The sequence below is a fragment of the Pseudomonas sp. B611 genome (genome assembly GCF_055407965.1).
Genome location: NZ_JBUZST010000003.1, coordinates 337399 through 395069, shown reverse-complemented (window position 1 = coordinate 395069; position 57671 = coordinate 337399). Strand labels below are relative to the sequence as shown.

The window sequence follows — 57671 nt, the reverse complement described above, 5'->3', positions numbered from 1 at the left end:
TTCGACTATATCGCGGCTGGCCAGGTAACTGAAACCATCGCTGATGACGCGAGCGCCGAGTTCGTATTGAGTGTTGTGTTTGTTCAGATAACCCATTTTGGTCAGAGTGAATAGGATGCGGTATACCGCCGAAGTGCTGACCCCCAGCCGCTCAGCGATTTCCTGAATGCTTAGGATGCGTGTGCCGGCGTTGAACATGCCCAGCACACTGAGCCCACGGGTAAGAGCGGGGACACTGTAGTCGGTGTCATTGTCGGGCGTTTCGGCCATTTTCATCCGGGCGTCTCCTTGATAATAGCCCTAGTACTGCCCGTAGCGGTCCGGCTTGCCGGCAGTGAGGCTTTTGAAACCGCTGCCGCCGATAAGCTGTGCTGATAAAGGAGTTGAGTTCACTGGAGTGCTTCAATCTCCAACACCTGCCCATCGAACTCGGTAACGGCATCCATCACTGCGTCCTTGAAATACGCCAGCGACGCCCGGTCGAAGAGGATCTGGAACGCCGGTTGGTCTTTCGCTCCCAGGTTGATCACGATCACGTTGATGCGGGCCGCCGAGGTCTGCGCGACAGCGCCCGGCGGAAAGGCAGCGGGGCGCAGGTCGACGCCACAGAGTTTGGCCATGACTTCGGCAATGCATACGCCACTCAAGTGCAGCCAGGCGTGACTGTCTTCCCGGGGCAATAGGTAGTTGGCGCTGTGATCCAGCTCCCAGCGCGCTTCCTCATCGGCGATGCGTTCGCCACGGTCCTGAAGACTGCCGAGAATCAGGTACTCAGTCTGCGACAGGCGTGCCACATGGCTGCCATCGGCCTGAGTGACCGCCCGGTTTGGCTCATCCGGCAGGTTAAAACCTCGCGCCTGCAAGTAATCGGCGCTTTGTTGACCGCGAAAGCCGACCCTCGGTACTTCGGTCAGATCGACCAGCACGCATTGTTGTAAAGCGCCGAGCTGAAGCGGAGCGGGTTCGATGTATGTTTCTGTGTTGAGGCTCGACATGTCAGAGCTCCTGGCGCTGGTTTTCAGGATCGAAGAAAGGCAGTTTCACCACCGTGGCCTGGACGATCACGCCGCCCTCCACCCGAATCGGAATCTGCTGCCCTGGCTGGCTCTGATCGAACGCGGCATAGGCCAGGCCGATGATCGTGTCCAGGGATTGCGAGTACTCGCAGGAGGTCACGTTGCCGCTGATGTCCGGACCGCGGAGCACCAGATGGCCTTCCAGCGGTTGCGGGCTGGTCTTGGGCAGCGTGAAACCCACCAGTTTGCGTTTCTGCGGCTGGGCTTCGAGGATGTCCACCGAGCGGCGTCCGACGAAGAACGGCTTGGTCCGGCTCACCGCCCAACCCATGTCGATCTCTCCGGGATGGGTCATGCCGTCGGTGTCCTGACTGATGATCACGTGGCCTTTTTCCAGGCGTAGCAAGCGTTGGGTCTCGACGCCGAACGGGCGGATATCCAAAGCCTTGCCGGCTTCCATCAAAGCGTCCCACAGCTTCAGCGCATGGCGCGCGGGAAGGTGAATTTCATAGCCCAGTTCGCCGACGAAACCGACTCGTAGCAAGCGCGCCTTGATTCCCGCCACCGTGCCCTGACGCACGCCCAGATAAGGGAAGCCTTCAGCGGACAGGTCCAGGTCCTGGCATACCTTTTCCAGCACTTTGCGCGAATCCGGCCCAGCCACGTTGACCGCCGAAATCGCCGCCGTGACGTTGGCGATGTCCACATCCAGCCGCCACTGTGCGTTCCACTTGAGCATCTGCTGATAAATGCGATCAACGCCGCTGGTGGTGGCGGTGACGTAAAAATGGTGCTCGCCGAAGCGTGCGCACACACCGTCGTCGATCACCGCGCCCTGTTCGTTGGTCATTAGCGCATAACGGGAGCGACCAATCGGTTGCTTGAGGAAGGCGAAGGTGTACATACGGTTGAGCAGTTCGGCGGCATCCGGGCCGCGCACGTCCAGACCGCCCAACGTCGAGACATCGATGATGCCGACCTTGTTGCGCACGTGCAGCGCTTCAGCCTGCATGCACGCGTCGCGCTCGCTGGCCTTGCCGTAATACGCGGGACGCTGCCAGATGCCGGCAGGCATCATCTTCGCCCCGGCCTCCACATGCCGTTTGTGCATTGGCGTCTGGCGGTACGGATCGAACGCCCGCCCTGCGACATGGGCGAGTTTCTCGGCTTCAAAAGGCGGACGTGCCGTGGTGACGCCGGTTTCGCTGACGCTGCGTTGCGTCGAGGCGGCAACCAGCCGTGCGGTTGGCAGCGCCGAATGACGCCCTTGGGACGGGCCCATGCCGACCGTGGAGTAGCGCTTGACCAGCTGGATGTCGCGGTAGCCGATTTTGGTGGCATTCACTATGTCACGCACCTGCAGGTCTTCATCGAAGTCGACGAAGTCCTTGCCCTTGGGGTGTGGGAAGATCGGCCATGGGAAGTTCACCTGCGCTTCCGGGCGCATCGCCAGCGGCCTGGCAGCGAGTTCCAAATTCAGCGCCATGACGATATTGGCTGCAGCGTGAATTGCATCGGCCAGCACGTTGTCCAACGCGTGATAACCGTGGGCCGAGCCTGCAACGGTGAGGTTTTTCGGTAGACCGCTGAGGGTGAATTCCGCCAGTTGGTCATCGTAGGCCAGCTTGCCACCCGCCTGGCACAACAACTGATAGACCGGCATGTAGCCGCCGGACATGCACAGCAGATCGCAACCCAGAACCAGACCGCTGCTGGCCACCTGGCCTTGTCCGGTGATCTTGCGAATGTCAGCGCCGCTGACGTGGCGCATCCCTTTTTCGTGCAGCGCCTCAAACACGGTGCTGCCCAAGTGACAGACCACGCCGCGCTTTTCCAGCGCCAGTAGCAGGCTGCGGTCGGCGGGGTTGCTGCGCATGTCCACGAGCGCTACCACGTCAACGCCCTGATCGTGCAAGTCCATCGCCGCCAGGTAGCCGTCGTCGTTGCCCGTCAACACCACCGCGCGTTTGCCCGGCTTGACCGCGTACAGCTTCATCAGGCGTTGCGCGGCGCTGGTCAACATGACGCCGGGCAAGTCGTTGTTGCGGAAGATCACCGGCTGATCGAACGAGCCGCTGGCGATCAGGCATTGCGTAGCCCGCACTTTGTACATGCGCTTGCCCTGAATCACCGGCAGGTAGTTGTCAGTGAACCAGGCGTTGCAGGTGGCTTTTTTCAGCACGCGAATGTTGGCGTGGCCTTCGACGGCGCTGACCAGTTCACGACGCAGGGTTTCGGCGCGGGTGCCTTCGAGGTCGAAGCGGGCGTACGTCAGCGAGCCGCCGAGGACCGGCTGTTGCTCGATCAGCAGCACCTTGGCGCCCGCGTTGGCGGCAGTCAGGGCGGCCTGAAGACCGGCCGGGCCTGCGCCGATCACGGCCAGGTCCGCGAACAGATAGGCTTTGTCGTAATACTCGGGCTGGAATTTCAGGTCGAGCACGCCCAGGCCGGCCTTCTTGCGAATGATCGGCTCCCAGAGTTTCCACGCGCCCTTGGGCTTGTAGAACGAGCGGTAATAAAAGCCCACCGGCATGAACTTGGAGAACTTGCCGAGGTAAGCGTCCTTGTCGTTGTCCAGCGAGCCGTTGAAGTTCTGCCCGGTGACCTGCACGCCGTTTTCCAGCAAGTGACTGTCGGCCAGCACGTTGGGCTCGCTTGGCAGCTGCACCAACGTGTTGGCGTCTTGCCCGGCCATGGTCAGGGGGCCGCGTGGGCGGTGGTATTTGAACGAGCGAGACAGCAGAAAGCGGCCGTTGGCAAGCAGGGCGCTGGCGATGGTGTCGCCGGCAAAGCCCTGATACGGATTGCCATCGAAACTGAAATCGAGTGGCTGATTACGGTCAATCAGCAGCCCCATGGGGGCGGGAAGGCGGCTCATCGGGTGGTCTCCCTGGGGGCAACAGCGGTGAATTCCACGCGGGCGTTGAACAGTTCTTTCGGGTCGAAGGTGCGCAGGATTTCGTCGCTGCCGGTGTGGCGCTCGGCCAGAAACCAATAGCTGGAGGGGTTGTGCATCCACCATTCGCGCACCACGCCCAGAGTGTCTTCGCTGTTGAACACGTAATCGGCCCACTCGGCGTCGCTGCAGGTCTGAGGATCGGGCATCTGCTTGAACTCGCCGCCGTAGGTGAATTCGCTGATATTGCGCGGCCCGTTGAGCGGGCAAGTCATGACTTTCATGTGTCTCTCCTGGCTCAAGGGCGGTCAGTGACTGGCCGCTGTGGCGCCCATTTCGTTGACTTGCTGGAAGGTCGAAAAACGCTCCAGACCGAAGGGTTTGATCAGCTCCGGCACCTTGCCGCCGCTGGCCACGAGCTCAGCCATGGTCTTTCCGCAGATCGGCGTGGCCTTGAAGCCCCACGTGCCCCAGCCCGCATCGAGGTAGTAATTCTTCACCGGCGACAGGCCCATGATCGGGCTGTAATCCGGGGTCATGTCGGTGATCCCGGCCCACTGACGCATGAGCTTGGCGTTGGCCAGGAACGGGAACATCTCGATGGCGTGGGCCAGCAGGCTTTCTTTCAGATCCAGCGTGGAGCGGGTGTTGAACAGCGGGTAGGGATCGGAACCGCCGCCGAAGACCACTTCGCCACGGCTGGTCTGCTGCACGTAGCAGTGCAGGGCAGAGGAACTCACCAGCGGATCGAGGAATGGCTTGAACGGCTGGGTCACCATGGCTTGCAGCGGGAAGGTCTGGATCGGCGAGCGAATCCCGGCCTTCTTCATCAGTTGCGAACTCATCCCCGCGACGGCCTGAACCGCGCAGCCGCACTGGATCGTGCCGCGATTGGTTTTGACCGCCGTGATGGTGCCGTTTTCGATGACCAGTTCCTGCACTTCGGTTAGCTGGTGAATCTCCACGCCGTGCTTGGCCGCCTGCTTGGCGTAACCCCAGGCCACGGCATCGTGGCGCGCCGTTGCGCCGTCGATGTGCCACAGCCCGGCGAGCACCGGAATGTGCCCCGGATCTAGAATGATCTTGGTGCCGCCAGGCTTACCGCCGTGGTAGACATGGGAAGCAGGGTGATCTTTGAAGTAAATCCAGGTGGTGCTTTTAACAAACGGGGTGGTGGGCAGGCCTTCCGACTCAAGGGCCGCGACAGTCAGCTCTTCGGCCAAGGCGTCGCGTGCCGAATCACTGAAGGTGCCTTCGGGGCTGTTTACGTAGATAAGAGGCATTGAGAAAATTCCTGATTCAGTCGAACTTGGTGATGATGACGTAACCGTTGGTATCGAATTTGGGCATCCTGTCCATCACGGACTGGACGTCTTCCAGACTGACTTGCTCGGTCACGTGCTGGCTCGGATTGAGTCGGCCTGCGTCGATCATTGAAAGCAGCTTGGCGTATTCAGGCTGCGGATTGCCCAAGCTGCCGGCGATCGACCATTCGCTGAACACAAGCTTGTCGATCGGGATGGTCAACAGGCCTTTGTCTTCTTCGCTGGACAAGCCCACGGTCGCCATACGGCCACCCTTCATCAGGCTTTCAAGGGCTGTCAGTGTGGCGTTGCTGACCCCGACCGCGTCGATCGATGCGCTAACGCCAGTGCCGTTGTTCAGTGCACGCACTTTCTCACCGGCCTGTTCTGGGGTCAGGCCCGAACTGTTGAGGGTCGCGACGGCGCCAAGCTTGGCAGCGGCCTTGAGCTGAGCTTCACGTGTATCGATACCGATCACCTGGGCTCCGAGCGCAACCGCGATCTCAACTGCTGCGAGACCAACACCACCCAAGCCAACAATCGCTACCTTTTCGCCACCTTTGACATTGGCGCGACTGGCCACCGCTCGGTAGGCCGTCATGTATCGGCAGCCCAGCGCTGCAGCGTCGAGCTCCGTAACACTCTCAGGAAGTGGAACGCAGTTGAGCGAGGCGTTAGGCACTCGAACGTACTCAGACCAACCGCCTGACCCTTCCAGCATGAAAGGCCATGAGGCGTCGTCGCAAATATTCTGAGAGCCCTTGCGGCACTGTGGGCAGCATCCGCACGCGAAGTTGAACGGGACGCTGACACGGGTACCTGCGGTAAGTCCTTTGACGCGTGAGCCGACTTTCTCGACCACTCCGCCAATTTCGTGACCCAGGGTTGTTGGCATTGGCAGCTTCAAACCCAACCAGGCCCAGTCGCCATTCCACAGATGCCAATCGGTACGGCAAATCCCCGATGCGGTGACCCGCACGAGGGCCTCGTCATCACCGATTTCCGGGATGTTCACTCGGCAGATCTTTAGCGGTTCTCGTAGGGTGTCTACTCGAACAGTACGCATGGTGGTCATGTTTTTCTCCATCTGTAATGCTGGTGAAAAAAGCATAGCGAGCACACATAGATTCGACTAGAGTGAACATTATGAAGAGCGAATTCACTTTAAATGAACTTAGGAAAATGGATCTCAACCTGTTGGTAGTGTTGAGCGTCTTGGTACGTGAGCGCAGCGTCAGGCAAACAGCGGCGCTTTTGCATGTGGGATCTCCCGCGATCAGCATGTCGCTGAACCGGCTTCGAGAGTTGATGAATGATCAGCTCTTGGTGCGAACGGGGAGGGGCATGGCACCTACCCCCAAGGCGTTGGAGCTGGTGACGCTGATCGATCCATTTCTGCAAGACCTTCGATTGGCACTTTTGGAACGAGGGCATTTCGATCCAGCCACCGTCACACGTGTGGTGCGATTTGCGATAGCCGATGACCTGGAGGCGGCGCTGCTTCCGCGCCTCATTCGTGCGCTTCAGGAGCAGGCACCCGGCGTTCGACTGGTCGTCAGAGACGCTGACTACCACTGCATCGACAAAATGCTGCAGTCGGGCGACGCGGAGGTGGTGCTGGCTGCATTACTGCCAGAACTGCAGCTCAGAGAGCCTTGCCAAATCCTCTATGAAGAGGGGTTTGTGGCGCTGTTTGACCCCAAACAAATCGTGTTGGCCGCTCCCATAGGACTGGATGAGTACTTAGCGACCCCGCAGCTGCTGATCTCGCCTCGTGGTGAGATCTGCGGAATGCTTGAGCCTCAACTACAGGCGCTAGGACGCACCCGAAATGTCATTGCCACATTGGCGAGGTTTTCAACGCTGCCGCTGGTGCTCAAAGAGACCCCCATCCTGTGCAACGTACCTTCCACCACAGCACACTTCCTGGCCGACCATTTCGGACTGGCCATAAGCGCTCTGCCGTTCAACTCCTCCCGATTCAATATCGGGATAGCGTGGCAGCATGTGTTGAATCAGGATCCGTTCACTCGATGGTTCACATCACTTGTGAGCGAGCTGATGATGGAGCTAAGGGAACAATCACAAGCCAATCAGGCCCCAGCGCAAACACGCTGAGGCCGCGTCCGGGGCCTATTTCTTGAACATGTAGCTCTTGGTGTTGGTGAACCCAGCCAGACCTTCCTGGCCGTTCTCAACGCCCATCCCGGATAGCTTGTGTCCACCAAACGGAATGTCAATGCCGTGGATGTGGATCTCGTTGACCCACACTGTCCCGGTTTCCATTCGCTTGGCGACCGCGATCGCGGCAGCGCGATCGCCACCCCATACAGAACCTGCAAGGCCGTAAGGGCTAGCGTTGACCCGAGCAATTACATCTTCCACATCGTCAAACGCAATGACGGGCAGAATGGGGCCAAACGGCTCCTCCTGCACAATGCGGCTATTCTCGGGCGGGTTGTCCACAACGGTAATCGGAACAAAATTGCCGGCCAGGCTCTGGTCAATAACACCGCCTAGCGGAACGTTGTAGCCCTGCTTGCGGGTATCCTCGAACAGGTCAATCAACTTTTCGTACTGCATACGGTTCTGGATCGGGCCCAGGTCAGTTGACTGATCCATCCCGTCACCCACCTTGACCGTCTTGGCGTACTCCACAAAGGCTGCTGTAAAAGCCGCATGAATGCTGGAGTGCACGTAAAGCCGCTTCACGGCAATGCACCACTGCCCAGAGTTGCCAAACGCTGCCCAGAACAAGGGTTTGACGATCGATGGCCAGTCAGCATCGGCCAGTACCACAGCTGCATCGTTGCCGCCCAGCTCCAATGTGATGCGCTTAAGATTGGAGGCGCCGCTGGCCATTACTTTCTTGCCTGTCGCGGTGCTGCCGGTAAAGCTGATCTTGGCGATAGCGGGGTGTTCTGTGATGATCTGTCCGAGTTCATTGCCCCCGGACAGCACACTGAGCACGCCTGGCGGCAACACAGACTGGGCGATCTCACCAAAGAACAGGGAGGTGAGAGGCGTGTAGGGCGACGGCTTCATCACCATGGTGTTGCCGGTGATCAGGCATGGCGCCACTTTCCACAAGCCAAGAAGCACTGGGAAGTTCCAAGGAGTGATCGCACCCACCACGCCCAATGGCGTGTGGTGAACTTCGACGACGTGCTCCGCCGTATCTTCGATCACCTGGACTGGAATTTCGCGCTTTGCCACTTCCCGAACCCAGTAGATCGCAGCTTCCACCTCTGACTTTGCCTGACTGTGCTTGGGCTTACCCTGTTCCAGTGTCAGCAAGGTAATCAGCTCATCCTGGCGGGCTTCGAGCGCGTCAGCGTATCGCAGGATGTAATCCGATCGGGTCTGCCAAGACAGAGCAGACCAGCTCTTGAACGCCTGAGCCGCAGCCTGGATGGCCTCTTCAAGCTGCTGAGCAGAAGCCTGGGGCGCCTGAGCGATGACCTTATTGTTAGCAGGGTTCAAGACGTCGAAGGAGCGGTCAGCGTCGACCAGCTTCCCATTAATGGATAGGTGGAAAACCGACGGCAATCCAGCCGCTTGGAGCAGATCCAACGAATGAGCAGTATTCATTATGCAATCCTTCTTATTATCTTCGAATGAGTAGACACATCCTCAAGGCTTCAGGATGGGCTTGAGCACGACACCGCTTTCGGAGTCGGCTACGGCCTGATTGATGTCTTCAAGATCGTAGTACTTCACTAATTGATCAAATGGGAAACGGCCGGCGCGCCATAGCTCAATCAGCTGCGGGATGAACACGTGAGGAACGCTATCGCCCTCGATGATGCCCCGCACGCTTCGACCGAAAAGCAGCGTGTTCATGTCCAGCGATACCTCGGCGCCCAGTGGAGCAGCTCCCACAAGCCCGCACACGCCCGGAATCGACAGGCAGTCGACCGCTTGGCGAAGCACTTTAGGGCTGGAGGTGCATTCAAGGCTGTATTGAACGCCGCCATCAGTGATCTCGCGGATGCGATCAAGCGCGTTGGTAGTGCCTGCATTGATGATGTGGGTAGCACCCAGTTCAAGTGCCAGCTCCAGGCGGCTATCATTCATGTCAATGGCGATGATGGTAGTGCAGCCGACGGCTTTGGCCGCCATAACGGCTGCAAGTCCTACCGAACCCGCTCCGAACACGGCAATGCTGCTACCAACGCCCGGTTTGAGCGCATTCATCACAGCTCCAGCACCCGTCTGGATGCCACAACCCAGCGGGCCCATCAGCTCCAGAGGGACATCCTGGGCGATCTTGATCGCATTGCGCTCTGATACCAGCGCATGTGTGCCGAATGAGGACTGATTGAAGAAACATCCACAGACAGTACCGCCATCCCCGCCTTTATAAGGGCTGGTCCCATCGGGCCGATAGCCGCCGAAATTCTGTTCGTAGAACTGAGAGCAATACCCGGGCAAGCCCTTCAAGCAGTTCCCACAGTGGCCGCAGCTGGCATAGCTCAGAACCACATGGTCGCCGGGTTTGAGGGTTTTCACCTCAGAACCTACCGCTTCCACAACCCCGGATCCTTCATGCCCTAACACGAGAGGAAGTGGGACAGGGTAGCCCTGATCTCTGACCACCATATCGGTGTGGCACACACCAACACCGACGATTTTTACGAGCACTTCGTCCTTACGTGGAGCCTCAAGCGTGAGGGTTTCGACCACGAAAGGAGCTGATTTTTGACGAACGACTGCCGCTCTGATTTGCATATTTATTATTCTCCGTGCGCCCCAGGCCAACTTGTTGGTGGTTTTGAAAAATGACAAGGGCGCGGCTATCGCCACCATGCATCAGAATTGGCGTAAGTTGAATCTGCATTCTGAAAAGGGGGTGTTAATCCAGGGCGAACGCTAACTGGCCGCGTTGAGCGAGCTAAATTCCAAGCATTGCGCTTTGAGTGCATGAAGAGTCCAGATGAGTCATTGAATAATCCCGAGGCACGCAGTCGTGGGCGGGCGCCCCGGGATTCAATGCATTTACACCACTCGGCCACCGTCGACCGGAAGTTCAACGCCGTTCAGGAAGGCGGCGCCGTCTGTTGCCAGGAACACTGCGACAGCCGCGATATCATCAGGCTTGGCCAAGCGACCTAACGGGATGGTGGAAAGAAACTTCTGGCGGTTCGCAGGCGTGTCCGGCATACCCATGAAGTCTTCAAGCAGGGCTGTCTCGCCCATGACCGGGCAGATGTTGTTGACCCGAATGCCGTCTGGGCCCAGCTCTACAGCCAGGGACTTGGACAGCAGATTCACAGCGCCTTTCGAGCCGTTGTACCAGGTCAGACCAGGGCGCGGGCGAATACCGGCAACCGAACCGACGTTGATGATCGAGCCGTTCTTGCGCTCGCGCATCAGTGGCACGACGGCCTTGGTCATGTGGAAAATCGATTTCACGTTGACAGCGAAGACTCGATCAAAGGTTTTTTCGTCAACGTCCATCAGTGGCTGATTGCGATGCGTTGTCCCTGCGTTATTGACCACAACATCGGGAACGCCGAAGGTCTTGACGCAAAGATCCACTGCTGCTTGAACCTGGTCTGCTTGAGTGACGTCGCAGGCAGCGGCGATCGCGTTGGCGCCGAGTTCATCGGCCAGTTTGCTGGCAGCTTCGAAGTTGATATCCGCGAGGACGACCTTGGCGCCTTCCTCGATGTAGCGACGTGCGATGCAAGCGCCGAAGCCGCTTGCCGCGCCGGTTACGATGGCGACTTTATTATTGAGCTGTGCCATTTTTCTCTCCGTTACCATTAAGAATCTGATTGTTCGATACAGGCTTAGCCGTGGTGACTGACCACGGTCTTGGTGATGCTGAATTCATCCAAGGCGAGGAGGCCTTTTTCACGCCCGTGCCCGCTTTTGCGGATACCGCCGAATGGCAGCTCGACACCGCCGCCTGCTCCATAGCAATTGATAAACACTTGCCCGCCTTCCAGGCGTTTGGCCATGCGCTGCTGACGTGCACCGTTTTCGCTCCAGATCGATGCAACCAGGCCATAGTCAGTGCCGTTGGCCAGGGCCACAGCATCGTCTTCGTCATCAAATGACAACGCCGCGAGCACAGGGCCGAACACTTCTTCACGCGCCAGTTTGTGGTCGCGTGGAACGGGGCCGAACAGAGTCGGACGCACGTAGTAGCCGCCTTTGGGCAGATCGTTGTCCATGGCACCTTCTGCGATCACTGGCAGATCGGAGTCCTTGCACTCCTGGATGAATTGGTTGACCCGGCCAAATTGAGCTTTGGTGATGATTGGGCCGCAGTCTGGCGCGGTCTCAGGCAGTCCGACACGTACTTCACGGAACTTGGCAGCTACGCGTGTGATGACGTCCTCGTAGACCTCTTTTTGAATGAGGACACGGCTACCAGCAGAGCAGGTCTGGCCTGCGTTCTGGATGATCGCTCCCACGATCACAGGCACTGCCTTGTCGAGGTCGGCATCTGCAAACACCACCTGAGGGCATTTACCACCCAGCTCCAGCACGCATTTGACGTGGTTGACGGCAGCAGCGGTTTGAATGGCGACTCCGACATCAGGAGAGCCGGTGAAGGTGATCAGGTTGATGCCTGGGTGACCCGCCAGCGCGGCGCCCGCTTCGCGACCATAGCCGGTCACGATATTCAGCGCACCAGCAGGCAGACCGGCCTCTGCGGCAATCTCGGCGAAGCGAAGCGACGTCATGCATGCATCTTCTGCTGGCTTGACGATCGATGCGTTGCCCATGGCCAACGCAGGCGCAATCGTACGCCCGAGCATCTGAGCCGGGTAGTTCCAGGGGATGATGTGACCCACCACACCACAGGCTTCTCTGACCACGCTGACCGTGTAGCCAGACAGGTACGGAATTACCTCGCCATGGACTTTATCGGCTGCACCACCGTAGAACTCAAAGTAGCGTGCAAGCGCCTCGATATCCTTGCGGGCCAGGGCAATAGGTTTGCCCGTGTCCTTGGCTTCGATCTCTGCCAGTTCCTCAATGTTCGCCAGCACGCCGTTGCCGATACGAACCAATATGCGGCCTCGCTCGGTAGCGCTCATCCGACCCCAGTCGCCATTGACTGCACTGCGCGCGGCCTTTACTGCCAAGTCGATGTCTTCAGGCATGCCCCGGGCGATTTCGGCATACGCCTCGCCAGTGACAGGTGAGTAGACAGGAATGCTCTGCCCGCCGGTAGCAGGGACTTTGCGGCCGTCGATGTAAAGCGTGCTCATGATTGTGCCTCCATTGGCAGATGGTTAATTGAGTCGGAACCAGTTTCGCGGCTGGTATTGAGGACAGGTGACAGCTCCCCCCGCTCGATGTGCAACACATGGTCAGGGACATCCTTTAGCAGGCTGCCGTTTGATTCAGTCACGACGATGCAGAGGTCTGGAAGACGCTGCTGCAGCTGTTTGAGGGCGTTGCTGTACTCGGTCGCGAGGGCAGGTGCCAAACCCTGAAATGGCTCATCCAGCAAGATCAGCTTGCTGCCGATCATAAGCGCTCGACCAAGGGCAGCCATTTTGCCTTGGCCACCTGATAAGGCTGCGCCAGAGCGGTTTAGCATGGGCTTGAGCTGAGACACGACCTCAAGCGTCGTCGCCAATCGTTCATCAACCTCACGTTTGTTCATCCCCGCAACCTGGCAGGGCAGGCGAAGGTTTTCTTCAATTGAAAGGGTCGGGAACATCACGCGCTCCTGCGGCGCGTAACCAATGCCCAGGCGTGCGCGGCCATGGGCTGGCACACGCGCAAGGTCAGCGCCTTCGAACAGGATTTGCCCTTCCTTGGGCTTGATGAGGCCCATAATCGTACGCAGCAGGGTCGTTTTGCCCGCGCCATTTCGGCCTACCACGGCGATGATGTTTCCTTTATTCAGATCAGCGTTTACGCCTCTGAGAATAGGTACTCGGACGATGTCGGCGCTGACGTTGGCAAGGTGGATCAGGATGTCGTTTTTCATTCGCCAAGCACCTCACGCTGGATGAGCGGATTGCTCAGTACACTGGCAGGACTACCGTCAGCAGCGACCGCTCCACTGATCCAGGCAGCCACGCGGGTTGCGTAACGCTTAACGATATCCACGTCATGTTCGACGAAGATCGCGGTGACCTTCTGGTCGTCCAGAGCACGCATGAGAATCTCCATCACGCCATGCTTCTCTTCTGTCGACACGCCACTGGTGGGTTCATCGAGGATCAGCAATTTGGGCTGAAGCATGAGCGACATGCCCACATCCAGCAGCTTGCGCTGGCCTTCAGGAAGGTTGTTGCACAGCTCATCCTGTCGATCGCACAGACTGATCAGATCAAGCATCCGATCGATTTCTACTGCGCTGCTGCCGCCAGCCAACGAACTCCAGGAAGACAAATTCTCAGCACGCGCGACTGCGGACAGCTGCAGGCATTCGCGCACGGTATGTTCAAGGAACAACTGGGGAAGCTGGAAAGACCTTGCCATGCCCTGTCTGACGATTTTTCGCGGTGACTGGGCTGTAATGTCACGGCCGGCGAAGCTGACCCGACCTTTGCTAGGCTTGAGCAGCCCAGTGCAAATATTGATGAAAGTCGTTTTGCCCGCACCGTTCTGGCCAATCACTGCCAGGCGCTCGCCCTGTTCCAGGCTGAAGTTGATGCCGTTTGCCACCACCAGTCCGCCAAAGGCCAGCGTCAAGTCATGAGTCTGCAAAAGCGCTGTCATGCTGCACCTCCGATGAGGCGTTTACGACGATTCATCAGACCGGTAATGCCTTTGGGCAGGAAGTAGATAATCACGATCAGGATGGAGCCCAACACGAGCTGCCAGGAACCACTGACCAACGCGGCTGCATACATCTTCAAAAACTCGTAAAGGATCGCCCCGACGAATGCGCCGACTGCGTGACCGGCACCTCCCAGGATGGCGATGAAGACGAACTCACCAGACCGAAGCCAGTAGCCCATCTCGGGTGTGACCAGACCTTGAGAGAGGCCAAACAACGACCCTGACAGGCCACACAGCGAGGCCGACAGAACGTACCCTTTCCAAAGCACCTTCTTGGCCGAAACCCCGAGGTATTCCAGGCGGGTTTCATTGGTCTTGATGGCGGCTAGGGCTTGTCCACCGCTGGACACAAAGTAGCGCTGTACCCCCCAGATAGCCGCAAGCGAGATCGCAACGACCAGTACCAACAAGGCAATCTCGAATGGGTCACGGGTCAGTTCAAACCCCAGCAGTGTCGGGCGGTTGATCCGCAATCCATCAGTGCCGCCTGTGACCGCGTAGAACTTGCCAAGGACGGTGAACAGCACCATCGAGATGGCAAGGTTAAGCATGCCGAAGAAGATCTCCCGGTAGCGAACAACGAACGCACCAATGAGCATCCCCGCGACCACACTCGCCAAGGTGCCAAGCGCGATTAGCAAGACCCCGTCCATGCCTGGGAAGCGATGCCCAACAAAGGCCACCACGTATCCAGAGATACAGGCGTACATGGCGTGACCGAACGAGATCTGTCCGGCTTTGAGCAGAACGACAATGCCCAACGCGGCCAAGCCGTAGCACAGCGACAAAATCAGGGGAAGCTTGAGCCAAGGGAATGTCATTGCCAGACCAAGGATGACAACGACCGCTGCAGCATTAAGTAGGAGAGCGCGCATCAGATTTTCCTCGCCTGAACGACAGTGAACAGGCCTTGAGGCCTCGCCAGCAACACCAGAACCATGATCAGGTAGGGCATGACGACTTCAAATTCGGGGGCAAGGTACACGCAGAAAGAACGTGATAGCCCAATCAGCAGGGCGGTGATCAGTGCCCCCGTTATTTGACCCAGACCGGCACTTGCGACGACTGCGAACGACAGTACGATCATGTCCGCGCCGATACCCGGCACCAGTGACGTGGTGGGTGAAGCCAGTGCTCCGCCCAAGGCCCCCAGGACTGCGCCGACGACAAAGGTTAGATAGGCGATGCGCCGAGCATTGATGCCAAGAGCTGTCGCCACTTCTCGGTCATGGGTGACGGCGATGATCTGCCGTCCCATTAGGGTGCTGTTCAGGAACCACTTGAGGAGGAAGTAGACCGCCATCGCCGCGCCTGGGACGAAGAGCAACTGGTAGTTCATGTACACCACGCCCAGCAGTTCAGATGTCCCCATCTGGTTGACGACATCCGCCACAAAATAAGGCTGCGTCCCCCAGATCATCCTTTGCAGATCCTCAAAGATCATGAAGGTGCCATAGGTCACCAGGAGCTGGAGAATCGGGTCGCGATCCTGGAACTGCCTGAGCAAAAGCATCAGTACCGTACCCAGTACAATCCCCACCGCGATAGCGCCTGTGACCAGCAGCAGTACGGATGCCACCGCAGATTCCGACCCCTGCCCAAGCCATAGCCCCAAAGACGCTGCACCATAGCCACCGAACGCGTAGAGGCTACCGTGTGCCACATTCAGGATGCGCACTACGCCAAAGATGAAGGTCAGCCCCAGTGCAACCAGAAACAGCAATCCGGCGTAAGACATGCCGTCCAGCATGGCCAGGATGAAAATATCCCGGCTCATTGCAAGGCGCTCACAGGTTGAACCTGGTCAAGCAACGCTGGCGTCACGGTCTTGACCCACAAAGGGGACTTTTCACCTGGCGGCGTCGTGATCTTGTCGGCAGGGACGATCACGATGTCTTTCAACACTTTGAATTTGTAGTCGGGACTTGAGGTGGTGATGCCAAAGAGCTGAGATTCCAGGCCCTGCCCGTCTTCTGGGCGTATGCGGATCTGACTGGTCAGCCCCCGAAATTCGAGCCCCTTGAAGGCATCGGCCAACTGTTCCTCATTGGGCCATTTGCCGCCGTTGGCCTGGATCGCCCTCAGGTAGGCCGCCTTCATGCCGTCGAGCGCCTGCACCATGTGGTACACCGAGTAGATCGGGTAGGTGCCCGTGCGCTCGTGGTATTTGGTGACGAACGCCTGATGCCGGGCATCCTTGGCGTATTGGGGATTCAAGAAATAATGGTCGCCGCGCGCACCAATCAGGACGCCATCAGGCAGCGTATTACCAAGGCGCTCAAGTGAGGTTTCGCCCAGGGCCAGGAAAAACTTAGAGGTCTTCAGCAGGCCTCTCTGGCTGGCTTGGCGTACGAAGGTATCCAGGTCGCCTCCCCACGAGGTGGTGAGCACGACTTCTGGTCGCAAGACCTGCAGTCGGCTGACCTCGGCAGAAAAATCAGAAGCTCCGAATTTGGGGAACAACTCAGCAACGACTTTCACGTCTGGTTTGAGCTGCTTCAGCACAGCGCTGAAGATTTCCCATGAGTCTCGGCCCCATGCGTAATCCTGGTTTACGACTGCGATGGTTTTGAAATCAGGATTGACCTTTAGCAAGTAAAGGACGCTGGCAACCATTTCGGTGACTGCGTTTGCCTGGGTGCGAAAGACATATTTGTAAGAATGGCCTTCGAGTGCTTTTTCTGTCCCACAGTCCCAGAGAATGTTCACAACCTTCAGGTCTTCAGCGACGGGGGCGAGTGTGTTGCAGTTACCGCTGGAGATCGAGGCGATCATCACCTTCGCACCCTGTTCCTGCACGACCCGGCGGTATTCAGATAAAAGCCGATCACCCCCTACGCCCTCGTCAACGTAGACAGGATCTACCTTGACGCCATCAATACCGCCGGCTGCGTTGAGTTCTTCTATATATAGCTCGGCTGCAGCCTTAGCCGGCATGCCAAAGACTGAGGCGGAGCCGGACATAAATGTCGTGATGCCGATTTTGACGGAGTCAGGCTTATCGCCTTCGGCGTACGCAGGTAGCGTAGAAAGACCCACAACCGCACTGGTCATGATCCGCACGCACATCAACTTGAGTCTGGATGGGGACATAGGAGGTATCTCGATCGGCTTTTGTTGTTTTTATGAAGCTGTGTGCCGAGGATGCGCCGGGGAGGCCGTTTACGGAATTTGCAATTTGGTAAGAGGGTGTTTAGCAAAACAAAACGCGTCGCGGCATAGCGCACATGCGGCTCCCAGCGCCTATTGGGGTCTCAGGGTAGTTTGACGGCTTTGGGATAGGATGGGATCTTGCTTAGAAAGTCGGGTTAAATACATGTGAGGGCTAAGGCATTCATGAGCAATTAATGCCGGCTTAAAGTCCCCGTCCGGCTTTAGTGACACCGATATGGTGCTATTCACCATTCAAACTGCGCTGGCGACGAAGCCACCAGACGCGGAAGAATAGATCTTAGATCTCGATAGCTATCTTGCCAATTTGTGCGTTCGACTCCATGAACCGGTGGGCGTCGACGATTTGAGCAAGCGGGAAGACCTTTGCTATCAATGGACGCAGCGAGCCGGATTGCAGGCCCTTGGTGATGAATGCTTTAGCGCCGTCCAGACGTTCGGGGTCTTGAGTGATTTCAAACAACTGGTATCCACGAATGGTCAGATCTTTGCCAAGCACTTCCATCACAGGGATGCTCATGTCTGCTGTATCGAGCGCTCCGTACTGGAAGAAAATTCCGAGGTAGGAGAGTGCTCGCAGGACATTGGCTACCTCTGGTCCGCCCACTGGGTCAAACGCCATGCGGGCACCTGCGCCTGCGGTGATCCGGTTCACTTCGGAGACGAGATCCTGTTCCTGTGTCGCAATAACGTGGGCGGCTCCCGCGTCCAACAACGCTTGGCGCTTTTCACTGGTGCGGGTTAGCGCGACCGGAACTGCCCCCAGAATGTTTGCAATCTGGATGGCCGCCAACCCTACGCTGCTCGACGCTGCGCGAATCAGAACGGTGTCACCCTTCTGCAGATTCCCGATATCAACCAGAGCACCGTATGCGGTAACGAACTGCATCCAAGTACCGGCGGCTTCTACGGATGTCATTCCTGCTGGCTGACGAACTAAAGCGTGCACCGGGGCAACAGCGAGTTCGCCGTACATGCCGTAGTCTGCGAACGAGAAAGCGGGGATTACATTCACCTCATCGCCCACAGCATACTCGGTGACACCAGGCCCAACGCTCTCGATTGTACCGGCTGCTTCGTAACCGAGAGTGGCGGGCATCTCAGGGGTAAAGGTGTACTGGCCGAGCCGATACATCGCTTCTGCTCGATTGAGGCCAAGAGCCTTAACCTTGATACGAACCTCTCCGGCGTTTGGGCTACGCACATCAACGTCATCAATCTGAAGCACTTCTGGGCCGCCGATACGGTGGAAGCGGACGACTTTGGACATAATGAATTCCTCAAGATAAAGGGCGGACACATACTCGCTCTGGACGTATGCGCCGGCCTGAAGGGTTGCGCCGGCTATTACGCCCGCTCTGCAACCAATTGCGAGATGGCTTCGTTCAACGTTGTCGAACCTTTGCGCATCTCGATACCGCCGCCTTCGAAATCAATCCACCCTTCATTGAAACCATTGATCATTTGAATGCGGGGAAGGGGATTGGTAGCCCCTTGGGATCGGAAAAGTGGCTCCCATTCGGAGCGAGGTATAACGTTGGTTGTTACTCGATGACCGAATGCGAGTGAGAGGGCATTTTCGATGTCCTTAGCGGAATAACGTGATGGGCCCTCCAGTTCCACAAACCTTGCCCCGTCCCACTCCTCATGCAGCAGTTGCGAAACCGTGGTGCCAATGTCGCGGATAGCAATCATGGGAATGGGGTGGTCGGCAGGCTGGAGAAAACTGTTGATGTTGCCGACGCGGGCGTCGCTCAAGTCCCAGGATGAGTTCTCCATAAACCATGCCGCACGCACAAAGGTGATTGGCAGGTTCAAGGTTCGAAAGCTCTCTTCGGACATCTTCAAATTGTTGAGCAGGTTCACGCGCTCGACGTGGGCGCCTACCGTAGACAACACGACGACTTTCGCTGGTTTCGCCTTATCCAGGGCTTCACGCACCGAGCGGTTTGCCTCGACGGTATCCGGGAAACCGGGTGAGGGGTCATAGTTGGGTGGCATCAGGATGAATGCACCGTCCACACCAGTCAGCGCCCGTGTCATGGCCGGTATATTGCGATTATCCGTGACGGCGACTTCACACCCGCGAGCAGCCCATACCGCACCTTTGGCAGCATCCCGGACGATCACTCTGACCTGCTCCCCGGCATCCAGCAATGCGTTGGCAACAGCTCTGCCAACTTGGCCAGTTACACCCATAACTGCAAACATTTGCACCCCCAATCATGAATACCAACATGAATCTCAACGAGAAAAAACCTTGGTCGGCCGCTCACGGCCGCCGACCTGTAGCGTGTATTCGCCCATCATTTTCGGTCGTTTGAGAAGCGAGGCGGGCCATTGCGCTCACTCGACATGCGCATGTTAAAGTTATGATCGTCACCGCGTATATGGCATTTATTTGCACGTAGTGCCAAAAAGCGTACTACCCAACTGAGGATGATGTATGACCAAGCTTAGGAACTATGACGGCGCACCGGGGTGTTCCATCGAAGCCGCGCTTCACATAATGGGCGGCAAGTGGAAGGGGGTCATCCTTTACCACCTGCTGCTGGATGGCACGCATCGATTCAATGAGCTACAACGGCGCCTTACCGGCGTACCGCCGAGATTGTTGATCAAGCAGCTTCGGGATATGGAAGAGGATGGACTTGTGGTACGCAAGGTCTACCCAGTGGTACCACCTAAAGTTGAATACTCGCTAAGCGACGAAGGTCGGAGCCTTGAGCCTTTCATCTTGGGATTATGCGGTTGGGGAGATGCCTGGTTGAAACGTCGGGGTATGACCACAGCAGCGCAGATGAGAGCGGACGAGGATGCTGCAGGGCTGAAATCAGATGCACCGTGCTTAGCTGAAGAGCAAGGGTAGGGCAGTACGCTTAAGCGTACTATATGCAAATTTTCGCAGTATTTACGTTTCTGCCCACTCCGATAGGCTTGTTTGCAAACGGGCATTTGACTGGATCGAGAACTCCAGCCTAGCCCTGAACAACCCTCGGAGGATTGATTTTGTCCGCAAAACTTTTTGAACCAGTAACCATCGGTGGCTTGACACTTCGCAACCGGATTGCGATGTCACCAATGTGCATGCACTCAGCCGATGATGGATGCGTTACGGATTTCCATACCGTGCACTACGGTGCTCGAGCCCTTGGTGGCGCAGGTCTCGTATTTCTGGAAACCACTGCCATTATGAGTAATGGAATGATTGGCCCTGGCGATATTGGGATCTGGGACGACGTCCAAGTTCCAGGGTTAGCCGAGCTGGTCAAAACTATTCAGCGGTTTGGGGCGAAAGCAGGCTGCCAGTTGGGGCATGCAGGCCGTCAGTTGGGTGTCCCAGGCCCATCCATCGCACCTTCGGCCATCTCGTTCACTGCCGATTCACCTGTGCCGCAGGCACTCGATCTGGCAGGAATCAAGCAGGTGGTAGAGGCTTTCCGACAAGGCGCACGCCGTGCTCATGAGGCGGGCTTCGACGTAGTGGAAGTGCACACTGCCCACGGATATCTGCTCAATGAGTTTCTCTCGCCACTCGCGAACCATCGCACCGACGAATACGGTGGCAGCCATGAGAACCGCTATCGCATCGTCCGTGAAGTGATCGATGCCGTTCGCTCCGAGTGGAAAGGCCCATTGTTCGTCCGGATCTCGTCCACCGACTACACCGAAGGCGGTAACACACCTGAAGACTTCCTCATCTACGGCAAATGGATGAAGGAGCAGGGCGTAGACCTCATCGACTGTTCGTCAGGCGGTATCGCTATGGTGAAGGTAAAGGCTTTCCCTGCCTACCAAGTTCCAGCGGCTGAATTGCTGCGTCGTGAGCTTGGGATCATGACAGGCGCCGTCGGTCTGATCGAAAGCGGCCGCCAGGCTGAAGAAATCGTACAGAACGGTCGGGCAGACATTGTTCTGGTTGGCCGTGACATGCTGCGAGACCCCTTCTGGGCCCGCACCGCCGCAGACGAATTGCGAACGGCTATCCCGGTTCCTCCGCAATACACCCGTTATGGATCGGTATGGCAGCGCAGCCAACCGCCGGTGCCATCAGCACCAATGACCGAAAGCTGATCTGCCCACAAGTACAACAGGCTTGATCCAATTTACCCCTGATGCGCCACGCAGCGTTCAGGGGTTTTCTCCATCCGAATTTATCCAGGTCGTTTTCTTTGTTGAAGCGGCTCCTTACCGACTTGAAGGAATAACATGAAAGCCATTGCATTCACTCAACATGGTCTGCCAATCGAAGACCCCAATTCGCTGATGGACATGGATCTGCCAAGGCCAACTCCAGGCTCGCGTGATCTATTGGTGGAGGTGCAGGCCATCTCAGTCAATCCTGTCGACACCAAGATCAGGGCAGGCTCCGCGACTACTGAACCCAAGGTGCTGGGTTGGGACGCAGTGGGAGTAGTCCGTGAGATCGGCGCTGATGTAACGCTGTTCAAAGTCGGCGACGAGGTCTTCTACGCAGGCTCTATTTTGCGTCCTGGTAGCTACAGCGAATTTCACTGCGTGGATGAGCGTCTCGTTGGTCATAAGCCTAAAACCATCAATGCAGCTCAAGCAGCAGCATTACCTCTCACGTCTATTACCGCTTGGGAGTTGCTCTTTGACCGCCTTGGCGTTGCTGAAGGGGGTGGAGAGGGGAACAGTTTACTCATCATGGGGGCTGGGGGCGGAGTGGGCTCAATCCTCGTCCAATTGGCTCGCAAGCTAACCAAAATGACAGTTATTGGAACAGCTTCACGGTCTGAAACGAACGCACCATGCATCCATCCACACGAGCCATCCTTCAGGCGTCTCTGCCTCTTCGATTTTGATCATTTCCTACTTCGGCAAGAAGGGAAACCCCTTAGATTTCAATGGGTAGGACGCTAGATGCGAGTCTCGTTTCCCGCTACAATCTCCTGATTTGTATTCGCTGTATCGTCAATCTGTGGTTATTCGCGCCGCGTTTTGACGCAACTGATCTAGGTAGTTCGCCCATTGTTGGGCAGCCTCTCGGCGTTGCGCCAGCAATTGAGCCCGTGCATACACTGCCCCGAGCGCACCCGGCATTCGGTGAGATAACGAAAGTTCGAGCACGATTGGATCGATACCCAAGTGCTCGTGGGCAATGGTTCTGTAGGTCGCGCGAAAGCCGTGGGCAGTAATGTTGTACTCCGGCCAGATACGCTGAAAGGACTTGAGCATGGAGGTCGGATTGATGGGGCGACCCGGATAGACCGGCGAGACGAACACCCAGCCTTTGCCTTCTTCATCCACCACGCGGGTTCTATGTAGCTCGCGTAACAGAATCAAGGCTTGCTCAGGCAACGGCACGATGTGTTTGCTCTTGTCCAGATGCTTGGTCTTGCTCACCACATAACGCCAATCGGCGCCCACCAAGTCGACATCTTCCCATCGCATCTGCACCAGTTCGCCTGGGCGGACGGGCAATATGACCAGCAGGCGCATTGCCGCGGCAACGCTGCCGTCGCTGCAGTCATCAAGGCGTAGAAGAAACCTGCCCAGGTCGGATGGCCTTTCGATCGCCGGGTTGCTGGTCACAATGTGGCGAATCTTCAACTCCTCAATGTTGCTGAGCGCCACGTTGCGCTCCACCCAGCCGCGACCTTCGGCAAAGCCCAGAACGGCACGTATGATGGTGCGCACGCGCCGGGCCATGGCCATGGTGCGCTGGCGGCGCAACTCAGTGATGATCGTAGTGATGTGTTCCAACTTGATCTCGCTGACCGGTTTATTGCCGATAGCGGGCAAGATGTGGTTATTCAGCGCGCCACTAAACCCCGAGATGGATTTGGGCACCAGTTCCGCAGACTTAAATGCTAACCATTGTTTGGCCACATACGCGAAGGTGCGCTCTTCGTTGAGCAGCTGTGCCTCGATCTTCGCGGTCTTGGCTTTGAGGGGAGCAATGTGGTTGGCTACGTCGCGGCGTGCGCCGCGGGCAATGTCGCGTGCCTCCTTCAGACTGATGTCAGGGTAAGCGCCAATGGAGAAGCGGTTTTCCTTACCATGCAGCCGATACTTCAAGCGCCAGAATTTGGACGGGGATTTACCGGCCCTGCTCGACGCCCTTACCTCCAAGTAGAGGCCAGGGACTTCGCCGTCGGCGTGCTTGCCGGGCTCAGTCAGCGAGCGGATGAAGGCATCGCTGAGTTTTCGTTTGAAAGCAGTAGCAATATCTGGCGGCATCGGTGGGGGCATCCTTTTTAAGGAACCGAAATTTGCCCCCAATTATGCCCCCATGAGCTCTGGAATCCACTGGATTTAGACAGGCGGCGGTGGATTGATTTTTCCTTCAAGTAGTTGTTATTTAAGGATTTTATGGAATACAGTGGAACTCCATTACAAGCTATCGGGGTCCCCGAAAAACATCTGAATCCGCGACCGCAACCACCTTTCCCCCGGGTCATTATCCTGCGACCCACGCCACGCCATATGCAATTCAAACGAACGCACCGGCAACGGCGGTTCTTCCGCGCGCAAGCCGCCCGCAGCCGTCAAAGCCTCGGCGGCATAGTCGGGCACGATGGCGACAATATCCGTGCCCGCCAGCAACGTGCCGAGGCCGTTGAATTGCGGCACGGCCAGTACCACGTGGCGTTTGCGGTCGAGTTTTTCCAGTTCTTCGTCGATAAACCCGCTCAAGTCACCGGCAAATGACACCAGGGCATGGGGGCGGGCGCAGAAGTCGTCGAGGCTCAGGCTGCCCGGTACGCTGTCGGCCCGCAGCAGTTTTGGCACGCTGCGGCGCAGCAGTTTGCGCTTGGCGTTGGCTGGCAGGTCGGCGGTGTAGCTGACGCCGATGGAGATTTCGCCGGAGGCCAGCAGGCCGGGCATCAGGATGTAGTTGACGCGACGCACCACCAGTACAATACCGGGCGCTTCGGCGCGCAGGCGTTTGAGCAGTTGGGGTAGCAGGGCGAATTCAACGTCGTCGGACAGGCCGATACGGAATACCGCCGTGCTGGTGGCCGGGTCGAAGTCGGCGGCACGGCTGACGGCGGTGGAAATCGAGTCCAGGGCCGGGGAGAGCAGGGCGAAGATTTCCACGGCGCGGGCCGACGGTTCCATGCTGCGGCCGGTGCGTACGAACAGAGGGTCATCGAACAACCCGCGTAGGCGCGACAATGCGGCGCTGATCGCCGGCTGGCCGAGGAACAGTTTCTCGGCGGCGCGGGTCACGCTGCGCTCATGCATCAAGGTTTCGAATACGATCAAGAGGTTAAGGTCGACACGACGCAGGTCGTTACGGTTCATCTTGTGTCCTGGATGAGTCAGCGAGCTTGACGAGAGCGGCCATGAAAGAACCCCTTGGATTCGATTAGAAAAGCATGACCGGCATGAATCTTACGGGGAAAGGCTGGTACTCTGCACCGGCTAATTGAGTTTTCCTACGTTAGCCGGGGTCTTTTCCTCGGGAGCGGAATCAATGACAGGCATGTCGACTATTAATGGTGACCTGTGGTCTTACCGGGAAAGCCCAGATAGAGTTCATGGCATTAGAGGTTACTTTGACGAGGTTTGCGATGTCCCGCACGATCCGTTTTCACAAGTTTGGTCCGGCCGAGGTGCTCAAGTGCGAAGAGCATGTAGCCGCGCAGCCCGCACCGGGCGAAGTGCAGGTGCGTGTCGAAGCGATCGGCATCAGTTGGTACGACATTCTGTGGCGCCAGAACCTGGCGTCCTCCCATGCGCGCCTGCCGTCCGGCCTTGGCCATGAGATGGCCGGGGTGGTTGTCGCCTTGGGCGAAGGCGTGGATGACCTGGCCGTGGGCGATAAAGTCGCCAGTTTTCCGGCCGAGAGCCCTAATGATTACCCGGTGTATGGCGAGCAGATCGTCTTGCCCCGTTCGGCCCTGACCCGTTACCCGGACGTCTTGAGCCCTATCGAAGCCAGTGTGCATTACACCCCGCTGTTGATCGCGTACTTTGCGTATGTGGACCTGGCGCGGGTCAAACCCGGCCAATTTGCCCTGGTAACAGACGCGAGCCACTGTGCCGGTCCATCCTTTGTGCAACTGGGCAAAGCCCTGGGTGTGCGGGTGATTGCCGCCACCAAGGACAGCGCAGAACGTGAGTATTTGCTGTCGCTCGGCGCGGAAAAAGTCATCGTTACCGAAGAGCAAGACCTGCTCATGCAGATCAACAAATTCACCGATAACCGCGGCGTAGACGTGGTATTCGATGGTTTGGGTGGTCCGCAGATGTCGTTGCTCGGCGATGTGCTGGCCCCGCGTGGCAGCCTGGTGCTGTATGGCTTGCAGGGTGGCAACCAGACACCATTCCCGGCGTGTGCCGCGTTTCAGAAGAACATCCAGTTCTTTGTCCACTGCATCGGTAACTTCACCGGTAAACCGGAGCTGGGCATCACCCAGGACCATGTGGCCTTGCAGCGCGCCTTGCGTGATATCAACCAGCTCACCGCCGACCGCGTGCTGGTGCCGCTGAAAACCACAGTATTTGCGTTCAGCCAGTTTGTCGAAGCGCACCGCTACATGGACGAATGCCCGTGCCGTGAGCGTGTTGCGTTGCAGGTTGAAGCTGTTTGAGCTGTAGGAGTATTCGCAAATGAATGTATCTACATCCGAATGGATGAGGTAAATACGCCATTTGACAGGGCTTAACCCGTTCCCGGGTTGAGCCGCCGCTTGGGTCCCAAGGCCCGCAAACAATGCCTTTGTCCCTGACGCCGCACTGAATTTCAGTGCGGCGTTGTTGTGTGGGCGAAAACAAAGTCTTGGCTGCTTTTCATCTGCGCTGGTTTCAGGCGAATTTCTGTATCTGTTAATCATTATTCGAGTGCCGATAATTGTGGCCTCACTGTCATCTCAAGGATTGAGCAATGATTGAATATCTGACATCAGCGCTTCGCGCTACTCGTACTAATCGGGTCGCTACTCTGTGTGCCCGAAGGCCGGTTATTGAAAGGCACGGCCTTACAAGGGATGCGCTAATACGGTTGATTAATATACGTCGGACGCGTCTTTAATTTCCCGGTTAAAAAGGTGTAGGAAGTTGTCGGAGTATTCCTAGGTTCGCTGAGACCTCAAGCCCAGCCTGGCGCTTCAGCCTTTCTGTAGCAGCTTGGCGGCTTTAGTGAATGGGTCCTCGGCCGCAATGCTTTTGTTGCAAGGTGCTAGTGTTTATTAGTCGAAGTGCCGAGCAATAAACGTCAAGCCTACAGATGTAATGGGTCGAGCAAGTGCCAATTAAGCAATTGCTTGAAACTGATATTTCAACTTGGGTAGTAAAGCTATGAGCGTAATTCACGAACAAGCCATGAACTATGTTTACCAACAAGTTCTGCAGCGTCTGATTGGGCACTTTTCGCGTGTCGAACGTACTGCTCTTCAATTACTGATTCAGCGGATTGTGGTGGCGGCGGGCGGAATGGAGCAAGTGGGGGGCTACAAGGTGTTGGTCGCCCATGGTGGCGGTGACGTCAGCAGCTACACGCTGGCGCTGCTGCGTGCCGCGCAATTGTCGATTGCCGGTAGGGCCCCCAAGACTTTCCAGCTACGGGTAGCAACCCTGCGTCACGCTGGCATGACGCAGGCCACGCTCGATACGCTGCAGCAGGGGTACAGCGCGTTGTTTTTCCATGACGACCCGCGGGTGGAACTGCTGATGGTGGAAAACCAGGAGGTCCTGCCCTTCAATCACCAGCGGCCCCCATCGAGCGCCGGGCGGGAAGTCAGCCAGCGAGCCATGTTGATGGTCGGGCACCTGACGTCCGGAGATGTACGCGCAACGCTGTGCAATGACACCTACCTGTCCCTCGGTGATTTCTACCAGCGCATCACCACCTGGAATGGCGGGGTCCATGCGCTGGTCAGTGGTGATTCACCGCGCAAGCAGGGCCAGTACCTGGCGTGGTTGAAAAAGAACGCCTTGAAGGCGGGGGTTACCATGCCCCCCGGAAAACCGATATCGCTCAATGGGCTGTTTGCGCGAATGGAAGAGTGGAGCGTGGGTTGTTATCGCGACCTCTATGGTGAGCAGTACGTGGCGAGTGAAAGCCCGGGGCGAGGGGGGCACCGGCACCTGGCCTACATTGGCATTGCCGATCTGCTCGGCGAGGTAGACCCTGGTTCGACCCCACTGCTTAACGAGTTTCTGGCCCGCAAGCCAGACCCCCTCGGCTTCCATTTCAGCCACCCGGATTTTCCCAATCCGCTGCTGATGGCCCATCTGTCTGGATTGCAGGCCCAGTGCCTGCGCGCACTTTCCTATGAAGATGGGGTGGAAGGATTTGTCCGCCAGGCGCAGGACTACATGTGTGATCGAAAAATCCCCGAGCACCTGATTGCCGGGGCGAGCAGCCGGGATGGGCGAATGTTGTCGGCTACCTACGTCCAGGAGTTTTTTGGCCTGGAGGAGGGGCAACTGACGTGCCTGCTTTACTCACCCTTTATTCACCACGGCGCGCGGCTGGAAGGCTACTTGCGCCAATGTCACCCGGGCATGCTGGTCGCCCTGCCGGAGCTGCACAAGGTGTTGCAAGGCAAGTCGGCGGCGGAAATGCTGCAACAGTGGGTGACCGACACCAGCGGGCTGCCACTGCCGTTGCTTCAGCACCTGTATCGCAAGCGGCCGCTGGCGATCGATCACAGTGCCGGCGCACGCAGCCGACGTAGCCTGCGCTCACTGGGCGGCGCCGAATTGCGCACGTTTCAGTTGTCCGGGCGCTAGGGCATGTTTGGAATACGCCGCGCGGGTGTGTGGCAATGAACTTGCGCGGTGAGCGGCAGGCGGACTTTGCCTATCAGGCGGTGTACCGCTACATGATCAACCTGATCAACGAAGTCAGCCTTGAGACCCCCGTCAGGCTGCCGTCCCTGCGCCAACTGTCGACGCGCTTGAGTGTGTCCATCTCTACGATCCAGTACGCGTATTCGTTGCTGGAAAAGGAAGGCCGGGTCTATTCAGTGGCCAAATCCGGGTATTTTGCCTGGCCCGTGGCCGGCAACCCGCTGCTGGCATCGACGGGTGATCTGCTGGAAAGGCTCTACGCAGCGGCGCGTCGCCCCAGAATGGTGGTGCTCAGTGGTGATGAACCGGCATTGCTGGCAACGCTGGATGGCACGCTGTTGATGTTGGAGCGCCAACTGATACGCCGTTACCCGCGTCACCTGCAACCGTGGTCGCAACCCTGCGGTGTCTGGGAGCTACGGGCGGCGTTGGCGGCACGTTATACGTCATCGCCCTCGCGTTGCTGGCAGGCCGATGAGGTGTATGTCGGCGCCGACCTGCAGGGCGTACTGGAAATCCTGATCGATGTATTGGGCCTCAAGGGCACCACGTTGCTTGTCGAGTCGCCCTGCGACTGGTTGATTCTGCGCTTGTTGCAGGCCGCTGGCGTGCGCGTGGTCGAATTGCCCTGGCAGGCCGATGGCCGTTTGGACGTGATGACATTCGAGCGACTCTTGCGCGACGAGCCGGTGCACGTGGTGTTGCTGTCGTCGGTGGTCAGCTTGCCGTCCGGGGTGGCGCTATCCATGCCGGAGCGCTTGCAGGTGGCGCATCTGCTGGATCAGCACGGCTGCTGGCTGCTGGAGAACGACACCTTTGGTGAGTTGGTCTTCGGCCCCCGCCTGCCTGCGCTACGCAACCTGGTCAATCCGGAGCGGCTGATCGTGTTTTCCTCGTTCGAAAAGACCCTCGGCGCCGAAGCGCCCTTTGGCTTCGTGTTGTCCCGCCACTTGAGCAGCGAGCTGCAACGTCAATTCTTGCTGCGCTCTTTCCGTCTGTCATCAATCCGCCAGCGCGCCATTGCGCGGCTTTACCAGAGTGGGCGTTTCGACCAACACCTGCGCACGTTGCGCCAGCGTCTTCAGGAACAAGCCGAAGTCATGAGCCAGCGCCTGGATGCGCGCCTTGAAGGGCGTGTGAGCTATCGGATGCCGGCCGCGGGGGCGAGCTTTTGGCTGCAATCGCTGGCCCTGGTGGACATGCGCCAGGTGTTTCAGCGCATGGTGGCCCAGCAGGTGGTGATTGCACCGGGTGAGTTGTTCAGCCTCGGCGGCCTGCATCAGCAGCATGTACGGGTGAGCCACGCCTTCAATGGGCATCCCAACCTGGATGTGGCCTTGGACGCACTGGCCGACGCATTGCTTCAGTCGCAGGTCAATTGAGTTGATGATCGTGTGAAGTTTCTACTTTCGTTGTGGGATAGATACCATCGCGCAGTAGTCCAACACCCAGTAAACTGCCATTTTTCCGAATCCTTCTTTCTGAGGTTTATGCATGACAATCAGTCCTTTTGCGGGCAAGCCGGCGCCAGCCCAGTTGCTGGTGGATATCCCGCGACTGGTCACGGCCTACTACACCGGCCAGCCTGATGCAGCGATCTCCACTCAACGTGTCGCTTTTGGCACTTCCGGGCACCGTGGCAGCTCCTTCGAGCTGAGCTTCAACGAATGGCACGTGCTCGCCATCAGCCAGGCCATTTGCCTGTACCGTGAAGCACAGGGCATCAACGGCCCGTTGTTTGTCGGCCTCGACACCCACGCGCTGTCGACGCCAGCCGGCGCCAGCGCCCTGGAAGTGCTTGCCGCCAACGGCGTCCACGTGATGCTGGCCGAAGGCGATGAATACACGCCGACCCCGGCCATTTCCCACGCGATCATCTGCTACAACCGCGGCCGTACCAGTGGCCTGGCTGACGGTATTGTCATTACACCGTCCCACAACCCGCCGCAAAGCGGTGGCTACAAGTACAACCCGCCCAACGGCGGCCCGGCCGATACCCACGTGACCAAGTGGATCGAAGCCAAGGCCAACGAACTGTTGGCCAACAAGCTGGCCGGGGTCAAGCGCATCACCCACGCCCAGGCGCTCAAGGCGGACACCACCCATCGCCATGACTACCTCAACAGCTACGTCGCCGACCTGATCAATGTGATCGACATGGACGCCATCCGCAGCGCCGACCTGCGCCTGGGCGTGGATCCGTTGGGCGGAGCAGGGGTGCGCTACTGGTCGGCGATTGCCGAGCACTACCGCTTGAACCTGGACGTGGTGAACACCGAAGTCGATTCCACGTTCCGCTTCATGAGCGTGGACTGGGACGGCCAGATCCGCATGGACCCATCGTCCAGCTACGCCATGCAAGGGTTGATCGGCCTCAAGGAACGTTTCGACGTGGCCTTCGCCTGCGACCCGGACCACGACCGCCATGGCATCGTCACACCGTCCGGCGGCCTGTTGGCGCCGAACAACTACCTGGCCGTGTCCATCGATTACCTGTTCCAGAACCGTCCCGACTGGCGCGCCGACGCGGCCGTGGGCAAGACCGTGGTCAGCAGCGGCTTGATCGATCGTGTGGCCGCGCGCATTGGCCGTCGCCTGTACGAAGTGCCGGTAGGCTTCAAGTGGTTCGCCGATGGTTTGTTTGAAGGTTCGCTGGGGTTTGGCGGTGAAGAAAGTGCGGGGGCCTCGTTCCTGCGCAAGGACGGCAGCGTCTGGAGCACCGACAAGGACGGCCTGATCCCGGCCCTGCTGGCAGCGGAAATGACCTCGCGTAAAGGCCAGGACCCGAGCCAGATCTACCGTGGCTTGACCGACGCCCTGGGCGAGCCGTTTGCCATCCGCGTCGATGCCAAGGCCACGCCGGCGCAGAAAGCCCTGCTGGGCAAGCTGTCACCCGAGCAGGTCACGTCCACGCAACTGGCCGGGGAAAGCATCCAGCAAATCCTCAGCCACGCGCCGGGCAACAACCAGGCGATTGGCGGTTTGAAAGTCATGACTGAAAACGGCTGGTTCGCGGCGCGGCCATCGGGCACCGAGGACATCTACAAGATCTACGCCGAGAGCTTTATTGGCGAAGATCACCTCAAGCAGTTGGTGGAAGAGGCCCAGGTGTTGGTGGACGGCGCTATCGCCCAGTAACGCCACAGCCCCTAAATTTGGGAACGGGCTTGTGTGGGAGCGGGCTTGCTCGCGAATGCGGTGGTTCAGTCAAAATATAAGTGACTGACACCCTGTATTCGCGAGCAAGCCCGCTCCCACACAAGCCCGCTCCCACATTTTTTGTATCAAGCCAGATCGACCAGCACGATTTCACTGTCCTCAATTGCCGTCACCCGCAACACCGGCTCATCCTCAACCGCCACGCCATCCCGAGCTTGTGCGCGCAAGCCATTGATTTCAATCGCACCGGTTGCCGGCACCAAATACGCACGGCGTCCGCTATCGAGTCGGTACTCCGCGCTTTCCCCGGCCTTCAGGTTGGCTGCCACCAAGCGCGCATCCGCACGAATGCGCAGGCTTTCATTGTCACCGGCCTTGCCGCTGGCCAAGGTCACAAACCCGTCGCGACCCTCTTTCGGAAACGGCTTGGCGCCCCACGACGGCGGCAGTCCACCTTCATTCGGGATAATCCAGATCTGGAAGATCTTGGTTGGCGTTGCCTCCAGGTTGTATTCGCTATGGGCGATCCCGGTGCCCGCGCTCATCACCTGCACATCACCCGCTTCGGTACGGCCTTTGTTGCCGAGGTTGTCGGCGTGGCTGATGGCGCCTTCGCGTACATAGGTGATGATTTCCATATCGCGGTGTGGGTGCTGCGGGAAACCCGTGCCGGGCGCGATGATGTCGTCGTTCCACACCCGCAGGTTGCCCCAGTGCATGCGCTGGGGGTCATGGTATTCGGCAAAGGAAAAGTGGTGATGGGCGTCAAGCCAGCCGTGGTGGGCGCCGCCCAGCGTGTTGAAAGGTCGAAGTTCTAGCATGATCGTCTCCTGTGGATGGTGCCTATGATCCAGCAGCGCATGATCGATAAAAAGCGTAAAAACTGCCTGATTCCTATCGATTTAGCAGATCTATTGTTGAGGTTTTGACTTTCACTTCATCGCCTAACTGCATGACGGCAAAGCAATTGGCTGGAACTGCAGCGCGATTCCGGCGACCATGGTGTATTCGCCAGAACCAACCTCTTCACTGGAGTCCGCGTGCCGCAACACACCCCTGATTTGCCCCCAGAACTGCGCCCACTGGCAGACATGCCCCTGTTCAAGCGCCTCGCCGCGCGTCTGTTTGGTCATGGGTTGACGCGTTTGCGCGCCCAGCACCGGTTTTCCTGGCTGCATGGGCAGGCAGATGGCTTTCGCAGTGGGCACGAGGCAGGTGTCGAGTATGGCTACCGCGAAGGCAAGGCCGATGGCATCGAAGAAGGCCGGCAAGTCCTGCTGATCCGTGACTTTCGTCCCGATGAGCACCGTGCCCCCGGCGTTGACGACAGCCTGTTCGATGATTGGCGCCTGCCGCTGACCGCCGAATTGAAGAAACGCATGAAGGCTGATATCGCGCGGCTGCTGCCAGCCCATGCCCAGCCGAGCGCTGCGCAATGGAAGATGATTTTCAGCGATACACCGTCAACCTCGGTGATCGCTGGCGCGGGGGCAGGCAAATCCACCTCGCTGGTGCTGCGCATCCTGTTGCTCACCCATTACCTGGGTTTTGAGCTGAGTTCGATGACCGTGGTGACCTTCACCCGAGAGTCGCGTAAAGACTTCATCCACAAGCTCATGGAGATTCTCAGCCTGTGGGGCCAACCCCTTGGCATCAAAGAAGCCCAGGCGGTGGTGCGCACCTTTCACTCGCGCATCCTGCCGATGGTGCGCAGCCTCCCGGGCTTTGAACGCCTGCAGGCGTTCGAGAACCTCAGTGCAGGCGTTGAAGACGCAGACAGTAATCCGTTTGACCTGCGTATCAACGACGCCCAGCGCCAGCAGATGAACGCCTGCTATCACCGACTGCACGGCCAACACGCACGATTTCGCGAGCTGATCGCGCCGCTGGCCCGGCATGGGTTGCAGCTCAAGGAGCTGGAGCGTGACCATCCCGACGTGCAAAAACGCGTAGCGGTGACCGAGCTGGCGGCCAAGCGCGACGAAGAACTCTGCGACCTGGTCGAAGACCTGTGGTTTCGTGCCGGTGCCTGGCCGATCAAGGGTATAGAACCCAACCGCCAGACCGTGGAGATCAATGGCGCGCAGTTCCATTGCCATGGCTATATCCCCGAGCTGGATGCCTGGGTGGTGCTGGGCTTCGATGCCCGTGAAAACCCCCAGGTCAGTCGGCCCAATGCAAAGTTGTCGGTGCGCGCGGAGTGGGCGGTCAAGCGCACACTATTTCAAGCTTTCTGTCGTAAGCCATTAATATGGTTGGATAATTATGAGTCCTCAAGGCGCCTTTTAAGCAGTCTCGCCGGTGATGCCAGCGCCGGGCCAGGCTTTGATTACAAGGTCAAGGGCGAGCTGGCGTCGGCACCGCTGCTGGACTGCTTTGTGGTGGCTGCCGGGTTTATCGAGAACCTCGGGCTGGACGTGCCCACCGCAGTCGGCCAAATGAGCTTTGCCAAGGACGATCCAGACCGGTTTTTCTTCGAGGCCCTGAGCATTTTCTGGAAAGCCCTGGAAGATCACCTGCTCGACCAGTCGCCGCCGATCATGACCTACAACCGCATGTTCTCGCTGTTTGGCGAGAACACCCCGGAAAACCTCAAGCTGCTCAGCGATCCGCTGCTGCGGCCCTTGTCCCACCTGATGATCGACGAATTCCAGGATGTGTCGCCACAGATCGTCTCGTGGATTCGCGCCAGCCTGCGGGAGATCCGCAGTCGTGGCCCGGCCATGCACGTCGGGCGCGGCGCCCAGCGCTCTTCGCTGTTGTGCGTGGGCGATGACTGGCAATCGATCTACGGCTGGCGCGGCAGCTCGCCGAAGTACTTCATGGAGTTCAACAAGGAATTTGCGTCACCGGCCACCACCCGCGTGATGCTTGGTGAGAACTACCGCAGCCACCAGCACATCATCGACGCGGCCGAGCATATCGTGCGCGCCGCGCCGGCGATTCCTGGCAAAAAGGCCAAGGCCAGTGGCGCGCCCAAGGTGCTGGTGCCGGTCAAGGTGTTGGCGCGCGATGAGGTGGCCCTCGGGCGGCAGTTGCTGGAGCACTACCAGCGCGGTGAAACGGTGTTGATGCTGTATCGAAAAAGTAGCGATAAGTTGCTGATTCAAGAGCATATTCAGTCTGTAGTTAATGTGGATTCTAACTTGCCGCCCCATGCGCGCAGGCTCAAGCAACTGACCTATCACAGCGCCAAGGGCCTACAGGCGGATGCGGTGTTTCTGCTAGGGGATTGCCAGCATGTCACCAGCTCCCCTTACAAGAACCAGGTCTACCGTATGGCGGGGCTGGGCAAAGACGGTGACAGCGAGCCGTATGACAATGCGCAAAAGGATGAGGTGCTGCGCCTGGCGTATGTGGGCATTACCCGCGCCGTGAGCCATTGCTATTGGTACGTGGAAAAGTCCGAAGGCCAGGCGGTAAATGTGCCCAAGGCGTCGGAGCGGGTAGACGGCAAGAAGGCGTTTTTTGAGGACCTGCGCGGCTGACCTACCAACACAGTGGCCTAGGTGAGAACAATCAAAGCCAACCAACACAAAACCCTGTGGGAGCGGGCTTGCTCGCGAATGCGGTGGTTCAGTAACAAATTCAGTGACTGACACTCCGCATTCGCGAGCAAGCCCGCTCCCACACAAGCCCGCTCCCACACCAATCAGTGCTTGCCGGCGTCAGGCCCGCAAGGACTGCGGCGGCACAAACGACTCCAGCTCATCCTCCACCGCCTCAATGATCCGCTCCACATCCGCGGCATTCATCACCGTGGCGCAGGGAATACCGGCAATAGCGATCAAGGTCTCGCCGCTGGCGCGGTCGAACAGGCGGGCGACCATGCTACCGGGCGCGTCCATGCTGCCCTCGAAGCCGATTGGATGGAAATGCCAGCGCATCAGCTGGCAGGCGTTGGGGAATGTCACTTTGTTCATGTTGCCTACCTTGTTCATTGAGCGCTTCCTTTTGCTCGCGGCAGGGGCCACGACCTTCACTGGTCGTGGCGTCGAAGAGTTTAAAAATAGCATTCGTTCGTAAGTGGAAGGTGACTTTTTGCGCTCCGTTCGGCAGTTGTTTTCCTGAAGTTTGACGTGGGTCATGTCCTACTTATGAATGGGCAATATGCCATTAGTCAAAAGCTCCAATTGGCCATTGTCGGCACCTGTAAAAGTCGGCAATCTCCACGGTTTACCCGCCGCAGAGCCGCCCATGCCAAACATCGCCGCAGACGATGACGCTACGCAGACCCAAGCCACCAGCGAGTTGGTGCTGCGCCATCACTTGTGCTGGCGGCATCGCGACCTTGACGGGGTGATGTCCTACTACCACCCGGACATCCAGTACCACGATTTCTTCCAGAACCGTGTCATCCGCTACGCCGAGCTGCGCGAGTACCTGCAAGCCAGCATGCCACGGGCGGTGGACGAAGCGATTGAACACACTGACCGCATCCGCGCCGATGGCGACACGGCCTTTATCCAATACCGCATCACCCTGCGCGGTGGCCAGGGCCTGGTGTCATTTCGCACCAGTGAGGCCATTACGGTGCGCGATGGGTTGATCTGGCGGGTCAATGAATACGCGTCCCTGGTGCACGAACAGCCCGCCCAGGCGATGCGCCCCACGGTCAGCCGCCTGGGTTTGTCGCCCCAGCAACTGGGGCATATGGCCAATGACTTGCAGCAATACTTCGAACGCAAGCAACCCTATCTGGACCCCGAGCTGGATCTACAGCGGGTGTCCAAGGAATGCGGCTACAGCCGTAATCAGATTTCCTACTTGCTCAATCAAGTGTTGGGCCAGAGCTTCTACCGCTACGTGAACCAGGCGCGGCTCCAGCATTTGCTGGCGGCATTGGAGACCGCCATGCCCCCCATCAAGGTCGATGACCTCGCGTTCGCCGCCGGTTTCAATTCGTTGTCGGCGTTCTACAGTGCATTCCGCCAGCACACGGGCCAGTCGCCCAAGGCCTACCTCAAGCAAATTTCCCTGCGTGCACGCGCGCAAGACAGGCCGTAACACCGCGCTCTAGGATCAGCCCTATCGAAACGAGGTAGGGGACGCGGGCATGCCAGCATGGCGCAATATCAGCTTATGGATGGACCAACTGGACGACCCGCTGGTGGCGCGGCCGTCCCTGGAGCATGACCTGGACGTCAACGTGGTCATCATCGGCGCCGGCTTCACCGGGCTGTGGACCGCGTACTACCTGAAACGCCAGGCACCTGAGTTGAATATCGCAATTGTCGAAGCACAAACTGCCGGCTTCGGCGCGTCAGGTCGCAATGGCGGCTGGCTGATGGGTAACCTGCTGGGCGAAGACCGTTTGCTGGCGGGCCTGGCACCCGCAGCACGGCGGGCTTCCTTTGATCTGTTGCACGCTATTCCCGATGAAGTTGCCCAGGTCCTGGCCCGCGAAGGCATCGACTGTGATTACCGCAAAGGCGGCGCCCTGTACTGCGCCGCGCGTTACCCCGAACAGGAAGGCAGCCTGCGCAGTTACCTGGACAAACTCTACGCCCAGGGCCTCACGGAATCGGACTATCGCTGGCTCAGCCCACAGCAACTCGCCGAACAGATCCGCATCGCCAAGCCCTATGGCGGTATCTATGCACCCCACGTTGCAACCATCAACCCAGCCAAGCTGGTGCGTGGCCTGGCGCGAGTGGTTGAACGCATGGGTGTGCAGATCTACGAGAACAGCCCGGTCACCCACTGGCAATCCGGCAGCGTGCGCACGGCCAAGGCCAGCATCCGCGCCGCCTGGGTCGTACCGGCGGTCGAGGGTTATGCCAACACCTTGCCGCGCCTGGGCCGGTATCAACTGCCGGTGCAAAGCCTGATCGTCGCCACCGAGCCGCTGCCCGCCAGCACCTGGGACGAAATCGGCTTGAACCACGGCCAGGCGTTTGGTGAAAGCAGTCGCCAGGTCACCTACGGCCAGCGTACGGCCGACAATCGCCTGGTGTTCGGCGCCCGTGGCGGTTACCAGTTCGCCGGCAAACTGCGCCACAACTTCGATTTGACGGACAGTGAAGTGGAGCTGCGTCGCTACCTGTTTGGCGAGCTTTTCCCACAACTCAAGAACGTGCGGATTACCCATTCCTGGGGCGGCAACCTCGGCATGTCGCGCAATTTCCGACCGCACATGCTTTGCGATCACAAGACCGGTATCGCGCTCTCCGGTGGTTATGGCGGGGAGGGCGTCGGCGCCACCAACCTGGGCGGGCGCACGCTTGCTGATTTGATCCTCGGCCACGACACGCCGCTGGTCCAGCAACCCTGGGTGATCCGTGAGCGCGGCCTCGACGCGCTCAAGGCCTGGGAGCCTGAGCCATGCCGCTGGCTGGGTTACAACGCGATCATTCGCAGTTTTGTCCATGAGGACCAGGTGCTGGCCAACCCCAACAGCGCCCCTTGGCGCCGCAAGTTGGCGACCGGCGTGGCGGGCTTCATGGAAGGTTTCATGCACTAAACCGTTCCACTCACACGGGAAAACCCATGAGCATCACTCAATTCAAAGACACGCTGAACGCCCATCTGCCTGACTCGTCGCCAGTGGCCGTGCCGCTGGGTGAACCCATTGCCGTGGCCTCGACCCTCAGCGTCGAGCGCAGCGACGGCGTCGAGACTGGTATCTGGGAATGCACCCCGGGTCGCTGGCGGCGCCAGATCAAATCCCAGGAGTTTTGCCACTTCATCCAGGGCCGCTGCACCTTCACCCCGGACAACGGTGACGTCGTCCACATAAAAGCCGGCGATGCACTGATGTTGCCAGCCAACAGCACGGGTATCTGGGATATCCAGGACACCGTGCGCAAGACCTACGTACTGATTCTGTAACGCTTTGATCCTTGATCGCCTGCCATAAAAACAGCCCTAAAACCGCCAGGAAATCGAACCATGAAAGCCATTGCCCTGTTGCCCTTGATGTTGGTGGCCTCTATCAGCCAGGCCGCCGAGACGGTGAAAATCTACAACTGGTCCAGCTATATCGCGCCGGACACCACCAAGAACTTCCAGAAGCAGACCGGAATCGGTTTCAGCTACGACGTGTATGACAGCAACGAAACCCTCGACGGCAAGCTGATGACAGGCAACTCCGGGTATGACGTGGTGTTTCCGTCCAACCACTTCATGGCACGGCAGATCCAGGGCGGCGCCTTGAAAAAACTCGACAAGAGCCAGTTGCCCAACTGGAAAAACCTCAACCCGGTGCTGCTCAAAGCCCTGGAAAACAACGACCCCGGCAATGCCCACGGTTTCCCGTACCTGTGGGGCAGCACGGGCATTGGCTACAACATTGACAAGGTCAAGGCCGTGTTGGGGGATAACGCCCCGGTGGACTCCTGGGACCTGATCTTCAAGCCCGAGTACATGGAGAAACTCAGCAAATGTGGCGTAGCTATCCTCGATAACGGCCCGGAATTGCTGCCGATTGCCCTCAACTACCTCGGCTTGCCGCCCCACAGCAAGAACCCCGAGGACTACAAAAAAGCCGAAGCGTTGCTGATGAAAGTGCGGCCTTATGTGGCGTACTTCCATTCTTCGAAATACACCGGTGACCTGGCCAATGGCGATATCTGCGTGGCCGTCGGCTTCTCCGGCGACGTGCTGCAGGCCGAAAGCCGCGCCAAGGAAGCCAAGAACGGCGTGAAGATCGGCTACCAGATCCCCAAGGAAGGCGCCGCCATCTGGTTTGACATGGTGGCCATGCCCGCCGACGCCCCGGATGAGAAAGCCGGCTATGCGTTCATGAACTACCTGCTGGAACCCAAGGTAATGGCCGACATCACCAACTCGGTGCACTACGCCAACGGCAACAGCGCGGCCGATAGCTTGGTGGAGCCAGAGATCAAGGCGGATACCAAGATCTACCCGAGCGAAGAAATGATGGGCAAGTTGTTTGCGTTGGAGGCGATGCCGTTGAATATCGACCGGATTCGGACGCGGGTGTGGAACACTATTCGTATGGGACGCTAATCGCAACACCGCATTGACTGTGTTTTGGTTTGGCAAAATGTTGCTGGTTTAAAGGAAGAAACCGGCAACAACCTCATGAATAATGTGCTGCTATTTATTGCGTGGACAGCAAGTCGCCGATATTCAAATAGTGCCGAGCACGCGATAAAAATATTTGATTTTGTGTCGCGGAGAGAGTGAGGTTGGTGGAAATAGAATGTTAAGAATCCTCAATGGAAAGCGATGTCTTTGTCGTGAGAAGTTTCCCTGCGCTTGGTCTATTGCGCCTCACTAAAAATATTTCCAGAAAGGTAATCACTATGTCCTCGGTACAAAGTCTTCCGCTCATCAATAACTGGACGCACCCTGAGAACAGCCCACCCGTGTTACGGGGCACCGATAACCGTGAACGCCTCGAAGCCAAGCCCGGCAAGGACTCGGTTCTTATTGGTGGCGGCGGCGGTGACCAGTTGGTCGGTGCAAAAGGCGCCAATACGTTCAAGTATGAAAAGGCCAGCGATTCCCCGAGTAATGACCCAGACACGATTTTCAACTTCAATCCGAAACAAGACGAGATCGATGTGTCCGAGGTCTTGAAGGAGAACGGTATAACGGCCATCCATATTCAGGATGCACCACCGAAGGAAGTTGGCGATGTCCAGATCAGCCATAATATGTTTGGCGTCAGCACCCTCAGTGTAAAACTGACGCCCGAGGGGCCGTTGTTTGCTGTTCGTGTCGACAACGTAAAGTTGCTGCCTGGACATATAAATTTCTATAACAACAATTAAACGCCTGGTTCAAGGGTTTTCCAAATCATGCCCCAACGACTGGATAAACAACGAAAACAGCTCTGGCTGTGACGAGATATCCAGCTTCGCGTACAGATGTCGCCGGTGCACCTTTACGGTGTCCGGTGAGATATTCAGGCGTTCGGCCATGGCCTTGGACGAGAACCCGCGCAGCACCAGGCGGGCGATTTCCAATTCGCGCTCCGAGAGCACGCCGCAGCCGAAGTGGCTCAACGCATCGCGGATCTGGCTGTCCATCGCCGGGGCGCGCTGGGTGCTTTGTTGCCAATGCTGCTGCATCAGCGGCAACACCCTGGCGGCCACCATCGTCAGCAGTCCCGTCTCGTCAGCGCTGAACCGCCGCTGCATGCCCAGGGACAATGACAAGGTCCCGGCCCCCGGCACTTGCAGAATGAACTGCACCTCGTCTTCCAGCACGTTGTCGTGAAAGTAGTTGAGGAAGTATTCACTCTGGCGAAAATGGTCAGGCGCGACTTCCTCCAGGCGGTACACACCGCTGCTGAAACCCTCGCGGCAGGCCTGGAAAAACGGGTCGATCAAGTACAAACCATTGAGGTACACCAGCATCGACGCGGGTTTGCTGGTGGGCTGCGCGTCGTACTCCTCCAGCGCCAAGGGCGCGCCATCGGTGGGGTAGAAGATCGCCAGGGCGTTATCGAATGGCAGGCATTGTTGCAGCAACAGCACCAACTGCTTCCAGAAGCGCTCGGTACCGATGTGCGCGACCGTGCGGCCCAGGCCTGCGTGCAGGCCGACTTCCCTGAACAGGCTCATAGCGCAGGCTCCCATAGATAAAAGATCGGCCAAGGTTTCGGCTTTTGCCGGGCGACGTCAAGGGGAGTACTCCAATAGGGGAATTGGCTGACAACGGCCCAGGGGATAACGTCGGCTTCATTCAACGGGAAACATATCCCGACAAGGCTTCATTTTTCGTTTCTGCCTCACACCAAAAACAACAGCAGAGGATAACGATATGAGTGCTTCTCCCACGCCAGACGGCGTGCTTAAACCCACGCTGAGTGTGTTCGATGTGGTGGCCATCACCGTCTCCGCCGTCACGCCCGCCAGTTCTGTGTTTGTCATCGCGCCGTTTGCCATCCAGCAGGCCGGCAGCGGCGTGTTCCTGGCGTTTGTACTGGCCGCGTTGCTCGCGTTGATGTTTGCCTTTTGCTACGCCGAACTCGGCCGCGCCCACAACAGTGCGGGCGGCGAATATGTGTACGCCAAGCGGGTGTTTGGTGGCATGGCCGGTTATGCAACGTTCTTGACGGTGTTGGTGATGCTGCTGTTCATCCCGCCGGTATTGGCGACCGGCGCGGCGACGTACCTGAATAATGCGCTGGGCACAAAATTCGATTCACAAACCGTCGCCCTGGTCATTGTGGTGTGCAGTTACGCCCTGGCCATCCTCAACATCAAGCTCAACGCCTGGATCACCGGCACGTGCCTGCTGTTGGAAGTCGCGGCGTTGCTGGTGATCGTGTTTCTCGGTTTTGGCAACCCGGTGCAGCCGGCCAGCGTGCTGTTCCAGCCGCAGATCGTCGAAAACGGCGTGCTGCACCTGGCGCCCTGGGCTCTGGTGATCGGTGCGGTGGGCATTGGCCTGTTCTCGTTCAATGGCTACGGCCCGGCAGTGTTGCTGGCCGAAGACATGAAGTGCGGCGGCAAGGGCGTACACAAGGCGGTCCTGTGGTCGCTGGGGCTGGTGGTGGTGATCGAACTGGTGCCCATTACTGCATTGTTGATCGGTGCGCCGTCGCTGAATGCGATGATCAGCAGCCCGGACCCCATCGGCTACCTGCTGACTAGCCATGGCAATGAAACCCTGTCGCGCCTGGTCAGTGCGGGGATCTTTCTGTCGGTGTTCAATGCCATCGTCGCCATCGTTATCCAGATCGGCCGCGTGGTGTTCAGCAGTGGCCGCGATGCCCTATGGACGCCACGTATCAACACCTTGTTTACGCGCATTCACCCGAGATGGGATTCGCCCTGGCTGGCGACGCTGTTCCTGGCGGTGCCGTCGGCGCTGCTCAGTTTCAGCTCCAACCTCGCTGACCTCACCTCGTTCACCGTATTGCTGATTATGCTGGTGTACCTGGTGGTGGCGCTGAGCGCCTTGATGAGCCGGGTGTGGCTGCGCGATCGCGAGCATCCGTATCGTATGCCGCTGTGGCCATTGCCGGCCTTGCTGGCGGTGGTAGGCGCCGGGTATCTGCTGGCGACCCTCGTCGCTGCGGCCTCCGTGCGCGACGTGATGATCATCGCCGGCTTGCTGGCCGTATCGGTGATTTTCTATTGCATCAGTGGTCGGTCGAGTCCGGCGTACCAGAAACTGTAAGGAGTGGTTATGCGAGCACGGCAATTGGGGATTACCTTGGGCCTGGGCACACCCGGCGCGCTGAACGCCATCACCGACGTCCCGGGCGTGCGGGTCGGCCACAGCACGCTCAAGACCCGCATCAATGGCAAACAGGTGCGCACCGGGGTCAGCGTGGTGCAGCCACGTGCCGGTGAGGCGCGGCAACAACCGTGCTTTGCCGGGTACCACGTGCTCAATGGCAACGGCGATGCCACGGGCCTGGAGTGGATCAGCGAAGCGGGGTTGCTGACCACGCCGCTGGCCATCACCAACACCCACAGCATCGGCGTTGTGCGCGACACCCTGATCGCCCTGGAGCGCGAGCGCCTGGCAGACCCGGCGGTGTATTGGTGCATGCCGGTGGTGATGGAAACCTACGACGGCCTGCTCAACGATATCTGGGGCCAGCATGTCGGGCCTGAGCATGTGCGCGAAGCGCTGGACAGCGCCGAGTCCGGCCCCGTGCAGGAAGGCGCCGTGGGCGGCGGCACCGGGATGATTTGCCATGAGTTCAAGGGCGGCATCGGCACGGCGTCGCGCTGCTTGTCGGCGGAGCAGGGCGGCTGGACCGTCGGCGTGCTGGTGCAGGCCAACCACGGCAAGCGCCAGGAGCTGCGGGTCGATGGTTACCCCGTGGGCCGCCAGTTGCTGGACATTGCCTCGCCGTTCGCCGAGCGGGGCACCCCGGGCATGGGCTCCATCGTGGTGATCATCGCCACCGACGCACCGTTGTTGCCGCACCAATGCACGCGCCTGGCGCAGCGGGCGTCCATCGGCATCGCCCGCACGGGCGGCGGCACCGAGGACTCCAGCGGCGACCTGTTCCTGGCCTTTGCCACTGGCAACCGGGATTTGCCGGCGGCCGATTACGGGCGCAAAGGCCTGCCATTGAGCAGCGCGTTGCAGATGGTCAACAACGACCATATCTCGCCGTTGTTCAGCGCAGCAGCAGAAGCGGTGGAGGAGGCGATCATCAACGCGATCCTCGCCGGCGAAGACATGAGCACCGATGACGGCGTATTGGTGCCAGGCCTGCACGGCGAAACGCTATTGGCGGCTCTGCATAAAACGGGTTGGAGTATGTCCCGGTAATAGGGGGCAACTGCAATTATTAGTGCAAGTAGTGGCTGTTTAATGTCGCCAATGACACCGTGCCAATATATTGGATCCATTAACTAGTGATGCTGCACAAGTTACGCGGCTTTAGCGCTATTTAATATTTAAATAAGGGGGTGGTGTTTTTTGTCGGACAAAACCAAGTCCGCCCAACAAATACGGCACGCAACTTATTTGCGCAAATGGGTTGCCTGTTTTGCCAGCAGGAAAAGATGTAGACGAAAGATTTCAAGTTGTGTCAGTTTTCTTACGCCTTCAAAAGAGGCGAGTGATAGGACGATCTCGCCCGCGGGGTTCCTATCGATCAAAGACTGATGCACTTGCAAACAAGGAAGTACGTTTATGTCAAAAGTTAAAGACAAGGCTATCGTGTCGGCGGCGCAAGCCAGCACCGCTTACTCGCAAATCGATAGCTTCAGCCATCTGTATGACCGTGGCGGCAACCTCACGGTCAATGGCAAACCGTCCTACACCGTCGACCAGGCCGCCACCCAGCTGCTGCGCGACGGTGCGGCCTACCGGGACGTTGACGGCAACGGCAAGATCGATCTGACCTACACCTTCCTGACCTCGGCGTCGTCCAGCACCATGAACAAACATGGTATCTCGGGCTTCAGCCAGTTCAGCGCCCAGCAGAAAGCACAGGCCGCGCTGGCCATGCAATCCTGGGCGGATGTGGCCAACGTCACCTTCACCGAGAAGGCCAGCGGCGGTGACGCCCACATGACCTTCGGCAACTACAGCGGCGGCCAGGACGGCGCGGCGGCGTTTGCCTACCTGCCCGGCACCGGCGCAGGCTACGACGGCACTTCGTGGTACCTGACCAACAGCAGCTACACGCCGAACAAGACCCCGGACCTGAACAACTATGGCCGGCAGACCCTGACCCACGAAATCGGCCACACCCTGGGCCTGGCGCATCCCGGCGACTACAACGCCGGCGAAGGCGCACCGACCTACAACGACGCGTCCTATGGACAGGACACGCGCGGCTACAGCGTCATGAGCTACTGGAGCGAAAGCAACACCCACCAGAACTTCAGTAAAGGCGGGGTCGAAGCCTACGCTTCCGGGCCGCTGATCGACGACATTGCCGCGATCCAGAAGCTCTACGGCGCGAACTACAACACCCGTGCCGGCGACACCACCTACGGGTTCAACTCCAACACCGGGCGCGACTTCCTCAGCGCCACGTCCAATGCCGACAAGCTGGTGTTCTCGGTGTGGGACGGCGGTGGCAACGATACCCTGGACTTCTCCGGTTTCACCCAGAACCAGAAGATCAACCTCAATGAGGCCTCGTTCTCCGACGTTGGCGGCCTGGTGGGCAACGTGTCCATCGCCAAGGGCGTGACCGTGGAGAATGCCTTCGGTGGCGCCGGCAACGACCTGATCATTGGCAACAACGCGGCCAACCTGATCAAGGGCGGTGCCGGCAACGACATCATCTACGGTGGCGGCGGGGCCGATCAACTGTGGGGCGGCGCGGGCAACGACACCTTTGTGTTCGGCGCCAGCTCCGACTCCAAGCCTGGGGCTGCGGACAAGATCTTTGACTTCACCTCGGGTTCCGACAAGATCGACCTCAGCGGTATCACCAAAGGCGCAGGCCTGACGTTCGTCAATGCGTTCACCGGGCACGCCGGCGACGCGGTACTGACCTACGCCGCAGGCACCAACCTAGGCACCTTGGCGGTAGACTTCTCTGGGCACGGCGTGGCGGATTTCCTCGTCACCACCGTGGGCCAGGCCGCCGTCAGCGACATCGTGGCGTGATGTAGCAGCGCGGCGTTTCGGCGCCGCGTTCCCCCGCTGGAGCGTGAAGATGCAGCGTTTTACCCACTTTATCGCCTGCGTGGTGCAGGTGATGTTCATGTCGGCAGGAGCCCCCGTTATGGCGAGTAGCCTTGTTTTACCCAGCAGCGCCCAATTGGCCGGGCATTGGCAACTGCACCAGCAGGACCAAGTCTGCGCCCTGGACCTGCTGGCCCCCAATGCCGTGCGTGGCGATGTCGAGTGCGCCGAGCAGTGGCTGGGGGACTCCCCGAAGACCTGGCTACCGACGCCGGACGGTATCTGGCTGATGAATGCCGACGGCACGGGCATTACCCATTTGAATCGCCAAAAGAACGGTGAATACAAAGGCCGCACACTTTCCGGTGCCGAAGTGATATTGCAACGAGCCCCTTAGTTATTGGTTATAAGCCTATAACTTGATTTTATTAGTTGCTCGCTCCGTTATTCGGGGTGCGGGTAACTATTGCGCGCTATTTGGTTCAAGGAAGATCGCAAGCTATGGCCACGCCGCCTTTATTCAAAGCGCTGGGTGAATACAAGAGTGTCTTGCTCAGCGTTGGCTGTTTCACGGCATTGATTAACCTGCTGATGCTGGTGCCGTCGATCTACATGCTGCAAGTGTATGACCGCGTGCTGTCCTCCCAGAATGAAACCACCCTGGTGATGTTGACGCTGATGGTCGTGGGCTTCTTTGTGTTTATTGGCACGCTGGAGGCGATTCGCAGTTTTATCGTGATCCGCATCGGCAGCCAGTTGGAGCGGCGTTTCAACCTGCGCGTGTACAAGGCGGCGTTTGAGCGCAACCTGCAACGCGGCCAGGGGCATGCCGGGCAGTCGCTGGGGGATTTGACCCATATCCGCCAGTTCATTACGGGGCCGGCGCTGTTCGCTTTTTTTGATGCGCCGTGGTTTCCCATCTACCTGCTGGTGATCTTCCTGTTCAACGTCTGGCTCGGCGTGCTGGCCACCGCTGGCGCGCTGCTGTTGATCGGCCTGGCGTGCCTCAACGAATACCTGACGAAAAAACCCTTGGGCGAAGCCAGCGGCTACTCGCAGCAATCCACCCAACTGGCCACCAGCCATTTGCACAATGCCGAGACCATCCAGGCCATGGGCATGCTCGGCGCCCTGCGCCAGCGCTGGTTTGCCGTGCATTCGCAGTTTCTCGGCTTGCAGAACCGGGCCAGCGACACCGGCTCGGTGATCACCGCCCTGAGCAAATCCCTGCGCTTATGCCTGCAATCGCTGGTGCTGGGCCTGGGCGCGCTGCTGGTGATCAAAGGCGAGATGACCGCCGGTATGATGATTGCCGGTTCGATCCTGATGGGCCGCGTGCTCAGCCCCATCGACCAACTGATTGCGGTGTGGAAACAGTGGAGTTCGGCCAAGTTGGCGTACCAGCGTCTGGACGCGTTGCTGCGCGAAAGCCCCGAGGCCGTGGAGCCGATGAAATTGCCGGCGCCCAAGGGCCAGGTCAGTTTCGAGCAGGTCAGCGCAGGCCCACCAGGGTGGCGGGTGGCGACCCTGCATCAAGTCAGCTTCAACCTCGGCGCCGGCGAAGTGCTCGGCGTGCTCGGTGCTTCGGGCTCGGGTAAATCCACCCTGGCCCGCGTACTGGTGGGCGTATGGCCGACCCTGGCGGGCACCGTGCGCCTGGACGGTGCGGATATCCATCGCTGGGACCGCGACGACCTCGGCCCGCACATCGGCTACCTGCCCCAAGACATCGAACTGTTCAGCGGCAGCATTGCCGACAACATCGCGCGGTTTCGCCAGGCCGACCCGCAGCTTGTGGTGCAGGCCGCGCAACAAGCCGGGGTGCATGAACTGATCCTGCGCCTGCCCCAAGGCTACGACACGCTGCTGGGCGACAACGGCGGCGGTCTGTCCGGCGGGCAGAAACAACGGGTGGCCCTGGCCCGGGCGTTGTACGGCGGGCCCCGGCTGATCGTGCTGGATGAGCCCAACTCTAACCTCGACACGCTGGGCGAGGCCGCGCTGGCCAGCGCCATCGTGCAGATGAAAGCCCAGGGCAGCAGCGTGGTGCTGGTCACCCACCGTTCGGCGGCGTTGGCCCAGGCCGACAAGTTGCTGGTGCTCAACGAGGGCCAGTTGCAAGTGTTCGGCCCCAGTCAGGAAGTGCTGCGGGCCTTGTCCGGGCAACGCGAACAACCGCCTCAAGCAAGGATGCCAGCATGATCCACGAACAACACGACGCGCGTTTTTTTGTGCGCATGGGCTGGCTGCTGACGGTGCTCGGTGCCGGTGGATTTTTCCTCTGGGCCAGTTTGGCGCCACTGGACCAAGGCATTCCGGTGCAAGGCACGGTGGTGGTGTCGGGCAAGCGCAAGGCCGTGCAAACCCTCAGCCCGGGTGTGGTCAGCGGGATTCTGGTGCGTGAAGGCGAGGCCGTTAAACAGGGCCAGCCGCTGTTTCGTCTTGATCAGACCCAGCACCAGGCCGACGTGCAATCGCTGCAAGCGCAGTACCGCATGGCCTGGGCCAGCGTGGCGCGTTGGCAGAGCGAGCGTGACAATCGCGCCAGCATCACCTTTCCTGCCGAGCTGAGCAGCGATGCCGATCCGGCCGTGGCGCTGGTCCTGGAAGGTCAGCGCCAATTGTTCAGCAGCCGCCGCGAGGCCTTTGCCCGTGAGCAGGCCGGGATCCGCGCGAATATCGACGGCGCCACCGCGCAACTCGGCGGCATGCGCCGGGCACGCAGCGACCTGACGGCCCAGGCCCAATCCCTGCGTGATCAACTGGGCAACCTGCAACCCTTGGCCGACAACGGCTATATCCCGCGCAACCGCCTGCTGGAGTACCAGCGCCAGCTGTCCCAGGTGCAGCAGGACCTGGCGCAGAACACCGGCGAAAGCGGGCGGGTGGAGCAGGGCATCCTCGAATCGCGTCTGAAACTTCAGCAGCACAGCGAGGAATACCAGAAGGAAGTGCGCAGCCAACTGGCCGACGCGCAACTGCGCAGCCTGACCCTGGAACAGCAACTGACCTCGGCCGGCTTCGACCTGCAACACAGCCAGATCAACGCGCCGGCCGATGGCATTGCGGTCAACCTCAGCGTGCACACAGTGGGCGCGGTGGTGCGCGCCGGGGAAACCCTGCTGGAGATCGTGCCCCAGGGCACGCGCCTGGAAGTCGAAGGGCGCCTGCCCGTGCATCTGGTGGACAAGGTTGGCACCCAACTGCCGGTGGACATCCTCTTCACCGCCTTCAACCAGAGCCGCACGCCACGGGTACCGGGGCAAGTCAGCCTGATCTCGGCCGACCAGATGCTCGATGAAAAGACCGGCGCGCCGTATTACGTGCTGCGCACCACGGTCAGCGACATGGCGCTGGAGAAACTCCACGGCCTGGTGGTCAAGCCCGGCATGCCCGCCGAGATGTTTGTGCGCACCGGCGAGCGCTCGTTGCTCAACTATCTGTTCAAGCCGCTGCTGGATCGCGCCGGTTCCGCGTTGACCGAGGAATAAGCATGAAACCGCTGTTTATTGCCTTGCTGTTGAGCTGCACCAGTGCCCACGCCGCCATGGGCCCGTTCGACGTGTACGAACAAGCCTTGCGCAACGATCCGGTGTTCCTTGGCGCCATCAAGGAGCGCGACGCCGGCCTGGAAAACCGCACCATCGGCCGCGCCGGCCTGCTGCCCAAGCTGTCCTACAACTACAACAAGGGCCGCAACAACTCCCAGGCCACCTTGCCCGACGGGCGTGGCGGCACCTATCACGATGACCGCAACTACAACAGCTACGGCTCCACCTTCAGCCTGCAACAGCCGTTGTTCGACTACGAGGCCTACGCCAACTACCGCAAGGGCGTGGCCCAGGCGCTGTTTGCCGATGAAAGCTTTCGCGACAAGAGCCAGGCGTTGCTGGTGCGGGTGTTGTCCTACTACACCCAGGCATTGTTCGCACAGGACCAGATCGACATTGCCCGCGCCAAGAAGAAGGCATTCGAGCAGCAGTTCCAGCAGAACCGGCACTTGTTCCAGCAGGGCGAGGGCACGCGCACGGACATTCTTGAAGCCGAATCCCGTTATGAACTGGCCACCGCCGAGGAGATCCAGGCGCTGGACGAGCAGGACGCATCGCTGCGGGAACTGGGCGCCTTGATCGGCGTGCCAAGTGTCAACATCGACGACCTGGCGCCGCTGAACCAAGGCTTTGCCGCCTTCACCTTGACCCCGGCCAACTACGACACCTGGCATGAGCTGGCGATCAGCAACAACCCGACACTGGCGTCCCAGCGCCAGGCCCTGGAAGTGGCCCGTTATGAAGTGGAGCGCAACCGCGCCGGGCATCTGCCGAAAGTCACTGCGTACGCCAGTTCGCGCCAGCAGGAGTCCGACAGCGGCAACACCTACAACCAGCGCTACGACACCAACACCATCGGCGTCGAGGTCAGCCTGCCGTTGTATGCCGGTGGCGGTATTTCCGCGTCCACCCGCCAGGCCAGCCGGGCCATGGAGCAGGCCGAGTACGAGCTGGAGGGCAAGACCCGCGAAACCTTGATCGAACTGCGCCGCCAGTTCAGCGCCTGCCTGTCGGGGGTGAGCAAGTTGCGCGCGTATCAGAAGGCGCTGACATCGGCCGAAGCGCTGGTGGTGTCGACCAAGCAAAGCATCCTCGGCGGCGAGCGCGTCAACCTCGATGCGCTCAACGCCGAGCAGCAGCTCTACAGCACCCGCCGCGACCTGGCCCAGGCGCGTTACGACTACCTGATGGCCTGGACCAAATTGCACTACTACGCCGGCAACCTGCGCGACACCGACCTGGCCAAGGTGGATGAGGCGTTTGGGGCGGCACGATAATAAGAACGGACGCAGAGCGTCCAGGGCGGCATTCCCACGCGGAGCGTGGGAACGATCACAACAAAAAGAGGCATCAGCATGGGTATCTTCGACTACAAAAACCTGGGGGCCGAGGGTTCCAAGGCGTTGTTCGCCGACGCCATGGCAATCACCTTGTACAGCTACCACAACCTGGATAACGGCTTTGCCGTGGGTTACCAGCACAACGGTTTGGGCTGGGGCTTGCCGGCCACCTTGGTTGGCGCGCTGCTGGGCGGTGCGGACTCCCAGGGTGTGATCCCCGGCATCCCATGGAACCCGGACTCGGAAAAAGCCGCCCTGGACGCGGTGCAGAAAGCCGGTTGGACGCCCATCAGTGCAAGCACCCTGGGTTACGCCGGCAAGGTCGATGCACGCGGTACGTTTTTTGGCGAAAAGCCCGGCTACACCAGCGCGCAAGTGGAGGTGCTGGGCAAGTACGATGACGCCGGCACGCTGCTGGAAATCGGCATCGGCTTTCGCGGCACCTCCGGGCCCCGGGAAAGCCTGATCAGCGATTCCATCGACGACTTGGTCAGCGACCTGATGGCCGCGCTGGGCCCCAAGGACTACGCGAAGAACTACAGCGGCGAAGCCTTCGGCACCTTGCTCAAACACGTTGCCGACTACGCCAGCGCCCATGGCCTCAGCGGCAAGGACGTGGTGGTCAGCGGCCACAGCCTGGGCGGCTTGGCGGTCAACAGCATGGCTGACCTCAGCGGCAATAAATGGTCGGGCTTCTACAGGGACGCCAACTACGTGGCCTACGCCTCGCCGACCCAGAGCAGCAGCGACAAGGTGCTCAATATCGGCTACGAGAACGACCCGGTGTTTCGTGCGCTGGACGGTTCAGCGTTCAACCTGTCGTCCCTCGGCGTGCATGACAAGCCCCATGAGTCGAGCACCGACAACATCGTCAGCTTTAACGACCACTACGCCTCGACCTTGTGGAATGTGCTGCCGTTTTCCATTGCCAACCTGCCGACCTGGGTCTCCCACCTGCCGACCGGTTATGGCGACGGCCTCACGCGGGTGCTTGAGTCGGGTTTCTATGAGCAGATGACTCGCGACTCCACGGTGATCGTCGCCAACCTGTCCGACCCGGCCCGCGCGACGACCTGGGTACAAGACCTCAACCGCAATGCCGAGCCCCACAAAGGCAACACCTTCATCATCGGCAGCGACGGCAACGACCTGATCCAGGGCGGTAAGGGCGCGGATTTTATCGAAGGCGGCAAGGGCAATGACACGATCCGCGACAGCAGCGGGCACAACACGTTTCTGTTCAGCGGACAGTTTGGCCAGGATCGGGTGATTGGCTATCAGCCGACGGACAGGCTGGTGTTCAAGGAGGTGCAGGGCAGTGTGGAGTACCGCGAGCACGGTGGGGATACGGTGATCAGTGTCGGCGTTGATTCAGTCACATTGGTCGGCGTGAGCGGTTGGACGGGAGAGGGGATGGTGATTAGTTAAAGCTGGAATGCCTTCCAAAATGTGGGAGCGGGCTTGCTCGCGAAGGCGGAGTGTCAGATACATTTCCGGTGACTGACCCACCGCTTTCGCGAGCAAGCCCGCTCCCACACAAGCCCACTCCCACCTTTTAAATGGCACGCGGGCATTAGAAAATCATTTTTCCTTGATAACAGTAGCCACATCCGCAGCCTTCACCCGCACGCGCTTGCCAGCAATATCAGTGAATTCGTAGAAACCATCGGCGGAGTTGGTTTTCGGCATGTCCTTGGTCAAATACTGCGTGCCATTTTGCAATGTCACGACCGTTTGCGTCGCGCAACCGGCCAATACCAGAAAAGTGAGTGCAACCAGTGGCAGACCCAAATTCTTCATGCTCATAACCCTTACCTATCAACCCTGAAAAGTCCCGCGCTAAAGGCTGCGGGGCACAAATTTTACGCCATCGGCTCACCCATCAGATCACTTTTATACAAAAAGTTGCGTGCGCCATTTATCTATTACCGATTGCAACAAGCCATCGGCAGCGGCACTCTGTATGCATAACCAGTATTTGACCCCTGTGCGCCATGGCCAACCCCCTCGAAGACCCGCTTTATTACCTGCAAAACTTCCGTCAGGTCCTGCAATGGCTGGGGCAACGCTATGCCGACTTGCTCGACCCGGACGAAACACAGTTCATTCAGCAATTTGACAGCTTGCCGCAAGCCTCCCAGGCCTTGTTGGTGCGCATGGTCATGCGCAAGGGTGTGCATTTTCGTGCGGGCAAGCTCAATTACCTGGAAATCGGTTGTACCCGTGCAGCGGCAGAGCCGTTGTTGCGCCTGGGGTGGATCGACGAACACTGCCCGCTGAGCTTTGAAACGCTGTTTGCCTTGCTGCAAAAAGGCGAAATCCTCGCGGCGTTCAAGCCATGGATCGACAATCCCAAGGGCAACAAGGCCGACTGGCTGGAAGGCTTGGCGGCGCAGTTCGCCGACAGCCGCAGCTTTGTCACCTGGTGCCCGGAACTGCCAGACACCCTGTACAGCCTCAGCGTGATGGACCTGTGCGACCGCCTGCGCCTGATGTTCTTCGGCAACCTGTACCAGGACTGGTCCGAGTTCGTGCTGGCCGACCTGGGGATCTACACCTACGAAAAGGTGGAGATCTGCGCCGAATCCCGGGGTTTGCGCAGCCGCGATGACGTGCAGGGGTTTCTGTTCCTGCATGCTTGCCAGCAAGCCTTCGAGGCCGGTGAGCCGGTCGCGGACGTACTGGCGCACATCGCCACCCTGAGCACCGACAACCCCTGGCTGGAACGGCGCCGGGCCAAGCTGGCGTTCCAGCTCGGCCAGCATTGCGAGCGCCTGGCCGAATTGACCCTGGCCGCACAGATCTACCGCACCTGCGCCTATCCCGGCGCGCGTGCACGGCTGATCCGCGTGCTGGAGCGCCAGGAGGACTACGCTCAAGCCATGGAACTGGCGAACGCGGCGCAACAGGCGCCGGAAAGTCCTGCCGAGCTCCAACACCTGCTGCGGGTGCTGCCACGGCTGCGGCGCAAACTGGGGGCGCCGGCGCTGCCCAAGGTCAAGCCGCACGAAGTCAGCCGCCTGGACCTGGCGTTGCCGCAACCGCTGGAGTCGGTGGAAACCTGTGTGCAAATGCACCTGAGCACGCCCGAGGCGCCGGTGCATTACGTCGAGAACGGCCTGATCAATTCGCTGTTTGGCCTGCTGTGCTGGGACGCGATCTTCGCGCCTTTGCCGGGCTCGTTTTTCCACCCGTTCCAACGCGGGCCGGTGGACTTGCACAGCGAAGACTTCCACTCGCGCCGCGCCGCGTTGTTCGACGCCTGTTTCGAGCAACTGGCGGATGAGCGCTACAAAACCACGATCCGCCAACGCTACGTGGACAAATGGGGCATCCAGTCACCCTTCGTGTTCTGGAACCTGCTCACCGAAGACCTGCTGGAGCAGGCACTGGCCTGCTTGCCCGCCGCCCACCTGCGCCACTGGTTCGACCGGTTGCTGCTGGACATCCGCGCCAACCGCGCCGGTATGCCGGACCTGATCCAGTTCTGGCCCGCGCAGAACACCTACCGCATGATCGAGGTCAAGGGCCCCGGCGACCGCCTGCAAGACAACCAACTGCGCTGGCTGGAATTCTGCGCGCAGCACCAGATGCCGGTCACGGTCTGCTACGTGCGCTGGGCGGAACCTGCGCTTTGAGCTACAGCGTGGCCGTGCGTGCGCTGTGTGAGTTCACGGCCAAGGTCGGCGACCTCGACCTGCGCTTCACGCCATCCCCCAGCGCCCAGGAAGGCATTGCCGGCCATCGCACCGTTGCCTCGCGGCGCAGTGCGCACTACCAGAACGAAGTGGCCCTGGAGGGCGAGTACCAACTACTCAAGGTGCGGGGCAGGGCGGACGGCTATGACCCGGACACCAACCGCCTGGAAGAAGTGAAGACCTATCGCGGCGACCTCGACGCCCAGCCCGCCAACCATCGTCAACTGCACTGGGCCCAGGCCAAGGTGTACGGTTGGCTGCTGTGCCAGAAACTCGGGCTGGCCCAGATCAACCTGGCGCTGGTGTACTTCGATATCGTCGGTGAAGGCGAGACCGTGCTCAGCCAAAGTGCCCAGGCGACGGAGCTGGAAGCGTTCTTCAACAGGCAGTGCGCGCTGTTCCTCGGTTGGGCCGAGCAGGAAATGCAGCACCGCGATGCCCGCAACCGCGCGGCGCAAAGCCTGGGTTTCCCCCACGCCGGGTTTCGTACGGGCCAGCGTGCCCTGGCTGAGACGGTATACAAAGCCGTCACCACCGGCCGCTGCCTGATGGCCCAGGCGCCCACCGGCATCGGCAAGACCATCGGCACGATCTTCCCGCTGCTCAAGGCCCTGGCGCCGCAGCAACTGGACAAGGTGTTTTTCCTTACCGCCAAGACCCCGGGGCGCAAGCTCGCCCTCGACGCCGCCAGCGTGCTGCACCGCAGCAGCCCCGACTTGCCCCTGCGTGTGCTGGAACTGGTGGCCCGCGACAAAGCCTGCGAACACCTGGACAAAGCCTGCCACGGTGACTCCTGCCCGTTGGCTAAAGGTTTCTATGACCGCCTGCCCGCTGCGCGCAAGGCCGCCGCCCAGGTGCGCCTGCTGGACCAGCGCAACCTGCGCGACGTGGCCCTGGCCCACAGCGTATGCCCGTATTACCTGAGCCAGGAAATGGCGCGCTGGGCCGACCTGGTGGTCGCCGACTACAACTACTACTTCGACTTCGGCGCCATGTTGTTCGGCCTCGCCCAGCTCAACCAGTGGCGCGCGGCGGTGTTGGTGGACGAGGCCCACAACCTGGTGGAGCGCGCCCGCTCGATGTACAGCGCCAGCCTCGACCAGTACAGCCTCAAGACCCTGCGCGACACGGCGCCCGAACCGCTGAAGAAACCCCTGCAACGCCTGAACCGCGAATGGAATGCGCTGCACAAGGATCAGCTCGCGCGGTACCAGGCCTATGCGGCCCGCCCGGAAAAACTCCTGCAAGCCCTGAGCCTGTGCACCAGCGCCCTGGGCGACTACTTCAACGATCACCCCGAAGCCCTTAGCGGCGAGCTGCAAACGTTCTACTTTGACGCCCTGCAATTTGCCAAGGTCGCCGAGCTGTTCAACGAACACTTCATCTTCGACATCAGCAAGCGCCAGCTCAATGGCAAGCGCAGCAGCTCAACCCTGTGCCTGCGCAATGTGGTGCCGGCCGAATTTATCCGCCCGCGCTTGACCGCCGCCCGCAGCAGCGTGCTGTTTTCCGCAACCCTCAGCCCACGGCATTACTACGCCGACCTGCTGGGGCTGCCGTCCGACACCGCGTGGATCGACGTGGAGTCGCCGTTCCAGGCTGCGCAATTGCAGGTGCGGATTGTCGATGCAATCTCTACGCGCTTCGTGCACCGCCAGGCGTCACTGGAACCCATCGTCGCGCTCATCGCCGCTCAGTTCGCGCAACGGCCGGGCAACTACCTGGCGTTTTTCTCCAGCTTTGATTACCTGCAACAGGTGGCGCAATTACTTGCCGAGCGCCACCCGCAGATCCCGCTGTGGCAACAGTCACGGGGCATGGCCGAGACGGAGCGCCAGGCCTTTCTTGACCAGTTCACCGAACACAGCCAAGGCATCGGCTTCGCGGTGCTGGGCGGCGCGTTTGGCGAAGGCATCGATTTGCCCGGTGCGCGGTTGATCGGTGCGTTCATTGCCACTCTGGGCTTGCCGCAACTGAACCCGGTCAACGAGCAGATGAAGCTGCGCATGGCCGCGATCTTTGGCGCCGGCTATGACTACACCTATCTGTATCCGGGGCTGCAAAAAGTCGTGCAGGCCGCCGGCCGGGTGATCCGCAGCCAGCAGGACGAGGGCGTGGTGATGTTGATCGACGACCGCTTCGGCGAGACGCGCGTACGGCAACTGTTGCCACGCTGGTGGGCGGTTGAGTGAGGCATTCCCGGCATCAATGATGCTGGCGTCGGCGCCGACAATCCTCCACGCTGGGTAAAAACCTTTACACAGGGCCCGCCCATGCGCCAGCAACTGATCCCCGTCAACGGCATTACGCTGAGTGTGCACATCGCCGGCCCCGAGCATGGCCAGCCGGTCTGGCTGCTGCACGGCTTCCCCGAGTGTTGGCACTCCTGGCGTTTGCAGATCCCGGCGCTGGTGGCGGCGGGTTATCAGGTGTTTGTTCCCGAAATGCGTGGCTACGGCCAATCCAGTGCGCCCGCGGAAATCGCCGACTATGACGTGCTGACCCTGTGCGCCGATATCCAGCAGGCCATGGACCATTTCGGCCACACCGGGGTGGTGATGGTCGGCCACGACTGGGGCGCCGTGGTCGCCTGGCACCTGGCGTTGCTGGAGCCAGAGCGGGTGACGCGGCTGATCACGTTGTCGGTGCCGTTCGCCGGCCGCGCGCGGCGGCCGGTGATTGAAATCATGCGCGAGCTGTATGCCGACCGATTCAATTACATCCTGTATTTCCAGGAACTCGGCGTCGCCGAGCAGGAACTGGACGCCGATATCGAACGCACCCTGCGCTTGTTCATGCAGGACCAGGATGTGTTTTTGCAACAGAAAACCGCCAACGCCCGCTTGCTTGACGGCGTTGCCGCGCCCGGCGCATTGCCGTCGTGGTGTACGCGTGCGGACCTCGATGTGTACGTGCAAACTTTCGCCGAACAGGGTTTTCGTGGCGCACTGAACTGGTATCGCAACTTCCCGCGCAACTGGCAACGCACCGAGTCCCTGGCCGGCCAGCAAGTGCTGCAACCCACACTGTTCCTGATTGGCGACCGCGACCCGGTCGGCGTGTTTGAAGCCCACACCCTCAAGCGCATGCCGGATACCGTGCCCGATCTAGAGCAGCACGTGCTGCCCAATTGCGGTCACTGGATCCAGAACGAGCAAGGGCTGCAGGTCAACGGCTTGATGCTTGCCTTTCTAGAGAGAACGTAAACGTCGCGCCGTGCCCAGGGCGCTCCACCAGGCGGATACTGCGCCCGTGCAATTGCAGGATGCGGTGCACGATGCGCAGGCCCAGGCCGCCATCGCGACGCGCGCCGCCAATGGTGAAGGCGCGCAGGAACAAGCCTTCGCGCAGCTCGGGATCAATCCCCGGGCCACTGTCGCTGACCGTCACGGCGACACCTTTGGCGCCCGGCACGAGGATCACTTCGACTTCGCCGTTGAGCGGCGTGTGACGCAGGGCGTTGTCCAGCAGGTTGGTGAGCACCCGCTCGATCAAACCGAGGTCGGCCAGCACCGTCGGCACCTGCGGCGGCAGGGTGGCCGTGAGGGTAATGGCGCGGGCTTCGGCGCTCAGTTCGAATTTCTGGAACACGTCCTGCACCAGGTCCGGCAGGGAAAACCCTTCGATCACCGGCTGCACAAAACCGTGCTCCAGGCGCACCAGCTCCAGCAGGGATTGGGCCAGGCCGCCGACCTTGCGGCTCTGGTCCAGGGCAATGCCGAGGTAACGCCGGCGGTCTTCGGGGCTGAGGCTGGCGTCCTTGAGGGACAGGGTTTCCAGATAGCCGTGCAGTGACGCCAGCGGGGTGCGCAGGTCATGGGAGATGTTCGCGACCATGTCCCGGCGTTCCTGGTCCTGGTGGGTGAGGGCACGCCACTGTTCGCCCAGGCGGTTCTCCATTTGCACGAAGGCGTGGTCGAGCACGGCGATTTCGTCACCGCTGTGCAGCGGCTCGGCGGCCGGCTCCGGGGTTTTCGG

47 protein-coding genes and 2 pseudogenes (2 of these 49 only partly in view) are annotated in these 57671 nt (G+C 59.5%); 25 read left to right on the top strand and 24 right to left on the bottom strand.

The window, feature by feature from the left end:
* From ACZRMO_RS10010 to ACZRMO_RS09985, 6 genes and pseudogenes are all read right to left on the bottom strand, one after another.
* Positions 1-276: the beginning of an IclR family transcriptional regulator gene (locus ACZRMO_RS10010; RefSeq protein WP_102879484.1), read on the bottom strand. Its footprint begins 519 nt before the window's first position; 276 of the gene's 795 nt are visible here — the first part of the coding sequence; the start codon lies at positions 274-276; its stop codon lies beyond the left edge, outside the window.
* Between the two features lie 113 nt (positions 277-389).
* Positions 390-995 carry a sarcosine oxidase subunit gamma gene (locus ACZRMO_RS10005; RefSeq protein WP_102879483.1) on the bottom strand — a complete coding sequence of 202 codons (606 nt, stop codon included), beginning with the start codon at positions 993-995 and terminating at the stop codon, positions 390-392.
* 1 nt (position 996) lies between these two features.
* Positions 997-3894 (bottom strand): 2Fe-2S iron-sulfur cluster-binding protein, encoded by a 2898-nt coding sequence (locus ACZRMO_RS10000; RefSeq protein WP_197880422.1) that lies wholly within the window; start codon positions 3892-3894, stop codon positions 997-999.
* Entirely contained in the window at positions 3891-4196 is a 306-nt protein-coding gene (locus ACZRMO_RS09995; protein WP_169905043.1) for a sarcosine oxidase subunit delta, read from the bottom strand. The genes ACZRMO_RS10000 and ACZRMO_RS09995 overlap by 4 nt, the downstream gene beginning before the upstream one ends.
* 24 nt (positions 4197-4220) lie before the next feature.
* Positions 4221-4988, bottom strand: a pseudogene (locus tag ACZRMO_RS09990) (FAD-dependent oxidoreductase); the annotation flags it as partial.
* Positions 4989-5211: 223 nt separating this feature from the next.
* Positions 5212-6291, bottom strand: coding sequence for an alcohol dehydrogenase catalytic domain-containing protein (locus ACZRMO_RS09985; RefSeq protein WP_169906557.1), 1080 nt, complete (start codon positions 6289-6291; stop codon positions 5212-5214).
* Between the two features lie 71 nt (positions 6292-6362).
* Between ACZRMO_RS09985 and ACZRMO_RS09980 the strand changes: the two genes are divergently transcribed.
* Positions 6363-7334, top strand: a complete 972-nt coding sequence (locus ACZRMO_RS09980; RefSeq protein WP_102879481.1) for a LysR substrate-binding domain-containing protein — start codon at positions 6363-6365, stop codon at positions 7332-7334.
* Positions 7335-7349: 15 nt separating this feature from the next.
* Here the strand turns inward: ACZRMO_RS09980 and ACZRMO_RS09975 are convergent, their stop codons facing one another.
* The 11 genes from ACZRMO_RS09975 to ACZRMO_RS09925 all read right to left on the bottom strand — a co-directional run bounded on the left by ACZRMO_RS09975 (position 7350) and on the right by ACZRMO_RS09925 (position 19358).
* Positions 7350-8807, bottom strand: a complete 1458-nt coding sequence (locus tag ACZRMO_RS09975; RefSeq protein ID WP_102879480.1) for an aldehyde dehydrogenase family protein — start codon at positions 8805-8807, stop codon at positions 7350-7352.
* Between the two features lie 42 nt (positions 8808-8849).
* The gene (locus ACZRMO_RS09970; protein ID WP_102879479.1) at positions 8850-9947 is read right to left on the bottom strand and encodes an NAD(P)-dependent alcohol dehydrogenase; all 1098 of its coding nucleotides are present in this window, start codon (positions 9945-9947) and stop codon (positions 8850-8852) included.
* A 267-nt stretch (positions 9948-10214) separates the two neighbouring features.
* Entirely contained in the window at positions 10215-10967 is a 753-nt protein-coding gene (locus ACZRMO_RS09965; RefSeq protein ID WP_102879478.1) for an SDR family oxidoreductase, read from the bottom strand.
* Positions 10968-11011: 44 nt separating this feature from the next.
* Positions 11012-12445, bottom strand: a complete 1434-nt coding sequence (locus ACZRMO_RS09960) for an aldehyde dehydrogenase family protein (RefSeq protein WP_102879477.1) — start codon at positions 12443-12445, stop codon at positions 11012-11014.
* Positions 12442-13176, bottom strand: coding sequence for an ABC transporter ATP-binding protein (locus ACZRMO_RS09955; RefSeq protein WP_197881983.1), 735 nt, complete (start codon positions 13174-13176; stop codon positions 12442-12444). Before ACZRMO_RS09955 ends, ACZRMO_RS09960 begins: the two co-directional genes overlap by 4 nt.
* Positions 13173-13913, bottom strand: coding sequence for an ABC transporter ATP-binding protein (locus tag ACZRMO_RS09950; RefSeq protein WP_102879476.1), 741 nt, complete (start codon positions 13911-13913; stop codon positions 13173-13175). The genes ACZRMO_RS09955 and ACZRMO_RS09950 overlap by 4 nt, the downstream gene beginning before the upstream one ends.
* Entirely contained in the window at positions 13910-14851 is a 942-nt protein-coding gene (locus ACZRMO_RS09945; protein ID WP_102879475.1) for a branched-chain amino acid ABC transporter permease, read from the bottom strand. Before ACZRMO_RS09945 ends, ACZRMO_RS09950 begins: the two co-directional genes overlap by 4 nt.
* On the bottom strand, positions 14851-15753 hold the full coding sequence (locus ACZRMO_RS09940; RefSeq protein ID WP_102879474.1) for a branched-chain amino acid ABC transporter permease: 903 nt from the start codon (positions 15751-15753) through the stop codon (positions 14851-14853). The genes ACZRMO_RS09945 and ACZRMO_RS09940 overlap by 1 nt, the downstream gene beginning before the upstream one ends.
* A complete protein-coding gene (locus ACZRMO_RS09935; RefSeq protein WP_197881981.1) occupies positions 15750-17030 on the bottom strand; it encodes an ABC transporter substrate-binding protein in 1281 nt (426 codons plus the stop codon). Before ACZRMO_RS09935 ends, ACZRMO_RS09940 begins: the two co-directional genes overlap by 4 nt.
* A gap of 397 nt (positions 17031-17427) precedes the next feature.
* Positions 17428-18417, bottom strand: coding sequence for a zinc-dependent alcohol dehydrogenase family protein (locus ACZRMO_RS09930; RefSeq protein ID WP_102879473.1), 990 nt, complete (start codon positions 18415-18417; stop codon positions 17428-17430).
* Between the two features lie 77 nt (positions 18418-18494).
* On the bottom strand, positions 18495-19358 hold the full coding sequence (locus ACZRMO_RS09925) for an NmrA family NAD(P)-binding protein (RefSeq protein ID WP_102879472.1): 864 nt from the start codon (positions 19356-19358) through the stop codon (positions 18495-18497).
* Positions 19359-19593: 235 nt separating this feature from the next.
* Here ACZRMO_RS09925 and ACZRMO_RS09920 point away from each other — a divergent pair, with 235 nt between their 5' ends.
* The 3 genes and pseudogenes from ACZRMO_RS09920 to ACZRMO_RS09910 form a co-directional block, all read left to right on the top strand.
* The gene (locus ACZRMO_RS09920) at positions 19594-20016 is read left to right on the top strand and encodes a winged helix-turn-helix transcriptional regulator (RefSeq protein WP_102879471.1); all 423 of its coding nucleotides are present in this window, start codon (positions 19594-19596) and stop codon (positions 20014-20016) included.
* A gap of 140 nt (positions 20017-20156) precedes the next feature.
* On the top strand, positions 20157-21221 hold the full coding sequence (gene namA / locus ACZRMO_RS09915; RefSeq protein WP_102879470.1) for an NADPH dehydrogenase NamA: 1065 nt from the start codon (positions 20157-20159) through the stop codon (positions 21219-21221).
* Between the two features lie 135 nt (positions 21222-21356).
* Positions 21357-21914: pseudogene (locus ACZRMO_RS09910) on the top strand (zinc-binding alcohol dehydrogenase family protein); the annotation flags it as partial.
* 168 nt (positions 21915-22082) lie between these two features.
* On the opposite strand, the gene ACZRMO_RS09905 reads toward ACZRMO_RS09910, so the two are convergent.
* Both ACZRMO_RS09905 and ACZRMO_RS09900 read right to left on the bottom strand, forming a co-directional pair.
* Positions 22083-23351: a tyrosine-type recombinase/integrase gene (locus tag ACZRMO_RS09905; RefSeq protein WP_102879468.1), complete on the bottom strand. Its 1269-nt coding sequence runs from the start codon at positions 23349-23351 to the stop codon at positions 22083-22085.
* Positions 23352-23504: 153 nt separating this feature from the next.
* On the bottom strand, positions 23505-24419 hold the full coding sequence (locus ACZRMO_RS09900; RefSeq protein WP_017739298.1) for a LysR family transcriptional regulator: 915 nt from the start codon (positions 24417-24419) through the stop codon (positions 23505-23507).
* Positions 24420-24688: 269 nt separating this feature from the next.
* Here ACZRMO_RS09900 and ACZRMO_RS09895 point away from each other — a divergent pair, with 269 nt between their 5' ends.
* The 4 genes from ACZRMO_RS09895 (at position 24689) to pgm (ending at position 31052) form a co-directional block, all read left to right on the top strand.
* A complete protein-coding gene (locus tag ACZRMO_RS09895) occupies positions 24689-25711 on the top strand; it encodes a zinc-dependent alcohol dehydrogenase family protein (protein WP_124524444.1) in 1023 nt (340 codons plus the stop codon).
* 706 nt (positions 25712-26417) lie between these two features.
* Positions 26418-27854: a hypothetical protein gene (locus tag ACZRMO_RS09890; RefSeq protein ID WP_463972761.1), complete on the top strand. Its 1437-nt coding sequence runs from the start codon at positions 26418-26420 to the stop codon at positions 27852-27854.
* Between the two features lie 35 nt (positions 27855-27889).
* On the top strand, positions 27890-29296 hold the full coding sequence (locus ACZRMO_RS09885) for an aminotransferase-like domain-containing protein (protein WP_463972760.1): 1407 nt from the start codon (positions 27890-27892) through the stop codon (positions 29294-29296).
* A 112-nt stretch (positions 29297-29408) separates the two neighbouring features.
* Positions 29409-31052 carry a phosphoglucomutase (alpha-D-glucose-1,6-bisphosphate-dependent) gene (pgm, locus tag ACZRMO_RS09880; RefSeq protein WP_463972759.1) on the top strand — a complete coding sequence of 548 codons (1644 nt, stop codon included), beginning with the start codon at positions 29409-29411 and terminating at the stop codon, positions 31050-31052.
* Positions 31053-31198: 146 nt separating this feature from the next.
* Here the strand turns inward: pgm and ACZRMO_RS09875 are convergent, their stop codons facing one another.
* Entirely contained in the window at positions 31199-31894 is a 696-nt protein-coding gene (locus ACZRMO_RS09875) for a pirin family protein (RefSeq protein WP_463972758.1), read from the bottom strand.
* Between the two features lie 219 nt (positions 31895-32113).
* Here ACZRMO_RS09875 and ACZRMO_RS09870 point away from each other — a divergent pair, with 219 nt between their 5' ends.
* On the top strand, positions 32114-34561 hold the full coding sequence (locus ACZRMO_RS09870) for a UvrD-helicase domain-containing protein (protein WP_463972757.1): 2448 nt from the start codon (positions 32114-32116) through the stop codon (positions 34559-34561).
* A 180-nt stretch (positions 34562-34741) separates the two neighbouring features.
* Here ACZRMO_RS09870 and ACZRMO_RS09865 read toward each other — a convergent pair whose 3' ends face one another.
* The gene (locus tag ACZRMO_RS09865) at positions 34742-35014 is read right to left on the bottom strand and encodes a DUF1652 domain-containing protein (protein WP_017739291.1); all 273 of its coding nucleotides are present in this window, start codon (positions 35012-35014) and stop codon (positions 34742-34744) included.
* Between the two features lie 256 nt (positions 35015-35270).
* Between ACZRMO_RS09865 and ACZRMO_RS09860 the strand changes: the two genes are divergently transcribed.
* The 5 genes from ACZRMO_RS09860 (at position 35271) to ACZRMO_RS09840 (ending at position 39814) form a co-directional block, all read left to right on the top strand.
* Positions 35271-36080 (top strand): helix-turn-helix transcriptional regulator, encoded by an 810-nt coding sequence (locus ACZRMO_RS09860; RefSeq protein WP_463972756.1) that lies wholly within the window; start codon positions 35271-35273, stop codon positions 36078-36080.
* A 49-nt stretch (positions 36081-36129) separates the two neighbouring features.
* Complete coding sequence (locus tag ACZRMO_RS09855; RefSeq protein ID WP_463972755.1) at positions 36130-37536, top strand: NAD(P)/FAD-dependent oxidoreductase; 1407 nt, start codon at positions 36130-36132, stop codon at positions 37534-37536.
* A gap of 26 nt (positions 37537-37562) precedes the next feature.
* Positions 37563-37904 carry a cupin domain-containing protein gene (locus tag ACZRMO_RS09850; protein WP_463972754.1) on the top strand — a complete coding sequence of 114 codons (342 nt, stop codon included), beginning with the start codon at positions 37563-37565 and terminating at the stop codon, positions 37902-37904.
* 60 nt (positions 37905-37964) lie between these two features.
* Entirely contained in the window at positions 37965-39044 is a 1080-nt protein-coding gene (locus tag ACZRMO_RS09845; RefSeq protein ID WP_017739287.1) for a polyamine ABC transporter substrate-binding protein, read from the top strand.
* Positions 39045-39256: 212 nt separating this feature from the next.
* Positions 39257-39814: a M10 family metallopeptidase C-terminal domain-containing protein gene (locus tag ACZRMO_RS09840; RefSeq protein WP_463972753.1), complete on the top strand. Its 558-nt coding sequence runs from the start codon at positions 39257-39259 to the stop codon at positions 39812-39814.
* Positions 39815-39823: 9 nt separating this feature from the next.
* Here ACZRMO_RS09840 and ACZRMO_RS09835 read toward each other — a convergent pair whose 3' ends face one another.
* Entirely contained in the window at positions 39824-40609 is a 786-nt protein-coding gene (locus tag ACZRMO_RS09835) for a helix-turn-helix transcriptional regulator (protein WP_463972752.1), read from the bottom strand.
* A gap of 199 nt (positions 40610-40808) precedes the next feature.
* Between ACZRMO_RS09835 and ACZRMO_RS09830 the strand changes: the two genes are divergently transcribed.
* The 8 genes from ACZRMO_RS09830 (at position 40809) to ACZRMO_RS09795 (ending at position 51423) form a co-directional block, all read left to right on the top strand.
* Positions 40809-42173 carry an APC family permease gene (locus tag ACZRMO_RS09830; protein WP_463972751.1) on the top strand — a complete coding sequence of 455 codons (1365 nt, stop codon included), beginning with the start codon at positions 40809-40811 and terminating at the stop codon, positions 42171-42173.
* Between the two features lie 9 nt (positions 42174-42182).
* The gene (locus tag ACZRMO_RS09825; RefSeq protein WP_463972750.1) at positions 42183-43286 is read left to right on the top strand and encodes a DmpA family aminopeptidase; all 1104 of its coding nucleotides are present in this window, start codon (positions 42183-42185) and stop codon (positions 43284-43286) included.
* 366 nt (positions 43287-43652) lie between these two features.
* On the top strand, positions 43653-45086 hold the full coding sequence (locus tag ACZRMO_RS09820) for a serralysin family metalloprotease (RefSeq protein WP_463972749.1): 1434 nt from the start codon (positions 43653-43655) through the stop codon (positions 45084-45086).
* Positions 45087-45135: 49 nt separating this feature from the next.
* Positions 45136-45501 (top strand): AprI/Inh family metalloprotease inhibitor, encoded by a 366-nt coding sequence (locus ACZRMO_RS09815; protein ID WP_463972748.1) that lies wholly within the window; start codon positions 45136-45138, stop codon positions 45499-45501.
* Between the two features lie 104 nt (positions 45502-45605).
* Positions 45606-47306 carry a type I secretion system permease/ATPase gene (locus tag ACZRMO_RS09810; RefSeq protein WP_463972747.1) on the top strand — a complete coding sequence of 567 codons (1701 nt, stop codon included), beginning with the start codon at positions 45606-45608 and terminating at the stop codon, positions 47304-47306.
* Positions 47303-48595, top strand: coding sequence for an HlyD family type I secretion periplasmic adaptor subunit (locus ACZRMO_RS09805; RefSeq protein ID WP_463972746.1), 1293 nt, complete (start codon positions 47303-47305; stop codon positions 48593-48595). Before ACZRMO_RS09810 ends, ACZRMO_RS09805 begins: the two co-directional genes overlap by 4 nt.
* Positions 48596-48597: 2 nt before the next feature.
* A complete protein-coding gene (locus ACZRMO_RS09800) occupies positions 48598-49932 on the top strand; it encodes a TolC family outer membrane protein (RefSeq protein ID WP_463972745.1) in 1335 nt (444 codons plus the stop codon).
* Between the two features lie 78 nt (positions 49933-50010).
* The gene (locus ACZRMO_RS09795; protein ID WP_463972744.1) at positions 50011-51423 is read left to right on the top strand and encodes a polyurethane esterase; all 1413 of its coding nucleotides are present in this window, start codon (positions 50011-50013) and stop codon (positions 51421-51423) included.
* 153 nt (positions 51424-51576) lie between these two features.
* Here ACZRMO_RS09795 and ACZRMO_RS09790 read toward each other — a convergent pair whose 3' ends face one another.
* The gene (locus ACZRMO_RS09790) at positions 51577-51801 is read right to left on the bottom strand and encodes a YgdI/YgdR family lipoprotein (protein ID WP_463972743.1); all 225 of its coding nucleotides are present in this window, start codon (positions 51799-51801) and stop codon (positions 51577-51579) included.
* A 188-nt stretch (positions 51802-51989) separates the two neighbouring features.
* Between ACZRMO_RS09790 and ACZRMO_RS09785 the strand changes: the two genes are divergently transcribed.
* The 3 genes from ACZRMO_RS09785 (at position 51990) to ACZRMO_RS09775 (ending at position 56899) form a co-directional block, all read left to right on the top strand.
* Positions 51990-53633 (top strand): VRR-NUC domain-containing protein, encoded by a 1644-nt coding sequence (locus tag ACZRMO_RS09785; protein WP_463972742.1) that lies wholly within the window; start codon positions 51990-51992, stop codon positions 53631-53633.
* Positions 53630-55885: an ATP-dependent DNA helicase gene (locus tag ACZRMO_RS09780; protein ID WP_463972741.1), complete on the top strand. Its 2256-nt coding sequence runs from the start codon at positions 53630-53632 to the stop codon at positions 55883-55885. Before ACZRMO_RS09785 ends, ACZRMO_RS09780 begins: the two co-directional genes overlap by 4 nt.
* Positions 55886-55966: 81 nt before the next feature.
* Positions 55967-56899: an alpha/beta fold hydrolase gene (locus ACZRMO_RS09775; protein WP_463972740.1), complete on the top strand. Its 933-nt coding sequence runs from the start codon at positions 55967-55969 to the stop codon at positions 56897-56899.
* On the opposite strand, the gene ACZRMO_RS09770 is transcribed toward ACZRMO_RS09775, so the two are convergent.
* Positions 56862-57671 carry the 3' portion of a sensor histidine kinase gene (locus tag ACZRMO_RS09770; RefSeq protein ID WP_463972739.1) on the bottom strand. The gene runs 657 nt beyond the window's last position, so the window shows 810 of its 1467 coding nt (coding positions 658-1467); its start codon lies beyond the right edge, outside the window; it ends in the stop codon at positions 56862-56864. The genes ACZRMO_RS09775 and ACZRMO_RS09770 overlap by 38 nt on opposite strands.

Bases quoted from the DNA above. Each gene is read 5' to 3' on its own strand.
- ACZRMO_RS10005 (WP_102879483.1), bottom strand. From the start codon at position 995: ATGTCGAGCCTCAACACAGAAACATACATCGAACCCGCTCCGCTTCAG.
- ACZRMO_RS10000 (WP_197880422.1), bottom strand. From the start codon at position 3,894: ATGAGCCGCCTTCCCGCCCCCATGGGGCTGCTGATTGACCGTAATCAG.
- ACZRMO_RS09995 (WP_169905043.1), bottom strand. From the start codon at position 4,196: ATGAAAGTCATGACTTGCCCGCTCAACGGGCCGCGCAATATCAGCGAA.
- ACZRMO_RS09985 (WP_169906557.1), bottom strand. From the start codon at position 6,291: ATGACCACCATGCGTACTGTTCGAGTAGACACCCTACGAGAACCGCTA.
- ACZRMO_RS09980 (WP_102879481.1), top strand. From the start codon at position 6,363: ATGAAGAGCGAATTCACTTTAAATGAACTTAGGAAAATGGATCTCAAC.
- ACZRMO_RS09975 (WP_102879480.1), bottom strand. From the start codon at position 8,807: ATGAATACTGCTCATTCGTTGGATCTGCTCCAAGCGGCTGGATTGCCG.
- ACZRMO_RS09970 (WP_102879479.1), bottom strand. From the start codon at position 9,947: ATGCAAATCAGAGCGGCAGTCGTTCGTCAAAAATCAGCTCCTTTCGTG.
- ACZRMO_RS09965 (WP_102879478.1), bottom strand. From the start codon at position 10,967: ATGGCACAGCTCAATAATAAAGTCGCCATCGTAACCGGCGCGGCAAGC.
- ACZRMO_RS09960 (WP_102879477.1), bottom strand. From the start codon at position 12,445: ATGAGCACGCTTTACATCGACGGCCGCAAAGTCCCTGCTACCGGCGGG.
- ACZRMO_RS09955 (WP_197881983.1), bottom strand. From the start codon at position 13,176: ATGAAAAACGACATCCTGATCCACCTTGCCAACGTCAGCGCCGACATC.
- ACZRMO_RS09950 (WP_102879476.1), bottom strand. From the start codon at position 13,913: ATGACAGCGCTTTTGCAGACTCATGACTTGACGCTGGCCTTTGGCGGA.
- ACZRMO_RS09945 (WP_102879475.1), bottom strand. From the start codon at position 14,851: ATGCGCGCTCTCCTACTTAATGCTGCAGCGGTCGTTGTCATCCTTGGT.
- ACZRMO_RS09940 (WP_102879474.1), bottom strand. From the start codon at position 15,753: ATGAGCCGGGATATTTTCATCCTGGCCATGCTGGACGGCATGTCTTAC.
- ACZRMO_RS09935 (WP_197881981.1), bottom strand. From the start codon at position 17,030: ATGACCAGTGCGGTTGTGGGTCTTTCTACGCTACCTGCGTACGCCGAA.
- ACZRMO_RS09930 (WP_102879473.1), bottom strand. From the start codon at position 18,417: ATGTCCAAAGTCGTCCGCTTCCACCGTATCGGCGGCCCAGAAGTGCTT.
- ACZRMO_RS09925 (WP_102879472.1), bottom strand. From the start codon at position 19,358: ATGTTTGCAGTTATGGGTGTAACTGGCCAAGTTGGCAGAGCTGTTGCC.
- ACZRMO_RS09920 (WP_102879471.1), top strand. From the start codon at position 19,594: ATGACCAAGCTTAGGAACTATGACGGCGCACCGGGGTGTTCCATCGAA.
- ACZRMO_RS09905 (WP_102879468.1), bottom strand. From the start codon at position 23,351: ATGCCGCCAGATATTGCTACTGCTTTCAAACGAAAACTCAGCGATGCC.
- ACZRMO_RS09900 (WP_017739298.1), bottom strand. From the start codon at position 24,419: ATGAACCGTAACGACCTGCGTCGTGTCGACCTTAACCTCTTGATCGTA.
- ACZRMO_RS09895 (WP_124524444.1), top strand. From the start codon at position 24,689: ATGTCCCGCACGATCCGTTTTCACAAGTTTGGTCCGGCCGAGGTGCTC.
- ACZRMO_RS09890 (WP_463972761.1), top strand. From the start codon at position 26,418: ATGAGCGTAATTCACGAACAAGCCATGAACTATGTTTACCAACAAGTT.
- ACZRMO_RS09885 (WP_463972760.1), top strand. From the start codon at position 27,890: ATGAACTTGCGCGGTGAGCGGCAGGCGGACTTTGCCTATCAGGCGGTG.
- pgm (WP_463972759.1), top strand. From the start codon at position 29,409: ATGACAATCAGTCCTTTTGCGGGCAAGCCGGCGCCAGCCCAGTTGCTG.
- ACZRMO_RS09875 (WP_463972758.1), bottom strand. From the start codon at position 31,894: ATGCTAGAACTTCGACCTTTCAACACGCTGGGCGGCGCCCACCACGGC.
- ACZRMO_RS09865 (WP_017739291.1), bottom strand. From the start codon at position 35,014: ATGAACAAGGTAGGCAACATGAACAAAGTGACATTCCCCAACGCCTGC.
- ACZRMO_RS09860 (WP_463972756.1), top strand. From the start codon at position 35,271: ATGCCAAACATCGCCGCAGACGATGACGCTACGCAGACCCAAGCCACC.
- ACZRMO_RS09855 (WP_463972755.1), top strand. From the start codon at position 36,130: ATGCCAGCATGGCGCAATATCAGCTTATGGATGGACCAACTGGACGAC.
- ACZRMO_RS09850 (WP_463972754.1), top strand. From the start codon at position 37,563: ATGAGCATCACTCAATTCAAAGACACGCTGAACGCCCATCTGCCTGAC.
- ACZRMO_RS09845 (WP_017739287.1), top strand. From the start codon at position 37,965: ATGAAAGCCATTGCCCTGTTGCCCTTGATGTTGGTGGCCTCTATCAGC.
- ACZRMO_RS09840 (WP_463972753.1), top strand. From the start codon at position 39,257: ATGGAAAGCGATGTCTTTGTCGTGAGAAGTTTCCCTGCGCTTGGTCTA.
- ACZRMO_RS09835 (WP_463972752.1), bottom strand. From the start codon at position 40,609: ATGAGCCTGTTCAGGGAAGTCGGCCTGCACGCAGGCCTGGGCCGCACG.
- ACZRMO_RS09830 (WP_463972751.1), top strand. From the start codon at position 40,809: ATGAGTGCTTCTCCCACGCCAGACGGCGTGCTTAAACCCACGCTGAGT.
- ACZRMO_RS09825 (WP_463972750.1), top strand. From the start codon at position 42,183: ATGCGAGCACGGCAATTGGGGATTACCTTGGGCCTGGGCACACCCGGC.
- ACZRMO_RS09820 (WP_463972749.1), top strand. From the start codon at position 43,653: ATGTCAAAAGTTAAAGACAAGGCTATCGTGTCGGCGGCGCAAGCCAGC.
- ACZRMO_RS09815 (WP_463972748.1), top strand. From the start codon at position 45,136: ATGCAGCGTTTTACCCACTTTATCGCCTGCGTGGTGCAGGTGATGTTC.
- ACZRMO_RS09810 (WP_463972747.1), top strand. From the start codon at position 45,606: ATGGCCACGCCGCCTTTATTCAAAGCGCTGGGTGAATACAAGAGTGTC.
- ACZRMO_RS09805 (WP_463972746.1), top strand. From the start codon at position 47,303: ATGATCCACGAACAACACGACGCGCGTTTTTTTGTGCGCATGGGCTGG.
- ACZRMO_RS09800 (WP_463972745.1), top strand. From the start codon at position 48,598: ATGAAACCGCTGTTTATTGCCTTGCTGTTGAGCTGCACCAGTGCCCAC.
- ACZRMO_RS09795 (WP_463972744.1), top strand. From the start codon at position 50,011: ATGGGTATCTTCGACTACAAAAACCTGGGGGCCGAGGGTTCCAAGGCG.
- ACZRMO_RS09790 (WP_463972743.1), bottom strand. From the start codon at position 51,801: ATGAGCATGAAGAATTTGGGTCTGCCACTGGTTGCACTCACTTTTCTG.
- ACZRMO_RS09785 (WP_463972742.1), top strand. From the start codon at position 51,990: ATGGCCAACCCCCTCGAAGACCCGCTTTATTACCTGCAAAACTTCCGT.
- ACZRMO_RS09775 (WP_463972740.1), top strand. From the start codon at position 55,967: ATGCGCCAGCAACTGATCCCCGTCAACGGCATTACGCTGAGTGTGCAC.